Annotated in this window: 55 protein-coding genes, 4 tRNA genes and 2 pseudogenes (1 of these 61 only partly in view); 44 read left to right on the forward strand and 17 right to left on the reverse strand. The window is 68.5% G+C overall.

All coding sequences use genetic code 11. The features are described 5' to 3' along the window. On the forward strand, positions 1 to 525 hold the 3' portion of the coding sequence (locus tag ABD225_RS01905; RefSeq protein WP_344080416.1) for a 4a-hydroxytetrahydrobiopterin dehydratase. Its footprint begins 117 nt before the window's first position; only the last 525 of its 642 coding nucleotides appear in the window; the start codon falls outside the window, past its left edge; the stop codon is at positions 523 to 525. 165 nt (positions 526 to 690) lie between these two features. Here ABD225_RS01905 and ABD225_RS01910 read toward each other — a convergent pair whose 3' ends face one another. Continuing rightward, a complete protein-coding gene (locus tag ABD225_RS01910; protein WP_344080419.1) occupies positions 691 to 1,185 on the reverse strand; it encodes a YajQ family cyclic di-GMP-binding protein in 495 nt (164 codons plus the stop codon). Between the two features lie 65 nt (positions 1,186 to 1,250). Between ABD225_RS01910 and ABD225_RS01915 the strand changes: the two genes are divergently transcribed. The 5 genes from ABD225_RS01915 to ABD225_RS01935 all read left to right on the forward strand — a co-directional run bounded on the left by ABD225_RS01915 (position 1,251) and on the right by ABD225_RS01935 (position 4,815). Then, a tRNA-Tyr gene (locus ABD225_RS01915) sits at positions 1,251 to 1,331 on the forward strand. A gap of 112 nt (positions 1,332 to 1,443) precedes the next feature. Continuing rightward, positions 1,444 to 2,415, forward strand: coding sequence for an acyl-CoA synthetase family protein (locus ABD225_RS01920; RefSeq protein ID WP_344080422.1), 972 nt, complete (start codon positions 1,444 to 1,446; stop codon positions 2,413 to 2,415). Further along, positions 2,412 to 3,530: a thiolase family protein gene (locus ABD225_RS01925; RefSeq protein WP_344080425.1), complete on the forward strand. Its 1,119-nt coding sequence runs from the start codon at positions 2,412 to 2,414 to the stop codon at positions 3,528 to 3,530. The genes ABD225_RS01920 and ABD225_RS01925 overlap by 4 nt, the downstream gene beginning before the upstream one ends. Continuing rightward, on the forward strand, positions 3,527 to 4,213 hold the full coding sequence (locus tag ABD225_RS01930) for an energy-coupling factor ABC transporter ATP-binding protein (protein ID WP_344080428.1): 687 nt from the start codon (positions 3,527 to 3,529) through the stop codon (positions 4,211 to 4,213). The genes ABD225_RS01925 and ABD225_RS01930 overlap by 4 nt, the downstream gene beginning before the upstream one ends. Further along, a complete protein-coding gene (locus ABD225_RS01935; RefSeq protein WP_344080431.1) occupies positions 4,210 to 4,815 on the forward strand; it encodes an energy-coupling factor transporter transmembrane component T family protein in 606 nt (201 codons plus the stop codon). Before ABD225_RS01930 ends, ABD225_RS01935 begins: the two co-directional genes overlap by 4 nt. A 103-nt stretch (positions 4,816 to 4,918) precedes the next feature. Here ABD225_RS01935 and ABD225_RS01940 read toward each other — a convergent pair whose 3' ends face one another. Then, positions 4,919 to 5,527: a biotin transporter BioY gene (locus ABD225_RS01940; RefSeq protein WP_344080434.1), complete on the reverse strand. Its 609-nt coding sequence runs from the start codon at positions 5,525 to 5,527 to the stop codon at positions 4,919 to 4,921. A 65-nt stretch (positions 5,528 to 5,592) separates the two neighbouring features. Then, entirely contained in the window at positions 5,593 to 7,425 is a 1,833-nt protein-coding gene (locus tag ABD225_RS01945; RefSeq protein ID WP_344080436.1) for an HNH endonuclease, read from the reverse strand. 693 nt (positions 7,426 to 8,118) lie between these two features. Here ABD225_RS01945 and ABD225_RS01950 point away from each other — a divergent pair. Beyond that, positions 8,119 to 9,132: a zinc-dependent alcohol dehydrogenase family protein gene (locus tag ABD225_RS01950; protein WP_344080439.1), complete on the forward strand. Its 1,014-nt coding sequence runs from the start codon at positions 8,119 to 8,121 to the stop codon at positions 9,130 to 9,132. Between the two features lie 63 nt (positions 9,133 to 9,195). Next, on the forward strand, positions 9,196 to 9,366 hold the full coding sequence (locus ABD225_RS01955; RefSeq protein WP_344080443.1) for a hypothetical protein: 171 nt from the start codon (positions 9,196 to 9,198) through the stop codon (positions 9,364 to 9,366). A gap of 60 nt (positions 9,367 to 9,426) precedes the next feature. On the opposite strand, the gene ABD225_RS01960 is transcribed toward ABD225_RS01955, so the two are convergent. Genes ABD225_RS01960 through ABD225_RS01970 form a run of 3 tightly spaced genes read right to left on the reverse strand, consistent with a single transcriptional unit; the run spans position 9,427 to position 11,510 of the window. Then, positions 9,427 to 10,098 carry a GOLPH3/VPS74 family protein gene (locus tag ABD225_RS01960; protein ID WP_344080446.1) on the reverse strand — a complete coding sequence of 224 codons (672 nt, stop codon included), beginning with the start codon at positions 10,096 to 10,098 and terminating at the stop codon, positions 9,427 to 9,429. Positions 10,099 to 10,119: 21 nt separating this feature from the next. Further along, positions 10,120 to 10,431, reverse strand: coding sequence for a hypothetical protein (locus ABD225_RS01965; protein WP_344080449.1), 312 nt, complete (start codon positions 10,429 to 10,431; stop codon positions 10,120 to 10,122). Between the two features lie 14 nt (positions 10,432 to 10,445). Then, positions 10,446 to 11,510 carry an SPFH domain-containing protein gene (locus ABD225_RS01970; RefSeq protein ID WP_344080452.1) on the reverse strand — a complete coding sequence of 355 codons (1,065 nt, stop codon included), beginning with the start codon at positions 11,508 to 11,510 and terminating at the stop codon, positions 10,446 to 10,448. A gap of 181 nt (positions 11,511 to 11,691) precedes the next feature. On the opposite strand from ABD225_RS01970, the gene ABD225_RS01975 reads away from it, so the two are divergent. The 5 genes from ABD225_RS01975 to ABD225_RS01995 all read left to right on the forward strand — a co-directional run bounded on the left by ABD225_RS01975 (position 11,692) and on the right by ABD225_RS01995 (position 21,232). Next, positions 11,692 to 12,528, forward strand: coding sequence for an alpha/beta hydrolase (locus ABD225_RS01975; RefSeq protein WP_344080454.1), 837 nt, complete (start codon positions 11,692 to 11,694; stop codon positions 12,526 to 12,528). Positions 12,529 to 12,555: 27 nt separating this feature from the next. Continuing rightward, entirely contained in the window at positions 12,556 to 13,440 is an 885-nt protein-coding gene (locus ABD225_RS01980; RefSeq protein ID WP_344080457.1) for an AAA family ATPase, read from the forward strand. Continuing rightward, a complete protein-coding gene (locus tag ABD225_RS01985) occupies positions 13,437 to 14,549 on the forward strand; it encodes a vWA domain-containing protein (protein ID WP_344080460.1) in 1,113 nt (370 codons plus the stop codon). Before ABD225_RS01980 ends, ABD225_RS01985 begins: the two co-directional genes overlap by 4 nt. Then, a complete protein-coding gene (locus ABD225_RS01990) occupies positions 14,542 to 15,657 on the forward strand; it encodes an XdhC family protein (protein ID WP_344080463.1) in 1,116 nt (371 codons plus the stop codon). The genes ABD225_RS01985 and ABD225_RS01990 overlap by 8 nt, the downstream gene beginning before the upstream one ends. A gap of 79 nt (positions 15,658 to 15,736) precedes the next feature. Then, entirely contained in the window at positions 15,737 to 21,232 is a 5,496-nt protein-coding gene (locus ABD225_RS01995) for an ATP-binding protein (RefSeq protein WP_344080466.1), read from the forward strand. A 434-nt stretch (positions 21,233 to 21,666) separates the two neighbouring features. Here ABD225_RS01995 and ABD225_RS02000 read toward each other — a convergent pair whose 3' ends face one another. Then, positions 21,667 to 22,227, reverse strand: a complete 561-nt coding sequence (locus ABD225_RS02000; RefSeq protein WP_344080469.1) for a GNAT family N-acetyltransferase — start codon at positions 22,225 to 22,227, stop codon at positions 21,667 to 21,669. A 114-nt stretch (positions 22,228 to 22,341) separates the two neighbouring features. Between ABD225_RS02000 and ABD225_RS02005 the strand changes: the two genes are divergently transcribed. The 4 genes from ABD225_RS02005 to ABD225_RS02020 are packed head-to-tail and all read left to right on the forward strand — an operon-like array spanning position 22,342 to position 26,935. Beyond that, positions 22,342 to 22,839, forward strand: coding sequence for a (2Fe-2S)-binding protein (locus ABD225_RS02005; protein ID WP_344080472.1), 498 nt, complete (start codon positions 22,342 to 22,344; stop codon positions 22,837 to 22,839). A gap of 1 nt (position 22,840) precedes the next feature. Beyond that, on the forward strand, positions 22,841 to 25,318 hold the full coding sequence (locus ABD225_RS02010; RefSeq protein ID WP_344080475.1) for a xanthine dehydrogenase family protein molybdopterin-binding subunit: 2,478 nt from the start codon (positions 22,841 to 22,843) through the stop codon (positions 25,316 to 25,318). Further along, the gene (locus ABD225_RS02015) at positions 25,315 to 26,163 is read left to right on the forward strand and encodes an FAD binding domain-containing protein (protein WP_344080477.1); all 849 of its coding nucleotides are present in this window, start codon (positions 25,315 to 25,317) and stop codon (positions 26,161 to 26,163) included. Before ABD225_RS02010 ends, ABD225_RS02015 begins: the two co-directional genes overlap by 4 nt. Before the next feature lie 4 nt (positions 26,164 to 26,167). Further along, positions 26,168 to 26,935, forward strand: coding sequence for an SRPBCC family protein (locus ABD225_RS02020; protein WP_344080480.1), 768 nt, complete (start codon positions 26,168 to 26,170; stop codon positions 26,933 to 26,935). A 57-nt stretch (positions 26,936 to 26,992) separates the two neighbouring features. On the opposite strand, the gene ABD225_RS02025 is transcribed toward ABD225_RS02020, so the two are convergent. Further along, the gene (locus ABD225_RS02025) at positions 26,993 to 27,385 is read right to left on the reverse strand and encodes a LuxR C-terminal-related transcriptional regulator (RefSeq protein ID WP_344080483.1); all 393 of its coding nucleotides are present in this window, start codon (positions 27,383 to 27,385) and stop codon (positions 26,993 to 26,995) included. Between ABD225_RS02025 and ABD225_RS02030 the strand changes: the two genes are divergently transcribed. Both ABD225_RS02030 and ABD225_RS02035 read left to right on the forward strand, forming a co-directional pair. Beyond that, positions 27,347 to 27,913 (forward strand): hypothetical protein, encoded by a 567-nt coding sequence (locus tag ABD225_RS02030; protein ID WP_344080486.1) that lies wholly within the window; start codon positions 27,347 to 27,349, stop codon positions 27,911 to 27,913. The two genes, ABD225_RS02025 and ABD225_RS02030, sit on opposite strands and share 39 nt — an antisense overlap. Continuing rightward, positions 27,874 to 28,413: an ABC transporter permease family protein gene (locus ABD225_RS02035; RefSeq protein WP_344080489.1), complete on the forward strand. Its 540-nt coding sequence runs from the start codon at positions 27,874 to 27,876 to the stop codon at positions 28,411 to 28,413. Before ABD225_RS02030 ends, ABD225_RS02035 begins: the two co-directional genes overlap by 40 nt. On the opposite strand, the gene ABD225_RS02040 is transcribed toward ABD225_RS02035, so the two are convergent. Continuing rightward, positions 28,374 to 28,826 (reverse strand): hypothetical protein, encoded by a 453-nt coding sequence (locus ABD225_RS02040; protein WP_344080492.1) that lies wholly within the window; start codon positions 28,824 to 28,826, stop codon positions 28,374 to 28,376. The genes ABD225_RS02035 and ABD225_RS02040 overlap by 40 nt on opposite strands. A 148-nt stretch (positions 28,827 to 28,974) precedes the next feature. Between ABD225_RS02040 and ABD225_RS02045 the strand changes: the two genes are divergently transcribed. After that, the gene (locus ABD225_RS02045; RefSeq protein ID WP_344080495.1) at positions 28,975 to 29,523 is read left to right on the forward strand and encodes an NADPH-dependent FMN reductase; all 549 of its coding nucleotides are present in this window, start codon (positions 28,975 to 28,977) and stop codon (positions 29,521 to 29,523) included. Positions 29,524 to 29,566: 43 nt separating this feature from the next. On the opposite strand, the gene ABD225_RS02050 is transcribed toward ABD225_RS02045, so the two are convergent. Continuing rightward, positions 29,567 to 30,550, reverse strand: a complete 984-nt coding sequence (locus ABD225_RS02050; RefSeq protein ID WP_425564310.1) for a type II toxin-antitoxin system HipA family toxin — start codon at positions 30,548 to 30,550, stop codon at positions 29,567 to 29,569. Between ABD225_RS02050 and ABD225_RS18645 the strand changes: the two are divergent. Then, a pseudogene (locus tag ABD225_RS18645) lies at positions 30,465 to 30,755 on the forward strand (hypothetical protein); the annotation flags it as partial. The gene ABD225_RS02050 and the pseudogene ABD225_RS18645 overlap by 86 nt on opposite strands. Here ABD225_RS18645 and ABD225_RS18650 read toward each other — a convergent pair. The 4 genes and pseudogenes from ABD225_RS18650 to ABD225_RS02065 all read right to left on the reverse strand — a co-directional run. Next, positions 30,641 to 30,964, reverse strand: a pseudogene (locus ABD225_RS18650) (HipA N-terminal domain-containing protein); the annotation flags it as partial. The pseudogenes ABD225_RS18645 and ABD225_RS18650 sit on opposite strands and share 115 nt — an antisense overlap. Continuing rightward, a complete protein-coding gene (locus tag ABD225_RS02055; protein ID WP_344080501.1) occupies positions 30,961 to 31,164 on the reverse strand; it encodes a type II toxin-antitoxin system Y4mF family antitoxin in 204 nt (67 codons plus the stop codon). The pseudogene ABD225_RS18650 and the gene ABD225_RS02055, both read right to left, overlap by 4 nt. A 351-nt stretch (positions 31,165 to 31,515) precedes the next feature. Then, on the reverse strand, positions 31,516 to 32,961 hold the full coding sequence (locus ABD225_RS02060) for a sensor histidine kinase (protein WP_344080504.1): 1,446 nt from the start codon (positions 32,959 to 32,961) through the stop codon (positions 31,516 to 31,518). Beyond that, positions 32,958 to 33,680 (reverse strand): response regulator transcription factor, encoded by a 723-nt coding sequence (locus ABD225_RS02065; protein WP_344080507.1) that lies wholly within the window; start codon positions 33,678 to 33,680, stop codon positions 32,958 to 32,960. The genes ABD225_RS02060 and ABD225_RS02065 overlap by 4 nt, the downstream gene beginning before the upstream one ends. A 411-nt stretch (positions 33,681 to 34,091) precedes the next feature. Between ABD225_RS02065 and ABD225_RS02070 the strand changes: the two genes are divergently transcribed. The 15 genes from ABD225_RS02070 (at position 34,092) to ABD225_RS02140 (ending at position 47,263) form a co-directional block, all read left to right on the forward strand. Then, complete coding sequence (locus tag ABD225_RS02070; RefSeq protein ID WP_344080510.1) at positions 34,092 to 35,330, forward strand: efflux RND transporter periplasmic adaptor subunit; 1,239 nt, start codon at positions 34,092 to 34,094, stop codon at positions 35,328 to 35,330. Beyond that, a complete protein-coding gene (locus ABD225_RS02075) occupies positions 35,327 to 36,106 on the forward strand; it encodes an ABC transporter ATP-binding protein (RefSeq protein ID WP_425564306.1) in 780 nt (259 codons plus the stop codon). The genes ABD225_RS02070 and ABD225_RS02075 overlap by 4 nt, the downstream gene beginning before the upstream one ends. Next, positions 36,103 to 37,332, forward strand: a complete 1,230-nt coding sequence (locus ABD225_RS02080; RefSeq protein ID WP_344080515.1) for an ABC transporter permease — start codon at positions 36,103 to 36,105, stop codon at positions 37,330 to 37,332. The genes ABD225_RS02075 and ABD225_RS02080 overlap by 4 nt, the downstream gene beginning before the upstream one ends. Positions 37,333 to 37,344: 12 nt before the next feature. Next, positions 37,345 to 38,292 (forward strand): hypothetical protein, encoded by a 948-nt coding sequence (locus ABD225_RS02085; RefSeq protein WP_344080518.1) that lies wholly within the window; start codon positions 37,345 to 37,347, stop codon positions 38,290 to 38,292. Between the two features lie 61 nt (positions 38,293 to 38,353). After that, positions 38,354 to 40,423, forward strand: coding sequence for a permuted SH3 domain-containing protein (locus ABD225_RS02090; RefSeq protein ID WP_344080521.1), 2,070 nt, complete (start codon positions 38,354 to 38,356; stop codon positions 40,421 to 40,423). Positions 40,424 to 40,463: 40 nt separating this feature from the next. Further along, on the forward strand, positions 40,464 to 41,225 hold the full coding sequence (locus ABD225_RS02095) for a YwiC-like family protein (RefSeq protein ID WP_344080524.1): 762 nt from the start codon (positions 40,464 to 40,466) through the stop codon (positions 41,223 to 41,225). Between the two features lie 109 nt (positions 41,226 to 41,334). Further along, positions 41,335 to 41,943, forward strand: a complete 609-nt coding sequence (locus ABD225_RS02100; RefSeq protein ID WP_344080527.1) for a hypothetical protein — start codon at positions 41,335 to 41,337, stop codon at positions 41,941 to 41,943. A 33-nt stretch (positions 41,944 to 41,976) separates the two neighbouring features. Next, positions 41,977 to 43,329 carry an aspartate aminotransferase family protein gene (locus tag ABD225_RS02105; protein ID WP_344080530.1) on the forward strand — a complete coding sequence of 451 codons (1,353 nt, stop codon included), beginning with the start codon at positions 41,977 to 41,979 and terminating at the stop codon, positions 43,327 to 43,329. Between the two features lie 64 nt (positions 43,330 to 43,393). Next, positions 43,394 to 43,466: transfer RNA gene (locus tag ABD225_RS02110), tRNA-Thr, on the forward strand. Positions 43,467 to 43,497: 31 nt separating this feature from the next. Next, positions 43,498 to 43,574 (forward strand) — tRNA-Met (locus ABD225_RS02115). Between the two features lie 106 nt (positions 43,575 to 43,680). Beyond that, positions 43,681 to 43,851, forward strand: a complete 171-nt coding sequence (rpmG, locus tag ABD225_RS02120) for a 50S ribosomal protein L33 (protein ID WP_048694458.1) — start codon at positions 43,681 to 43,683, stop codon at positions 43,849 to 43,851. Positions 43,852 to 43,991: 140 nt separating this feature from the next. Further along, the gene (locus ABD225_RS02125; protein WP_344080538.1) at positions 43,992 to 44,435 is read left to right on the forward strand and encodes an FAS1-like dehydratase domain-containing protein; all 444 of its coding nucleotides are present in this window, start codon (positions 43,992 to 43,994) and stop codon (positions 44,433 to 44,435) included. 3 nt (positions 44,436 to 44,438) lie between these two features. Continuing rightward, positions 44,439 to 44,858: a MaoC/PaaZ C-terminal domain-containing protein gene (locus ABD225_RS02130; RefSeq protein WP_344080541.1), complete on the forward strand. Its 420-nt coding sequence runs from the start codon at positions 44,439 to 44,441 to the stop codon at positions 44,856 to 44,858. A 3-nt stretch (positions 44,859 to 44,861) separates the two neighbouring features. Continuing rightward, a complete protein-coding gene (locus ABD225_RS02135) occupies positions 44,862 to 45,950 on the forward strand; it encodes a UDP-N-acetylmuramate dehydrogenase (RefSeq protein WP_344080544.1) in 1,089 nt (362 codons plus the stop codon). Positions 45,951 to 46,231: 281 nt separating this feature from the next. Then, positions 46,232 to 47,263 (forward strand): hypothetical protein, encoded by a 1,032-nt coding sequence (locus tag ABD225_RS02140; protein WP_344080547.1) that lies wholly within the window; start codon positions 46,232 to 46,234, stop codon positions 47,261 to 47,263. A gap of 105 nt (positions 47,264 to 47,368) precedes the next feature. On the opposite strand, the gene ABD225_RS02145 is transcribed toward ABD225_RS02140, so the two are convergent. The 3 genes from ABD225_RS02145 to ABD225_RS02155 are packed head-to-tail and all read right to left on the reverse strand — an operon-like array spanning position 47,369 to position 50,340. Then, a complete protein-coding gene (locus ABD225_RS02145) occupies positions 47,369 to 48,445 on the reverse strand; it encodes an adenosine deaminase (protein WP_344080550.1) in 1,077 nt (358 codons plus the stop codon). A 5-nt stretch (positions 48,446 to 48,450) separates the two neighbouring features. Beyond that, positions 48,451 to 48,963: a DUF5709 domain-containing protein gene (locus tag ABD225_RS02150; protein ID WP_344080553.1), complete on the reverse strand. Its 513-nt coding sequence runs from the start codon at positions 48,961 to 48,963 to the stop codon at positions 48,451 to 48,453. 60 nt (positions 48,964 to 49,023) lie between these two features. Next, on the reverse strand, positions 49,024 to 50,340 hold the full coding sequence (locus tag ABD225_RS02155; protein WP_344080556.1) for an aspartate aminotransferase type Ic: 1,317 nt from the start codon (positions 50,338 to 50,340) through the stop codon (positions 49,024 to 49,026). Positions 50,341 to 50,489: 149 nt separating this feature from the next. Here ABD225_RS02155 and ABD225_RS02160 point away from each other — a divergent pair. The 8 genes from ABD225_RS02160 (at position 50,490) to rplL (ending at position 55,694) form a co-directional block, all read left to right on the forward strand. Then, positions 50,490 to 50,562 (forward strand) — tRNA-Trp (locus ABD225_RS02160). Positions 50,563 to 50,644: 82 nt separating this feature from the next. Beyond that, the gene (secE, locus tag ABD225_RS02165) at positions 50,645 to 50,899 is read left to right on the forward strand and encodes a preprotein translocase subunit SecE (protein ID WP_344080558.1); all 255 of its coding nucleotides are present in this window, start codon (positions 50,645 to 50,647) and stop codon (positions 50,897 to 50,899) included. Positions 50,900 to 50,961: 62 nt separating this feature from the next. Beyond that, positions 50,962 to 51,795 carry a transcription termination/antitermination protein NusG gene (gene nusG / locus ABD225_RS02170; RefSeq protein ID WP_344080562.1) on the forward strand — a complete coding sequence of 278 codons (834 nt, stop codon included), beginning with the start codon at positions 50,962 to 50,964 and terminating at the stop codon, positions 51,793 to 51,795. A 163-nt stretch (positions 51,796 to 51,958) separates the two neighbouring features. Beyond that, complete coding sequence (gene rplK, locus ABD225_RS02175) at positions 51,959 to 52,390, forward strand: 50S ribosomal protein L11 (RefSeq protein WP_344080565.1); 432 nt, start codon at positions 51,959 to 51,961, stop codon at positions 52,388 to 52,390. 125 nt (positions 52,391 to 52,515) lie between these two features. Further along, on the forward strand, positions 52,516 to 53,229 hold the full coding sequence (gene rplA, locus ABD225_RS02180; protein ID WP_344080568.1) for a 50S ribosomal protein L1: 714 nt from the start codon (positions 52,516 to 52,518) through the stop codon (positions 53,227 to 53,229). Between the two features lie 202 nt (positions 53,230 to 53,431). Then, positions 53,432 to 54,247, forward strand: coding sequence for a hypothetical protein (locus tag ABD225_RS02185; RefSeq protein ID WP_344080570.1), 816 nt, complete (start codon positions 53,432 to 53,434; stop codon positions 54,245 to 54,247). A 348-nt stretch (positions 54,248 to 54,595) separates the two neighbouring features. Next, entirely contained in the window at positions 54,596 to 55,228 is a 633-nt protein-coding gene (rplJ, locus tag ABD225_RS02190) for a 50S ribosomal protein L10 (protein WP_344080572.1), read from the forward strand. Positions 55,229 to 55,301: 73 nt separating this feature from the next. Continuing rightward, positions 55,302 to 55,694, forward strand: a complete 393-nt coding sequence (gene rplL, locus ABD225_RS02195; protein WP_344080575.1) for a 50S ribosomal protein L7/L12 — start codon at positions 55,302 to 55,304, stop codon at positions 55,692 to 55,694. The last annotated feature ends 25 nt before the right edge of the window (positions 55,695 to 55,719 follow it).

Below are 55,719 nucleotides of genomic sequence, written 5' to 3' on the forward strand. Positions count from 1 at the left end.
GACGCCATCGGGGCCGCGGCTGAGGCTGCGGATCACCACCCGGACATCGACCTGCGCTATGGCAGCGTCCACATCGCCCTGTCCAGCCACGATGCGGGCGGGATCACGGACCGCGATATCGCCCTGGCCCGCCAGATCGACGACCTTCTGGCCGAGCGCGGCCTGACTCCGAGCCATCCCGACGTGACGGTCGTCGAGATCGCCATCGACGCGCTCGACATCGAGGCGGTGCGCCCGTTCTGGGCGGCCGTGCTTGGCTGGCCGGGTGAGGGCGATGAGGTCACCGACCCCGCCACCTCGGGTCCGTCCATCTGGTTCCAGCAGATGGATGCCCCACGGCACGATCGGCGCAACCGCATCCACCTCGATGTCACCGTGGCGCACGATGAAGCCGACGCCCGCGTCGCCGCAGCCCTGGCCGCCGGCGGCACGCTCGTCAGCGCCGACCAGGCGCCGTCCTTCTGGATCCTCGCCGACCCCGAGGGCAATGAGGCCTGCATCTGCACCTGGCAAGCCCGCGAGTGACGTATGGCGTGATTCTCGAGATCAACAGAAGCGAGCGGAGCGGGCCTTGTGAGTGGGAGCGGGGATATAGCACCGCTCCCACTCACAAAGCCCGCTCCGCTCCACGACAACCCCGCTCGCGTTCACAAAGCCCGCTCCGCTTGGCGCCAGCGCGGGCGGCCGGAGTCAGCGGTAGTTCGTGAAGGACACCGCGATGTCGAGGTCGGACTCCTTCAGCAGCCGCTGGACCGCCTGCAGGTCGTCGCGGGACTTGCTCGTGGCGCGGATGGCGTCGCCCTGAACCTGGGTCTTGACCGTCTTGGGGCCCTCGTCGCGCAGGAGCTTGTTGATCTTCTTCGCGTTCTCCTGGCTGATGCCCTCTTTCAGCGGCACATCGAGCTTGTACTCCTTGCCCGACAGCCGCGGCCCCGCCTCGGGCACATCGAGGTGCTTCAGCGACACGCCGCGCTTGATCAGCCAGGTCTGCACGACATCGAGGACGGCATTGCAACGATCCTCGGAGTTGGCCTGCATCTTGATGACCTCGCCGACCAACTCCACGGACGCCCCAACGCCCTTGAAGTCGTAGCGATTCGCGATCTCCTTCGCCGCCGTGTTCACGGCATTGGCGACTTCCTGCTTGTCGAATTTGCTGACGATGTCCATGCTCGCGTCGGCCACGGCATACCTCCTGGGGGTCGAATTGGGGATGGGCGCACTGGCTTGCTATCCTTCCATGCGCACCAGGCAGGTTGTCCGAGCGGCCAATGGAAGCGGACTGTAAATCCGTCGCGAAAGCTACGAAGGTTCGAATCCTTCACCTGCCACCCGTGCACCGAGGGCCCCACGGCGTATGCCGACCGGGGCCCTCGGTCGTTCCCGGCCGGGACCGGCGAGAATGGGCGGCGGGCCACCCGGCCCGGTGAGGAGGGCGGCCCGATGGCCGGACTCGTGCGACCGCACGAGGCCACGGATCCCGTGGCTGCCTGTCGGTATGCCCGATCGGCCGGCCTCGACCTGGCCCTCGCCACTTCCGCCACGACCGGGCCGGCCCGGGAGGTGCGCCGCTCGACCGCGTCGTGGTGGGACTCGTTCACGGACTACACCGCCTTGGCGCGTTTGGAGCCGGGCGCCCGGCTGTGGGTGCCCGGGCCTGCGCGCGCGACGATGAACCTCTTTGCGCTGGTGCATGCCGCCGAGACGGGGGTCCGCGTTGTTGGTTCGCCGAAGGAGGCGAGCCACGCCTGCCTCACCCCGGCGCACTTCGACCGTGCCCTGAGCAAGCTCTCCCGAGGGACCGTCGTTGTTGTGGCCGGGGCGGCCCTCCCCACGGGCCTGGCGTCGCGAGCGGCTGAAGCCGGCCTCGACGTGCAGCACTATTACGGCGCCGCCGAGCTGAGCTTCGTCGCGTGGGTCGGCGCGGACGGGCTGCATGCCTTTCCTGGAGTGGAGGTCGAGGCCCGGCCCGAGGAGGCCGGATCGGTGCTGTGGGCGCGATCGGCATACCTCTGCGACGGCTATTTCGGCGAGCCCGGCCCGCTGCGGCGCGACGGCGACGGCTGGGCCAGCGTGGGTGATCTGGGGACGGTCACCGACGGCCGGATCGAGGTCCTCGGCCGGCCGGATGCCATCATCACAGCCGCAGCGACGGTACTGGTTGCCGATGTTGAGCGTGCGCTAAGTGGTTGCGCCACAAGGGATTTCGCGGTTCATGCCACTGCGCACGCGACGCTTGGGCAGGTCGTCACCGTCACCCTCACCGACCGCGCGAACCGTGAGCCCATGGAGCGCCATGCCCGAGCCCACCTGCCCGTGAGCCACCGGCCGCGGCGCTGGCGGGTCGTCGACTCCCTGCCGCTGACAGCGGCGGGCAAACTCGATCGCGCTGCCCTCGAACGGGCTGACCTGTGAGCGCCGTGATCGTCGCCGCTCGGCGCACCCCGATCGCGACGGCCGGGCGGGCGCTCGCGGCATACTCCGCCGCCGATCTGGGTGCCGCCGCGCTGCAGGCCGTATGCCGTGACCTCACCGCCCTCGTGCCCCGCCCGCCGGCCGAGATCGTCCTTGGCAACTGCATGGGCCCGGGTGGCAATGTCGCCCGAGTCGCGGCGCTGCAGGCCGGGCTTCCTTGGGAGACAGGCGCATTGACGATCGACCGGCAATGCGCGAGCGGCCTGAGCGCGATCGAACTCGCGGCGCGTCTCGTCGCCGATGATCACTGGCCCGTGTTGGCCGGAGGCACGGAAAGCGCCTCGACGGCGCCGTGGCGCTGCTGGCCGCCAGCCGATGGCGCTGGGCCAGTCCGCTACGAGCGGGCACCATTCGCCCCGCCGCCCCTCGACGTCGACATGGGCCTGGCCGCCGATCTCCTCGCCGAGGACGCCGGTGTCAGCAGGGAGCGGCAGGACGCCTATGCCGCGCGCTCGCACGCCTTGGCGGTCGCTGCCGCGGCGAGCGGGGAGTATGCCGCCGAGCTCGTCCCGCTGCCCGAACTCCTCGCCGACGACCGGCCGCGCGCGGGACTTTCGCCGGACAAGCTGGGTCGATTCGGGCCGATCTTTCGCCCCAATGGCACCGTCACAGTGGGCAATTCGTGCCCAATTAGTGACGGTGCTGCCGTTGTAGCCGTCGTTCCGGAAACATCCGGCCTGCCGGGCCTCCGCGTTCTTGCCGCGGCCTCGGCCGGCGTGGATCCAACCCGACCGGGACTCGGGATCGTCCCGGCCGTGCGAGTGGCACTGGGGAGAGCTGGACTGACCCTGGACGATGTCGACGTCATCGAGTTCAACGAAGCCTTCGCCGGGCAGGTCCTTGGGTGTTGCGATGCGCTCGCCCTGGACCCGGAGCGCGTATGCCGATCCGGCGGCGCCCTCGCCCTCGGCCATCCATGGGGAGCTAGCGGCGCGGTGCTGGTGACGCGGCTGTTCACGCAGCTGGTGCGGCAGGGTCGGGGTCGCGTCGGACTCGCCGCCATCGCGGCCGGCGGCGGGCAGGGCACCGCCCTCGTCGTCGAGGTTGTCGGATGATCGTCTTCGACCAGGTGAGTCACGAATTCCGGCTTGGCACAACGCATCTCGCGGCGCTCCGGGACGTGAGCCTAAGCCTGAGCGAGCAGCGCATCGGTGTCATCGGCGCGAATGGTTCGGGCAAATCGACCTTCGTCCGCATGATCAACGGACTCATCAAACCCACCGCTGGCCGGGTCACCGTCGATGGGCTGGACACCGATCGCGACGGCAAGGCCGTGCGTCGCCGAGTCGGGTTCTGCTTCACCGATCCGGACGCGCAAATCCTGATGCCGACGGTCGCCGAAGACCTGGCTTTCGGACTGCGAGGGCGTGGCCTGAGCCGCGACGAGGTGACGGTGAAGGTGGAGGCGGCGCTCGCGGCATACGACCTGCTCGGCTATCGCGACCACCCCGCGAGCCTCCTCTCCGGCGGGCAGAAGCAATTGCTCGCGCTGGCCTCGGTGCTCATCATCGAGCCGTCCGTGCTGGTGCTGGACGAGCCCGCGACCTTGCTCGACCTGGCGAATACCCAACGGGTGCAACGGCTTATCGCGCAACTGCCGCAGCAGGTCGTCTTGGTGACACACCACTTCGGACTCATCGAGGACTTCGATCGGGTCTTGGTTTTCGATGCCGGTCGCGTCGTTTACGACGGCGCCCCGCAAGCCGCTGTCGCCCACTATGTCGGGCTCGTCCGGTGACCACCCTCGGCCTCTATGTCCCCGGGAACTCGCCGCTGCACCGGATGCCCGCGAGCGCGAAACTGCTCCTGTTGGTTGCGGCCGCTATCGGCTCGCTCTTCGTCACGGGTCCGTATGCCGCCCTCGCGGCCTGCGCGCTCGTCCTCATCTTGTATGCCGTGGCGCGGATCCCGTGGCGAGTCCTGCTGGTCCAGGCGCGCCCGATCGCGTGGTTCGGTGTGCCGCTGCTGGCCTTTCATGTGATCGTCAATGGCGGGGCGAGGGCGGTCGCCGTCGTGGGCATGTTTGTGGCGCTGATCTTGCTCGCCGCGCTGGTGACGCTGACGACTCGCGTGGTTGATCTGACGGATGTCGTGGTTCGGGGCGTGAACCCGTTGCGGAGGCTCGGGGTTGATCCGGAGCGCGTGGGTTTGCTTGTTGCACTAGGGATTCGGGCGGTTCCCGTGATGGTGACGGTCGCCGCGGAGGTTCGCGACGCGCGGCGAGCGCGGGGCGGCGCGGGTGGGCCATCCGCATACCTCGTGCCCGTGGTGCTGCGTGCCTTGCGGCAGGCCGACCGCGTCGGCGAGGCGCTGGTCGCTCGGGGCGCCGGGGAGTCTTAGGCGCTGGCGAGTCCGAGGTGCCTAGGCCGTGTTGCAAAAGTCGTGGACGGGGTCCCCGCGAAGTATCGGAGCGAGGGACGAGCGGAGAACTTCGTGGGGTGTCCTAGCGGACGGCGTCTGCGGTGGCTGCGCGGCGATCGGTGATCGGCCGCCGGACGGGCAAGAGGTCGGGGCGGGCGCGGAAGACGGCGCCGGCCACGCTGGCGGCGATCAGTGCCTTGACGAGGTCGCCGACGACGAATAGCGAGCTGCCCGTGACGGCCGCCCACAGGCTGAGGTCGGCGCGCCAGGCTGTGACGGGGATGCCGATGGAGTACAGGACGGCGATGCCCCCGACCACCATTGCGAAGAATCCCCAGACCGGCGAGTATGGCGCGCCCCGGCGATGGATCAGCCAGCCGACGACCGCCGCCGCGATGGGAAAGCCGATGAGGTAGCCGGCGCTGGGTCCGGCGAAGACGCCCAGCCCTCCGCGTCCGCCCGACAGCAGCGGAAGCCCGAGGGCGACGAGGGCCAGGAAGAGCAGGACCGCCGACGCGCCCCGCCGCGCCCCGAGGATCGCGCCGGTCAGCATGATGCCGAGCGATTGGATCGTGACGGGCACGGGAAAACCGAAAGGAGAGAACGCCGGAACCAGCCCGAGCGCCGCGATGAATCCCGCGAAGGTGGCGATGAGGGCGAGGTCCTGGGCGCTGGAGCGCGGGCGAGCCATGGCTGGCACCCTACTCAACCGGGGCGGAATGGTGGTCGTGAGCCCAGCCGCGGGCGGTCGCGCGCTCAGTCGAGCAGTGGGGGCGCGACGGAGAGATACGTTTGGCCGGTCGGTGTGGTCACCTCGGTGACATGGGTATGCGGTCCGGCCCCGTGCTCGTGCCTCGCTTCGACGACTCGGGTGGTGAAGCCATCGAGTTCTTTGGTGTAGTTGCAGCGGGCGCATAGTCCTTGCCCGTTGCGCAGTGAGGTCGGCCCGCCCTCGGCGACCGACTGGATGTGGTCGGCGTGGCGGATGGTGGCGTCGCAGTATGGCGTGCGGCAGGTGTCGTCGCGCAGGATGAGGGCGGCGCGGAGGCGGGGTGGGAAGAGCCGGGCGGTGGCGTCGAGCGCGAGGAGGTCGCGGCCGTCGGGGCTGGTGAAGATTCTGGTCAGGAAGACCTGCGCCGGCTCGGCTGCGTGCCGTGCGGAGGGTGGGCTGATGTCCGGGGCAGCGGTCAGCGAATCCTTTTCTGGTGGTGCAGATCCCGCTGGGTCGGGTGGTTCGCACCCGTGGAGCAGTAGCCGTCGGGCGAGTGCGGCGGGGAGTATGCCGTGTCTCGGAATCCGGGCGGGTGTCTCGGTGCTTCTCATCCCGCGTGTGGCGGCGAGGTCTGACGTGTGCTGGACGTTGTCGTGGCCTGCTGTCGGCGGTTCAGTGTCCCGCGCCTGGCGTTGGGCTTGTTCAGTTGAGGTGTTCTCGTTGCTCGCGGCGGCGGAGTCGTCGTCGGTGTTGGCAGGCTCCGTTGCGAAGAGGCTTTCGGCGGGCATGACGAGGTTGAGGGCGACGGGGCAGGCCTGGCCGGGTGTGAGACCGGCGAGCCACCGCAGCGCGGCGTCGGCCATGACCTGGGTGTGGGTCCGCTCAGCGAGCGGGTCAGCGGGAGTCTCAACGTCGTCGGTTTCGTGGTGGCCGGCGACGACCGCGGTGGCGTGCCGGTGCAAGGCGGCATACGCGCTGACGATCCCTGTCAATGGCCCGAAGATCGACAGGTACGCCATCCCGTCGGGTGCGGGGCGGGTCCACACACCCCGTTCCGACATTGCGCGTTCGTGTTTGGCCACGACAGCGGCGGGGTCGAGTTCCGCGGCGTAGCGCGCGGCGGCACCGGTGAGTTGTTTCAGACTCGATGTCGCCAGCCGTGGCGCGATCAACTCATCCACCCGGGCCCGCAGCTCGGGGTTAAGGACATTGGTTTCGCGGACGATCGCGGCGGCGGACCGTTCGTCGATGACTCCGGCGGTCAATGCGGCTTGCGTGTGCGGCATCCCGGGTAGCGCGCGGGCGAGTCCGAGGTGCCGGTCGGCGGTCGCGGGGGAGCAGCGGCGGGCGAGCGCGATCTGCGGTGCGATGGAGGAGCGGGCTTTGGGGAGCGAGGCCCGGTTCGCGAGCGCCTCCCGCACGGTCGCCCGCCCGAACTGCGCGGTCGCGCGGGCTTGGGTCGCGGCGATCGCGCCTTTGATGTGTTCGAGCCCGGTGATCAGGTCGATCAACTCCGCGAGGCTGGGTTCGTCGCCGGGAGTCTCGATGGCATCGGCGGCATGATTCGGCACGAGCCCAGCGAGCCAACCGATCAGGTCCCGGACCTCCGCGACGGGTGAGGCATGACCGGCCGGCTGGTCGCACCAGCGGGGTTCGGTCGCGGCCAGCGCCCACGAGTCCCGCTCGTCGGCCTCGTCCACGTCATCCCAGCCGAGCTCGTCCTGCCACGCCTCGAAATCGGCGACCAACTCCTCGACATCCAGCGGCGGCCACCACGCGTCATCGAGCGGAGTCAACCCCTCACGAGCACCCGCGGGGCGCAGCCCGGCAACGGGCCCGAGGGGCCCGTCTGTGGGGTGCTGCGCCATCGCCGTCATTTTCAAATGGTACACCAGTTCGATCCGCTATCGCAAGGGTTTGACTGGTGAAAAATATTGGTGGGCAATCGAATTCGCGCGAAAGGACAGGCTCCTGGTCGAGCGCTCATATCGCGACGGGGCAGCTAGTTCGCAGCCGAGCAGCGCTATGACGAGGCCCCGCGGCAAGACCTGTTCTCCGCTGCGAAATCAACGCTCGGCTGCAAGAGCCTCCCGCTCAGCTGACAGCGCCTCGCGCCCGCGACAGCGCCTCGCGCCAGGGGCACCGCCTCACGCACGGGGCTAAAAACACCATAGGTCATGAGCGAACGCCACCAGGGCATCGCCGGCGACAGTTCGGCTCTTCAGCGCGCCTCCCGCGGGAGTCTCCGGAGCCTCGAAGCACGCCAGGTGCCGCGGGCGATGGGTGGTTCGTCACCTGATCGGGTCGGTGGTCCCCACGCCACCCGGCACTCGCTCTCCCGAACTCGTCACGTTGGGCCGGGATCGTCAGGTTGATGTGACGATGTGGGCCGAATGTGACGGCCTCGTCCGGCCGACGGCAAGCGCGCGGGCGTCCCCGGTCACCCGCTGCGCACCATGACCACGCATCCGGCATACCCCCTGACCCGCGCACCTCCCAGCCAACGCAAGCCAGCCCCGCACCATGGTCAGCTCTTGCACCCGGCCCGGCCGGGCGGGAAGGGTGGGGACATGCGCGCCGTCGTCTATCGCCAGGCCAATGACATCGACATCACCGACTGGCCCGACCCCGAGCCCGCACCGGGCGAGGTGCTGCTCCGTCCGGTGCTCACGGGCGTGTGCGGCACCGACAAGCATTTGCTCGCGGGCGGCTTCATGGCGACCTACCCGCTCATCCCCGGCCACGAAATCGTCGCCGAATTGGTTAACACGGCGCACGGCCTCGACGCCGGCACCCTCGTTGCCGTCGACAACACCGACACCTGCCTGTCCTGCGAATACTGTCGCCGCGGGCAAACCCTCTACTGCACGGCCTTCCGCTCCCTCGGCTGCAATGCGCCCGGTGGCTTCGCCGAACTCATGGTCGCGCCGGCCCGCAAGTGCTTCCCCCTCGCTGGCGTCGATCCGAGTGTCGCCGTCCTTACCGAGCCACTCGCCTGCGCGGTCCATGGGGCCGACACGCTGGCCCTCACTCCGGGCAGCGATGTCCTCGTCCTCGGGGCTGGCCCGACCGGCCTGCTGCTCACCCAACTCCTCCTGCACGGCGGCGCCGCACGCATCACCGTCGCCGCACCCAGCCCGCACAAGCTTGAGCTCGCCCATCACTTCGGCGCCGACCACACCGTTCTGCTCCCACGAGGCGACCAAGACGCAGCCTTCCAGGAACTGAAAGCCTTGGCCCCCAGCGGTTTCGATGTCGTCGTCGAAGCTACCGGGGCGCCCGAAGTCCTCGCCCGCTGCACCGGCCTGACCCGGATGGGCGGCACCGTCCTCGTCTACGGCATGGCCGACGCCGACGACCTCGTCCCCTTCTCGCCCTATGAAATCTTCGCTCGTGAGCTGACGATCAAGGGCTCCTTCGCCCAGATCGAATGCTTCGACCGCTCCCTCGCGTACCTGCGCTCCGGCCGGGTCCGCACGGACGGCATCGTCACCCACACCTTCGGCCTCGGTGACTTCGAGCAGGCCCTCGGCGCCACCAAACTTCCCGGCGCCGTCAAGGCCGCGATCGATCCGCAGCGCTGACGTATCACCACAGCACGCCGAGCACTCGTCTCCCACAAGAACATCCCAAGATGGGGGAGAACGATGTGGGACCTAGTCGAGGAGAGCCCTCGCCACCTGAGCCATGACCTGCCGTGCCTGCACTGCGGGCACGCGGCGCACACCTACCTGCCGTGCGACGACGCCTGCGAGTGCGAGCGATCCCCGATCCCGGGTGTGTATGACGCCCGCGAACTCCTCGTCCAGCTCACCTGACCGCCCGGCCACGCAAGACCCCCTCCAGGAGTTCCCCCTCCGGGAGTCTCGTTACCCGGCCTAGCTCGACGCCGTCGCCGCTACGGCATGCCCGGCGAAGATCTGCTCCAGCGTCTTCTTGACCATGCCACCCGCCCACTCGCCCTCGGCGATCTGCTTCGCCCGGCGGATCGCGGCCCGCCGATTGGTCTCCGGCGACAACACCTGAGGCAGCAGCTTGGTCGCGAGCAGCAGCGAGATCAGCACGGCCGTGCGCGGGTCGGGGTCCGCGCCGAGCAACGCCGCGTTGACCCGCGCACGAATCTCCTGCTCCGGCGCGGGATCCACCTCGGGAAACCGGTCGACCTCGAAAATCCCTGCCACACGAGCGCTTTCACGCCGCACCACACCCGAGTCCACGAGCCGTTGCAGCACTTGAGCTTGCATCTTTCTACTCATGCCCCACGTGTTCCATCGCGTGATCACATCGCCCGGGCGCTTGCCGATAAAGCGCATGGCATCGGTCAACGCCTCATTGAGGATCCGGTCTTCCGTCGCGGAATCGAGCACCAGCGTCAGCCGCTCACGTTCCTTTCGCGGCAAATCCGAAGCCGAAACGCCAAGCCGTTCCCGGTGGATCAGTTCCACAAGAATCGCCGCCGCAATCGCCGGGCGCACCGACATATCCCAGACCCGCTTCTTGCCGGTGTCCTCGGCCAGGGCCAGGAGCATGAACTCTTCCGCGATCAGCACCTCGCCACCCTACGCACAGGCTTACAAGTCCCAGATCGCCCGCGCAATGAGGACCAGGCCGAAGATGACCAGCGACGTCACGACCACGATGCCCAGGATCGTCCACGTCCATCGCCAGGCCTGCTGCTGCGGCGTTGGCGGGGCCGGCGGGCGCGCATCCTGAATCTCGCGCGCCCCCGCCGGGTCCCCCGCTAGCGGCCCCGCCGGCTCCCCGGAACCCGACCCCGCCTCCCCCGCAACCGAGCCCTCCGACCCGCCCGACCCCTCGCGCATCAGCAGCACGAGCGCGGCCAGGGCGCCAGCGGCAATCAGCAGATAGGGGAGCAACCGCATACGAGCAGCATCCCTTAGGGGGTCGGCGTGGAGCCGGGCGCGAGCACCGAGCCGCCATAGGTCGGCTGGTAGGGGTTCAGCCCGCGCTGGATCGCCAGCCAGTTGTTGTAGTCGCGCACGGTGCCGAAAGGCTCGATCTCCTGTTCGCGAATCTGCGCCTCCAGCTTGGCGATCTTGGCCTCGGCCTCCTTGACCGCGACTTGCGCCTCGGCCGCCTTCTTGGCCGCCTCCGCGTCCGCCACCGCCTTGGCCTGCTGCGTCTCGGCGTCCGCAACCGCCTTGGCCTTCGCCGCTGCTGCCTGCGCCTTTGCGGCCTCTTCGTCGCCAAGCGCCTGGACCAGCGTCTCGGCCGGCTGCGGCTGCTGGATCAGCGCGGAGAAGCCCTTGAAAAACTCATCCTCGCCCGGCATCTTCTGCTGAATCAGCGCGGCGAGCTGCTCGTTGACCGCGCGGTTCATCTCGTCCTTGATCGTGGGATCGGCATAGAGCTCCTTCCACGTGTACTTCTTCGCCACCCGGTCCAGCGTCGCGTCGAGAGCCGGCCCGAAGTAGAGGTCGAGCATGGTCTGCCAACCGCGCGGCGTCTCACTCCACTCGTCAGAGCCGGTGTAGTACGCCCCATAGCGGTTGCCGATCGCGTCGTGGAAGCGGGTCAGCACCTCGCAGTCGACATTGAGCGTGAACTCAACCGACCCCGGCACGTCCAGCGGCTGGTAGTCCTTCGAGACCACCGAGAACGGCCCGTGGTCCGCGCCCTCGCCGCCGGTGAAGTTGTAAGTCCGCTGCGAAGCCGGATACCAGTAGTAATTGTCGCCCGGCCGCCGGATCTCGCGGGAGTTCGCAGCGACACAGCCCTTGGAGTTCGGCGCCTCGATGATGCCGCCGCCCTTGTGCACGGCCACCTCATCGGCCGGCGAGGCGACCGTGCGCACGACATTGAGCAAGGTGATGACGATCGCGGCGAGCACGCCGATGACCACCACACTCTTGAGCGCACCCGTGAACTTGCCCCCAAGGGCGCCGCCGAGGCGCGTGCTGGTGCCGGGCGTGGTCACGGGGCTGATATTCGGCTTGGCCATCGGCCAGGTCTCCTTCTCGGGCAGGCTGTTGCGGAGGACGTATGCCGTGGGCTGGGCCCGGCGCCCCCCGCGTCGGTTGGTGCTGCGACGCAGTCTGCCAGCCGCCGGTTCCCTCGCCGCCCCTGCGGCTCGCCGAACTCCGGGCGAGGGCCCGCACGATCACCACCTAAAGTCAGCGGGTATGCCGTCCGATCCGCCCGTCTCTCGCCAGAACCTGATCATCGGGCGTGCCTTGGCGATCCTCATGGTCGCTTTCGCGCTCGGTGTCGTCGCCATTCTCGCGCTGCGCCTGACCGCCTGGCGCGGGGTGAGCAAGACCGTCCCCGCCGACACCGGTCTGGCCGAACAGTGCGCTGATCTCGACGCCACGACCCTCGCCGCGGCCCGCCGCACCACCATCGCAGCAGCCGACGGCTTCACTCTGGGCGCCGCCGAAACCGGTTCTGCGACAGCGAAAACCGTTGTCATCTTGCGCCACGGCGCCTCGCAAACGATCTGCGATTGGCTGCCCTGGGCGGCCCAGACGAGCGCCGATACCGGCGCCCGCGTGCTGCTTTTCGACCGCCGCGGCCGCGGCTCCTCGCCAGGCACGCCCAGCTTGACCAAGGAGCCGGCCGACCTGGTCGCCGCGGCGACCAAGGAACGCTCCGCCGGGGTGAGCGAGGTCGTGCTTGTCGCCTCCTCGATGGGCAATTCCGTGGTGTATGCCGCCCTCCCGGACCTCAGCCCGCAGCCGTGCGCGGTCGTCTCGATCTCCCCGGTCCTGCTCTCTGGGGACAGCACGGGTGAGGTGCGCGGCGACGCTCTGAAGAAGGTCGTGCCCAACACCTGGGTCGCCTGGGAGACCAAGAATCCGCCGATCGTCCGCGATGCAAATGCGGTTATCGATGCGGTGGACGCGGCCGGCGGCGAGGCGCAGACCCTCGACGTCGAGACCGCCGATCACTCGCGGCAACTGCTGAGCAAGCACCCCGAGGTCGCCACCTTCGTCCGCGAAGGCATCGCCTCCTGCCATTGAGCGCCGTGGATGGGGGATGCTGACCCCATGGACCCGGCCAGCGACCTACCAGACCCAGCTGCCCTCGCCGCCACTCTGCGCGACACCGGCTATGTCGTCGACGACGAGTTGGCCACGATCGGCTGGCTCGGCTTGCGCCTAGGCCGGCCTCTGCTGCTCGAAGGCGAACCCGGGACCGGCAAGACAGCGCTCGCGGAGGCACTCGCGGAGGGCCTCGGCATACCCCTGGTCCGGCTGCAGTGCTATGAGGGGATCGACGCGAGCCAGGCGCTCTACGACTGGGATTTCCCCCGGCAGATCCTGCACCTGCGTGCGGTGGAATCCGTTGGGGGACATGGTGATCTGGCCGACGTCGAGGCGGGACTCTTCGATGACCGCTTCCTTGTCCGCCGACCGATTCTGCAGGCGCTCACCCAAGCGCCGTGCGTTCTGCTCATCGACGAGATCGACCGGGCGGATGACGAATTCGAGGCCTTCCTGTTGGAGGTGTTGAGCACCTGGCAGGTCAGCATTCCCGAGCTCGGCACCATCACCGCGCAGACGCCCCCGATAGCGGTCCTCACCTCCAATCGCACCCGCGAACTGCACGACGCCCTCAAGCGCCGCTGTCTTTATCACTGGATCGATCATCCGTCACTGGAACGTGAGCTCGCGATCGTCCGCAGCCGAGCACCCGAAGTCTCTGCCGACCTCGCGGACCAGCTCGTTCGCACCGTCCACGCGGTCCGGCAGGAGCCCGGTCTCATCAAGCCGCCCGGTGTTGCCGAGACCCTCGATTGGGCGCGAGCGCTGCGTGAACTCGGCGGCCGCCTCGACCTCGAAACCGCTGCTGCCACACTGGGAGTCGCCGTCAAGCACCGCGAGGACGCCCAGAAAGTTCGCGCCGCCCTGGATCGGATCCTGGCGCGATGACCACACCCGTAGTGAACCCCCCGGATGCCATCTTGCTCGCCTTTGCGCGGGCGGTGCGGGCGGCCGGCGTGCGGGTCACGGCTGATCGCGAACGCGGCTATCTCGAGGCCGTCCGCGCCCTTGACATCACGGATCCGTGGGCGGTGCTCGTCGCCGGCCGGGCGACGCTCTGCGCCTCGCAGGACGACCTCGCCCGCCACGATCAGGTGTATGAAGCGTGGTTCGGCGGCGAGCTCGCTCGCCTGCTCCCCGCCCCGCCGCCAGTGCACAACCAGCCCTATGCGGAAATCGAGAAGGATGCCGATCCAGCGGCCGACGATAGCGACCAAGACGATCTCGTCACCGCCATGGCCAGTGCCACCGAAGTCCTGCGCCACCGCGATATCGCCCGCCTCAGCCAACGCGAACGGAACGCGCTGGCAAGGCTTTTCGCTGCCATACCCGTCCATGCGCCGACGCGGACGTCGCCGCGGCTGAGTGCCGCGCGACGCGGCCGCATCGACGCGCGCGCCACCCTGCGAGAGCAGGTGCGGCGGCTCGGTGAGCCGGGCCCGATTCGACACCGTCGCCGCACCGACCGACCGCGGCGAGTGATCCTGCTGATCGATGTCAGCGGGTCGATGAGCGCGTATGCCGATGCCTTCCTCCGCCTGGCCCAGCGCTTCGTCCAGGCGGGGGGACCGGTGGAGGTGTTCACGATCGGCACGCGGCTGACGCACATCACGCGGGCCCTCACGGTGCGCGATCCGGACCGCGCACTCATCGCCGCGGGCGAGGTGGTGCCCGACTGGTCCGGGGGGACCCGGCTTGGCGAGGGCCTGGCGGCCTTCCTGCGGGCGTGGGGCCGACGCGGACCGGTGCGCGGGGCGGTCGTTGTCATCGTCAGCGATGGCTGGGAACGCGACCAACCGGAGGCATTGGGCGAACAGGTGCGGCAATTGCGCACGCTGGCGCATCGCGTCATCTGGGTCAATCCCCATCGTGGCAAGGACGGCTATGCGCCGGTCCAGCAGGGCATGGCCGCTGCCCTTCCGCACTGCGACGACTTCCTCGCCGGGCATTCGCTGGCGACTTTCCACGAGCTGAGCGAGGTGATCGGCAGTGCGTGACATCCTGGACGAACTGCATACGCGATGGGCAGCGGGGGAGAGCGTCGCCCTGGCGACGGTCGTCGCGACCTTCCAATCGGCTCCGCGCGAACCCGGCGCCGCGATGATGGTTGCGACCGATGGCAGCGTCGTCGGGTCGGTCTCCGGCGGCTGCGTCGAAGGCGCGGTCTACGAACTCGGCCAGGAGGTCATCGCGTCCAAAACCCCTGTGCTGCAACGGTATGGCGTCAGCGATGATGACGCATTCACCGTCGGGTTGACCTGTGGCGGCATTCTCGATGTCTTCGTCGAGGAAGTGTCTCGCGAGAGCTTCCCCGGACTCAGTGCGGTCGTCGAGGCGATCGAGGCGGAGCGGCCGATCGCCGTCGCGACCGTCGTCGCGCACCCCGACCCCACGCACATCGGGCAGCGGGTCATCATCGAACCGGGGGACGAACGGCATACGGATCTGTGGTCGGCGCGCTCCTCGGACGCGGTTTTCGAGGACGCGCTCGGCCTGCTCGCGGCGGGTCGCAGCGACACCCTCGAGTACGGCCCGGACGGCGAGCGGCGCGGCGAAGGCATGCGGGTCTTCGTCAACTCCTTCGCCCCCAAGCCGCGGATGTTCGTGTTCGGCGCCATCGACTTCGCCGCCGCCGTCGCGAAGGTCGGCTCCTTCCTCGGCTACCGCGTGACCGTCTGCGATGCCCGCCCGGTCTTCGCCACGCACAGCCGCTTCCCGGCGGCCGACGAGGTCGTCGTGCAGTGGCCACACCGCTATCTCGTCGACCGGGTCGCCGCCGGAGCCGTCGATCAGCGCAGTGTCATCTGCGTGCTGACGCACGACCCCAAGTTCGATGTGCCCGTCCTGGAGGTCGCGCTTCGCCTAGAGGTGGCGTATGTCGGGGCGATGGGTTCCCGGCGCACTCACGACGATCGCCGTGCCCGGCTGCTGGAGGCCGGCCTGAGCGAGGAGGAGTTCGCGCGGCTCTCCAGCCCGATCGGGCTCGATCTGGGCGCTCGAACCCCTGAGGAGACGGCGGTGAGCATCGCCGCCGAAATCATTGCCCTGCGTTGGGGCGGCGCCGGCGAGCGGCTGCGCGCCACGGACGGCCCGATCCACCGATAGCCGGACCAACACCGCGCCCTGTGATGCACGCCACTAGTCTGGAACAGACCGCCGCAATTCACCCCGAGAGGCCGCCTGGATGTTCTCGAGAATCGCCATCGTCAACCGCGGTGAGGCCGCTATGCGCCTCATCCACGCCGTGCGTGACCTCAACGCCGAATCGCCGGATGGCCACCAGATCCAGGTGATCGCCCTGCACGTCGACGGCGAGAAGGCCGCGATGTTCGTGCGCGAGAGCGATATCGCCTACAACCTCGGCCCCGCGAGCGAGCGGCCCTATCTGAACTACGACCTGCTCGAAAAGGCGCTGCAAGAAACCGGCGCCGATGCCGCCTGGGTCGGCTGGGGCTTCGTCGCCGAGGATCCCAAGTTCGCGGAGCTCTGCGCCCGGATCGGCGTCACCTTCATCGGGCCGAGCCCGGAGGCCATGCGCAAACTCGGCGACAAGATCGGCAGCAAGCTGATCGCCGAGGAGGTCGGCGTGCCCGTCGCGCCGTGGAGCCGCGGCGGCGTCGACACCCTCGAGGAAGCGCAAGCCAGCGCAGCCGAGATCGGCTATCCCCTCATGCTCAAGGCCACCGCGGGGGGCGGCGGCCGCGGCATCCGCAAGGTGACCTCCGATGAGGAGTTGGCCGCGGCGTACCAACTGACCCGCGACGAGGCGCAGCGCGCCTTTGGCTCCGGCGTGGTCTTCCTGGAGAAGCTCGTCACTGGCGCTCGGCATGTCGAGGTGCAGGTCATCGCCGACGGGCAGGGCAGCGCCTGGGCGATCGGCGTGCGCGACTGCTCGGTCCAGCGGCGCAACCAGAAGGTCATCGAGGAGTCTGCTTCCGTCGTCATGACGCCGGAGCAGGCGACTGTCTTGAAGGAGAGCGCCGAGCGGCTCGCCATCGCCGTGGGGTATGCCGGAGCGGGCACCGTCGAGTTCCTCTTCCAGCCCGATGACGGCACCTTCGCCTTCCTCGAGGTCAACACCCGGCTACAGGTCGAACACCCCATCACCGAAGTCACGACCGACACCGATCTGGTCAAGCTGCAGATCAAGATCGCCGGCGGCGAGCGTCTGACCGGGGACAAGACGGCCGAGAAGGGCCATGCCGTCGAGGCGCGCCTGAACGCCGAGGACCCCGACCGGGACTTCGCCCCCGCGCCGGGTCGCATCGCCCTGCTCGACTTCCCCAATGGTCCCGGCATCCGCGTGGACACTGGTGTGGGAGAAGGGGATTCGATCCCTGCCGACTTCGACTCGATGATTGCCAAGATCATCGCCTATGGCCGTGACCGCGACGAGGCGCTGGCCCGGCTGCGCCGCGCCATGCGCGAAACGACCGTCGTCATCGACGGTGGCGCGACCAACAAGAGTTTTGTTCTCGATCTGCTGGACCAGCCCGCCGTCATCGATGGCAGCGCCGACACCGGCTGGATCGACCGAACCCGCGGCGAGGGTGGCCTGATCAGCGAAGCCCATTCCGCGATTGCGTTGATCGCCGCCGGCATCGAGGCGTATGAGGACGAGGAGGCCATCGAGCGCGCCCGCCTCCTGGAGACCGCGCGTGGCGGCCGGCCGCAGGTGCAGCACGCCGTCGGCACACCCGTCGAACTCAAGCTGCGCGGCGCCTCCTACAAGGTCACCACCTATCGCCTCAGCCCGACCCGCTTCCGCAGCGTCATCGACGCGGGGGGCGAACTGCATACGGCCGAGGTGGGCCTAAATCGGTTGGGGGAGTATGTCGCTCGCCTCGCCATCGGCGAGCGCACCTACCGTCTCATCACGGCGACGCACGGCCCGGTGCACATGATCGAGGTCGACGGCGTCGCCCACCGGGTCAGCCGCGACGAGGGTGGGGTCATTCGTTCGCAGGCTCCGGCATTGGTCGTCGCAACGCCGGTCTCGGTGGGCGATGAGGTCGCCGCCGGCGCGCCGGTGCTGGTGCTGGAATCGATGAAGATGGAGACGGTCGTGCCCTCTCCGTTCGCGGGGCGGGTCAAGGAACTCCTCGTCAAGGCCGGCACGCAAGTCGAGACCGGCGCGCCGCTGGCGCGTTTGGAACCGGTCAGCGATAACGACGCGGAGGAGGCCGCTCCCAGCGCCACCGCGGTTCTCGACCTGCCCCGGGCTGCAGCGACCGATCACCGAGCCGCGGCGGCCGCGGGTCGCGAGCTGCTCGACGGCATGCTCAAGGGCTATGACGTCGAGGGGCCCGCGGCAGATAGCGCCCTGCGCGACTACCTCGCGGCGCGTGAACAGCTGGTTTCCGAAGGAGATTCGCAGATCGGGCAGGAGCTCGAACTGCTCGCCACCTTCGCCGACTTCGCCGAGTTGAGCCGCAACCGGCCGGCCGACGAAGACGTGCATGACGACACCCGGGTGCACTCGCCACGCGAGCACTTCCAGACCTTCCTTCGCAGCCTCGACCCGGAGCGCGGCGGCCTCCCGCAGCAATTCCGCGACCGACTGCAGCGAGTGCTGCGGCACTATGGCGTCGACGGCTTGGATCGCACACCGGAGTTGGAGCGTGCGATCTTCCGTGTCTTCCTCGCCGGCCAGCGCTCCGCGCCGGAGACCCGGATGGCGACGGCACTGCTGCAGAAGTGGATCACCGAGCCGGTCCCCTCCGCCGAACTCGCCGAGCCAGTCCGCGCTGTCCTGGACCGGCTGGTCCTGGCGACCCAGCTTCGCTTCCCCATCGTCGGCGACCTCGCGCGCAGCGTGCGGTTCCGGTGGTTCGACCAGCCGGCCGTCAACGCCGAGCGATCCGCAGTGCTCGCCGAGGTTGGACCCGAAATTCACGCCCTCGACAATGTGCCGGAGGGTCCCGAACGCACGGCGCGCTTGGAGGCCCTGGCCGACATCCCTGAGCGCATCGTCTCCTTCCTCGGCGCGCGACTCATCGACGGTGTCCCCACATCCGAGCCGATGCTGTCGGTGCTCGTGCGTCGCCACTATCGCGAGTACGAACTCACGGGACTGCGCGAGTATCACGTCGAATCAAGGCCTTTCGCGAGCGCGGACTATGCCCTCGACGGCCGTCCGACCCACCTGATCTCCACCCTTGGACAGTTGTCGGAGCTGGTGCCGGATGGCGCTCTGACCCGCGCGCTGACGGCAGAGGTCGAGGCGGTCGATGGTGACCGCGAACGCGTCGTCGATATCTACGTCCTCGCGCCCGACCTGCCGAGCGACCCCGACGCGGCCTCTGCGGCGGTCGCCGCGCAGCTCGCGCAATTGCCCTTCGTGCACCGCCTGCGTCGGATCGCCGTCGGTCTCGTGCGCGACGCAGCGACCGAAGTCGGCTATGTCACGCTCCGCCCGCAGGAGGATGGCACGCTGATTGAGGACCTCCCCGTCCGCGATGTGCACCCGATGGTCGGGCGTCGCCTGAACCTCTGGCGCCTGCGCGATTTCACCCTCACGCGGCTCGAAGCGCCCCAGGATGTCGTTCTGCTGCACTGCGTCGGCCGGGAGAATCCCGACGACCAACGCCTCGTCGCCATGGCCCAGGTGCGCCAGTCGGCCGTGGCCCGCGACGAGTCGGGACGGGTCACCGGACTGCCCCATGTTGAACGTGCCCTGGCGCAATGCCTGGAAGCCATCCGGCGTGCCCGCGCGACGATGTCGACCCGCTCGAACCGTCTCGACATGAACCACGTCTGGGTCCACATCTGGCCGCCGGTTGACGCAGACCTAGACCAACTCACCTCTCTCCAAAGCAAACTCGCGCCGATGACAGCGGGTGCCGGCATCGAAGAGGTGCGCGTCGAAGGGCGCATCGCCGCGGCCGGCGCACGCACCGTCCCGATCGTTGCGCGCTTCAGCTACCAGCCGGGCTCGGGCGTTGTCTTCTCCGTCGAGCCGCCCGCAACCGAGAGGGTCGCCCCCCTCGACGGGTATGCCGAGAAGGTCGTCCGCGCCCGCCGCCGCGGGACGATCTACCCCTACGAACTGCATACTTTCATCGCGGGCGACGGCGGGACCGTCACCGAATACGACCTCGACGACTCCGGCACCCTCGTGCCAGTCGACCGGCCCTACGGCCAGAACAAGGCCGGGATCATCGCGGCCGTCGTCTCCACCCCGACGGCCCTGCATCCTGAGGGCATCTCCCGCGTGCTGCTCTGCGGCGATCCGCTGCGCTCCCTCGGCTCCATCGCCGAAGCCGAGTGCGCCCGCATCATGGCCGGCATCGACCTAGCCGAAGAGATGGGCGTCCCGGTCGAGTGGTTCGCGCTGTCGGCAGGCGCCCGCATCGCCATGGACTCCGGCACCGAGAATATGGACTGGATTGCCAAGGCGCTGAAGCGAATTGTCGAGTTCACCCAGGATGGCGGCGAGATCAATATCGTCGTCGCGGGCATCAATGTCGGCGCCCAGCCCTATTGGAATGCCGAAGCGACGATGCTCATGCACACCAAGGGCATCCTCGTCATGACGCCGGACAGCGCCATGGTGCTGACCGGCAAGCAATCCCTCGACTTCTCCGGCGGCGTCAGCGCCGAGGACAACTTCGGCATCGGCGGCTATGACCGCGTCATGGGCCCCAACGGGCAGGCGCAATATTGGGCGCGCGACGTGGCCGGCGCCCTTGACGTGCTGCTGGCGCACTATGACGCAAGCTATATCGCTGCAGGAGAGGCCGGTCCGCGGCACGCGAAGACGCAGGACCCGGTCGACCGGGATGTCACGACATACCCCCACCAGCTCGCGGGCAGCGACTTCACGACCGTCGGGGATATCTGGTCCCCGGCCACCAATCCGGACCGCAAGAAGGCCTTCGACATCCGCACTGTCATGCGCGCGCTCGCCGATCAAGACCACGACCTTTTGGAGCGCTGGGCCGGGATGGCCGACGCCGAGACGGCGGTCGTCGCCGACACGCGCATCGGTGGCCACTCGGTCTGCCTCATCGGCATCGAGTCGAAATCCGTTCCGCGGCGGGGCTTCCCGCCCACCGACGGTCCCGACACCTACACCGCAGGCACGCTCTTCCCCCGGTCATCGAAGAAGGTTGCCCGTGCCATCAACGCCGCGTCCGGCAACCGGCCGCTGGTCGTCCTCGCCAACCTCTCCGGCTTCGACGGCTCGCCGGACTCCATGCGCAATCTGCAGCTGGAGTATGGCGCCGAGATAGGCCGGGCCATCGTCAACTTCGAGGGCCCAATCGTCTTCGTCGTCATCTCGCGCTATCACGGTGGCGCTTTCGTCGTCTTCTCCAAGGCGTTGAATCCGCGGATGACGGTGCTCGCGATCGAGGGCTCTTTTGCTTCGGTGATCGGCGGCGCCCCAGCCGCGGCGGTCGTCTTCAGCCGGGATGTCGACGCGCGCACCAGCGCCGACCCGCGCGTGGCGGATCTCGAGGCCAAGCTCGCCTCGGCAAGCGACGCCGAGCGCAGCGTGATCGCCAACGAGTTGGCCGATGTCCGCTCCACGGTGCGTGCCGAAATGGTCGGCACCGTTGCGGCTGAGTTCGACGGCGTCCACAACATCCACCGTGCGGTGGACGTCGGCTCGGTCGATGAAGTCATCGCGCCAGAGTCCTTGCGCCCCCGGATCATCACCGCGCTCGACGCTGGCTAGGCAATTCCACGCAACCCCCCAACCATCCGCCTGGTGACGGCGTCAGGAGGGACGGGAGGCACAGCCACCCCTCGGGCGCGGCGACCACCGTGGCCGAGCCGCACGCAGGAGGGGTTTGTTGTCGTGTCTGATCGTCGTCACTCCATCGTGGCCATGCTCGTCGCCGTGCCCATGCTCGCCACGGCTGCTCCAGCCCTCGCCGGGGCCACAACCCGGGCCACCACCGCTCCGCCTCCCGGCGCCAGTCTCGGCGCACCGGCCGCTCCGGACCAGGTGAGCGGTGTGGCTATCCCGGTGGCGGGGTCCACGGCGGGGCGGCGCGATCCTCTTTGCCGCCGATCAAGGGCAACGCGTGGTCTGGCTCAGTGGAGCGCAGGGCAGCATTGACCTCGTCGTCAGGGACACCCCGGCCGGCCCCTGCACTAGCTGATGCGCTAGGTGCGACCTGGGACCTCGCGGTCCGAGGCGATCAGGCCGTAGATCCACGAGTCGGAGACGTCGCCGTCGACGATGCAGTTCTCGCGCAGGGTGCCCTCGCGGGTGAAACCGAGCTTCTCCAAGACCCGCGCGGATGGCGGATTCCGGGTGTCAACCTCGGTCTGCAGACGGTTGAGGTCGAGGTTCTGGTAGGCCCAGTCCACGACGGCCGCCATCGCCTCGGTGGCATACCCGTGCCCCCACGCGTGGCGAGACAGGACATAGGTGACGGTCGCGAGGCGGAAGTCCTCGTCATACCCACCGACGGCGCACCAGCCGAGGAAGGCCTCGTCGTCGGCGCGCTCGATCGTCAGGCGCACACCCGACCCGTCGTCGGCCATCGACGCACTGCGCTGGGCGAAGCGCTCGGCCTGGCCGAGCTCTTGCCACGGAGGCGAATCCCAGAACCGCATCACCTCCACGTCGCTCATCAGCGCCAGGAGGGGCTCGGCATCGCGCGCCTCCACCGGCCGCAAGTGCAGCCGGTGGGTATGCAGTGTGGGGGTGGCCAAGGGCATGGCGCCATCCTGCCCCAGCCACCCGGCATACCTCGGTGCGGCAACCCTTGTCAGACCCCGCCCCGGTGGGCAAGGATCGGGGGACGCACTCGGCGGGACGAAGGAGTTTTCCGAATGACGCGCATCACGGTGACCGTGGACGGCGACAGGTATACCGACGACATCGAGCCACGGATGCTGCTGGTGCAGTATCTGCGCGAGAGTCTCGGCAAGGTCGGGACGGTGATCGGCTGCGACACCAGCAACTGCGGCGCGTGCACGGTCCACCTCGACGGCCGCAGCGTCAAATCGTGCAATGTCCTTGCGGTGCAAGCCGATGGCCGCGACGTGACCACCATCGAGGGCCTCGCGCAGGACGGTGAGTTGCACCCGATGCAGCGCGCCTTCCACGAAAACCACGCGCTCCAGTGCGGCTTCTGCACCCCGGGGATGATCATGCAGGGCATCGACATCCTCATCGATCATCCGGACCCGACGGAGGAGCAGATCCGGCACGGGCTCGAGGGCAATCTGTGCCGTTGCACCGGCTACCACAACATCGTCAAGGCGGTCGCGGCCGCCGCGAAGGCGCCCAATGCGGCAGCCCTTTCCAGCAGTGCGGCAGGTGCCTGAGATGACCACTGTCGACGACCGCCCCAGTGCCGAGATCGGCAATCGCCGTCTGCGCAAGGAGGACCAGCGCCTCATCACCGGCCGCACCAAGTGGACCGACAACATCACGTTGCCCGGCATGGTGCACCTCGCCATGGTGCGCAGCCCCTTTGCCCACGCGCGGATCACCAGCATCGACACCAGCGCCGCCAAAGAGGCCGCGAATGTCATCGCGGTCTACACCGCCGCGGACTTCCCGGACGGTATGGGGGCGTGCGCGAACGCTTGGCCGATCACGCCCGAGCAGGTCACCCCAGACCACCTGCCGATGGTCGGGGAGCGGGTCGCCTGCGCCGGCGAGATCGTCGCCGTCGTCGTGGCCCGCACCGCCGCGCAAGCGCGCGATGCGGCCGAGTTGGTTGATGTCGACTATGACGTGCTGCCCGCCGTCCTCGACGGCCTGGAGGCGATGAAGGACGAGGTGCTCGCGCATCCTGACAAGGGCACCAACAAGAGCGCCTTCTGGAAGCTCGACTCGGCCGAGGCCGGCACGGGCGGCGATGTCGAGGAGGCAATCGCGGCCGCGCGCGAGGACGGCATCGTCATCGAGCGCGAGTACCGCCAGCAGCGGCTCATCCCGGCTTTTATGGAGCCGCGCTCCACCGTCGTCGACCCCACCGGCGAGCAGGTGACGATGTGGACGGCGACACAGATCCCGCACATCCTGCGCTTCCTCATCGCGGCGACCACGGGTATGCCGGAGAGCAAGATCCGGGTCATCGCCCCCGATGTGGGTGGCGGCTTCGGCGGCAAGTTGCAAACGACGCCCGAGGAGTTCATCACCCTCGCGGTGGCGCGGCGCCTGGGCAAGCCCGCGAAATACACCGAAACCCGTTCTGAGTCACTGGTTTCCGCGCACCACGGCCGTGACCAGTACCAAAAGCTCACGCTATCCGCTACGAAGGATGGCACCGTGACCGGGTTGAAAGTGGAACTGATCGCCAACCTCGGCGCCTATGTCGCGATCGTCGGTGGTGGCGTCCCGGTGCTCGGCGCGTGGATGTTCAACGCGATCTACAAGTTCCCGGCCTACCAATTCAATTGCCAGACCGTCCTGACGAACACCGCCTGGGTGGATGCCTATCGCGGCGCCGGCCGCCCCGAGGCGACCTTCGGCATTGAGCGGATCATGGACGAGCTCGCGGCCGAGGTCGGCGTCGACCCGCTGGCGATCCGGGAGAAGAACTGGATCAAGCACGAGGAGTTCCCCTTCACCTCCGTCGCGGGCATGACCTACGACTCGGGCAACTACGAAGCCGCCACCGCGCGCGCCAAGGAGTTGTTCGGATATGACGAGCTGCGGGCCGAGCAGGCCGCCCGCCGCGAATCCGGTGACCCCGTCCAACTCGGCATCGGGGTCTCGACCTTCACCGAGATGTGCGGTCTGGCGCCCTCGCGGGTGCTGGGGTCGCTGTCCTATGGCGCCGGTGGCTGGGAGAGCGCGTCGATCCGGATGCTGCCGACCGGCAAGGTCGAGGTCATCACCGGCACCAGCCCGCACGGCCAGGGCCACGAGACGGCGTGGAGCCAGATCGTCGCCGACCGGCTTGGCGTGCCCTTCGAGGATGTCGAGGTGCTGCACGGCGACACCCAGGTCGCCTACAAGGGTCTGGACACCTATGGCTCACGCAGCCTTGTCGTCGGTGGTGAGGCCGTCGTCCGTGCCGCGGACAAGGTGATCGAGAAGGCCAAGGCTTTCGCCGCGCATCTGCTCGAAGCCAATGCCGACGACCTGGAGTTCAGCGGCGGCCGGTTCGGGGTCAAGGGCACCGATCAAGGCATCGGCATCACCGATATCGCGCTCGCGACCTTCGCCTCGCACAACTACCCCGAGGGCCTGGAGCCGGGCATCGACGCGGACGCGACCTTTGACCCGGACGACTTCTCCTTCCCGCACGGCACGCACCTGTGCGCGATGGAGGTCGACACGGAGACCGGCCAGACGCGGATGCGCAAGTACGTCTGCGTCGACGACATCGGCAATGTCATCAACCCGCTCATCGTTGAGGGTCAGGTGCATGGCGGCCTGGTGCAGGGCATCGCGCAGGCGCTCTGGGAGGAGGCGGTGTATGACGAGAACGGCACCCTGGTGACCGGTTCCTTCGTCGACTACACCCTCCCGACCGCAGCCGACACGATCTCCTTCGTCACCGAGAACACCACCTCGCCGTCGACGACAAACACCCTTGGCACCAAGGGCGTCGGCGAGGCTGGCACGATCGCCTCGACGCCGGCCGTCGTCAACTCCATTGTCGATGCGCTGCGACCGCTGGGCATCCACGACATCGTCATGCCGTGCACGCCGGAGCGGGTGTGGAAGGCGATCCAGTCGGCGGGTTCGCACGATGGTGAAACCACCACTGAGGCCCAGCCGCACTTCGACGAGGCCGCACCGAATAACGCCGATCCCGGCTCCACGGGAGAAGGGAACGCCCAGTGATCCCCGCAGCGTTCGACTATGCAGCCCCCGAGACGGTTGCGGATGCCCTTGCGGCACTAGCCGATTCGGATGACGCCAAGGTGCTGGCCGGCGGGCAGTCGCTGTTGCCGATCCTGCGGATGCGCCTGAACGCCCCGGAGAAGATCGTCGACCTCGGCAAGATTGCCGAGCTGCGCGGGATCCGCGAGGACGGCGACGCAATCGTCATTGGCGCGATGACGGCCTATGCCGACATCCTCACCGACCCGCTCGTGGCCGAGCACGCAGCCCTGCTCAAGGTGGCCATCGAAACCGTCGCCGACCCGCAGATCCGCCACCGCGGCACGATCGGCGGCGCGCTCGTGCACGCCGACCCGGCCGGTGACGTCGGTGCCCCGGTGCTCGCCCTCGATGCCGAACTGGTCATCGCCGGACCGGGCGGTGAGCGCACGGTCGCGGCAGCGGACTTCTTCGAGGACCTGTTCACCACCGCTGTCGGCGAGGACGAATTGCTCACGGCGATCCGCATACCCAAGCACACCGGGTGGGGCGCGGCCTATGAGAAGTTCGTCCGGGTCGCGCACCAGTGGTCCATCGTCGCGGTTGCCGCGACGGTGCGGATGGACGGCGACGCCATCGCCGAGGCACGTGTCGGGCTGACAAATATGGGCTCGACGCCGCTCCGCGCGACGGCAACCGAGGCGGCGCTCGCCGGCAAGCAGGCGAGTGCCGAGGCCATCGCCGAGGCGTGTGCAAAGGCCGCCGACGGCACCAACCCGCCGAGCGACCTCAACGGAGACGGCGACTATCGCAAACATTTGGCGACCGTCTTCACGCGCCGGGCGGTGCTCGCGGCGGCAGACTGATCCAATGGAACTCACCCACGATTTCGTCGTCCCCGCCTCGCTCGACGCGGCCTGGGCGACCTTCATGGACCTGGAGCAGGTCGGTTCGTGCTTCCCCGGCGCCACGGTCGAGTCGGTCACCGACGAGGGCTTCACCGGCACCGTCAAGGTCAAGCTCGGGCCGATCGCCCTGGTCTACACGGGCGCGGGCAAGTTCATCGAGCGTGACGACGCCGCCCATCGCGCGGTCATCGAGGCCAAGGGCAAGGACAAGCGCGGCAACGGCACTGCCGGTGCCACCGTCACCGTCCACCTGACCCCGGCCGATGGCGGCGAGCACACCCGCGTCGACGTCACCACGGACCTGGCGATCACCGGCAAGCCCGCCCAGTTCGGTCGCGGGGTGATGCAGGACGTCTCGGACAAGCTGCTGCAGCAGTTCGTCACCTGCATCGAAGGCCGCTTTGCGCAGGTGCCGGCCGAGGAAACGCCCACTCCTGCAGCGGTCTTCGGCGGCACCAGCCCCGACGACGTCGCCATCGCCGGCGCAGCGGATGGCGCCAGCCCGGGGGAGGGCAGCGACGCTCCGGAGGTCACCGAGCAGCTGAGCGCTCCCATCGGCCAGCCACCCCGGATGCCGACCCGCGCGTCCGGGGCGCCCGCCCAGGACGACGCCATCGACCTCGGTGCCACGGTCCTCCCGGTCGTCGCCCGCGCGTACGCCCCACATCTGGCGGCCGGGCTCGTTGGTCTCTATCTCGGCTGGAAGCTAGGTCGCAAGCTCCCCGGCTGATCCCAGCAGGACGTCGGGTGTGGTGTTATCGATGTCCTGACCGCGATAACACCACACTCACCCGGTCGCGCTCCGGCCATCCAAATACGTCAGCACGGCCACCACGTGCCGGTTCTGATCCTCGTTGGGCGGCAATCCCAGCTTGCTGAAGATGTTGCCGATGTGCTTATCGACGGCCGCTTCGGTGACGAAGAGCTGCGCCGCGATGGCGGCATTGGAATGTCCCTCCGTGACAAGGGAAAGCACTTCCCGGTCGCGCGGGGCCAGGCGACTGGTCGGATCCTCGCGGCGCAGCAACTGCCGGACCACCTGCGGGTCGATGACCGTCGCGCCCGCTGCCACCTGGCGCACCGTCTCGACGAACTGCGCGACGTCGGCGATGCGGTCCTTGAGCAGGATGGCCAGCCCGGGATGACGAGCGCGATCGCGGTGGGTGCGCGCGCGGAACACCACGACCTCATCGACGCCCAGCTCGTCGTGACCTCTCCGGGGGATCGCACCGCGCAACTGCAACAGGTCGAGGGCGTCGCGCTAGCGTCGCCCAGCACGACCCTGCCTGGACAGCTGGTCGCGTGGCAAGGCACGAAGGGGTCACCGAATGCCTTGCGGCAGAAGTGGACCGGACAGGTGACGGCCATCAACCCGCACGCGTATGCCGCAACCCACCGCTGGTCGCGCAACCGCGCCGCTCTTAGTGAACTGAAAGCCGGCTTCATCTATGTCAGCGCCGCCGACGAGGACCAGGGACGGCTCCACGACCTGCGGTTGATCCTCGACGGACGCTCCGTCGAACTGACGCGAGCCGGCGTCATACCCGTGCTCCTCGCCCCGAGCGAAACCTTCCTCGTCTCGCGCGCTACCGTGCCCGACAAGGCGCTGCGGGACGCGCCGAGCGAGACGTTGATTCAACTCGCCCCCGGTGTGCCTCGGCAGCGGCCGTGCAGTCCCGCATCCAGGCGGCGGGGCTGGGTGAGGTGAGTTCGGTGGGGGCCTGGATCGATGCCCAGAACAGCGCGATGCGCTCGGGCAACGACCAGTTTATGCTGGCGCTGACCGGCCTCGGCGGGCTCTATGCCCTCATCAGCGCCATTGCCGCCGCCCCCATGGGTATCTCGCAGCGTGCGCGTGAACTTGCCCTGGCCCGGCTCGGGGGGCTGACGCGGGCACAGGCCACGCGGATCGGAATTGCGGAATCCGTTGTGGCAGCGGCAATCGGCATCGGCTTGGGCACGATGGTGGCCGCAGTGCAGATGCTGTCGGCCATCCGCGCGCTCGGGCTATCGAGCGCGCAAACGATAGGCGCGGTGCCGTGGGCGCTATGGGGTGGCATCGTCCTCCTCGCACTGGCGTGCCTCGCGCCGGGGCGGCGGCGCTGGCCGGTCGAGTCGCGACCCGGCCCCGGCCGATCACCCTGGCCGCCGCCCGGGAGTGAGGGGTCTCAGCCGGACCCGCCGATGTCGACCTCGTACGCCTCGTAGATCAGGTCCGAGCCGCGTTGGCGGTGGCGGGTTAGGCGCGTGAGCATGGCGCCGACGGCTTGCCGGTGGGCGTCGGCGTCGTCACCGGCTTGCCCCGAATCCCGCTCTGCCAGAAGCCGATCGACCTCGACGAGGAAGAACTGGTGGTCGGCGAGCTGGGCATCGACGGTCAGGGCGAGCCGGGGGGCGCGGGTGCGCAGGTCGTCATACAACCCCCCGGCGGACTCGGTGATCGCGACGTGATCGCGCAGGTCGTGTGCCAACTCCGTCAACGCGGCGCGCGAGCGGCGGCGCCATACGTCGCCCAACCCCACCGGCAGCGCCAGCGCATCTTCGAGGGCGCGGATCGACTCGGTGAGTTCGCCCCGGGCTGCACGTACGCGCTCAAGGTGGTCGGCGAGTTCCTGCTCCATGGATCCTCCTCGAAGTCCCGCGCGCGGTCTGTCAAGGATCGCGCATCCGTCGGTCTCTTGGCGAGGGGCTGCCGCCTTTTCCCGCTATTGTTGATTGTTCAAGCGTCCCGGAGTTGGGGCGCCGTTCAACCCCTTGAGGAGCACCCCCATGCACGTCGGCATCATCCTTGGATCCATCCGCGAAGGCCGCACCGGCGAAGTTGTCGCAAACTGGGTTCTTGAGCAAGCCGAGGCCCGCGGGGATGCCGACTACGAGCTCATCGATCTCAAGACCTTCGATGTGCCCCTGCTGACCAGCGCCACCGTCCCCGGCGCGGCCAACAAGCAGTACGACGACGAGCGCGTCACCGCCTGGAGCCACAAGATCGGCTCCTGCGACGCCTTCATCTTCGTCACCGCCGAGTACAACCACTCCGTGCCCGGCGCCTTCAAGAACGCCTTCGACTCCCTCGGCAACGAGTGGGCCGACAAGCCGGTCGGCTTCGTCTCCTATGGCGCCGAGGCCGGGGTGCGCGCCGTCGAGCACTGGCGCCAGATCGTCGCGAACTTCCGCATGGTCGGGGTCCGCCAGCAGGTCTCCTTCCACCTCTTCCTCGAGTTCGGCCCCGAGGGGTTCCAGCCCGCCGAGCGCCGGCCCGAGGAACTGAAGACCCTCCTCGACCAACTGACCAACCGCGCCGGACAACTCGCGAGCTGATCTCCACGGTGTAGTCCACGCGGTCGGCCATGCGGCCGCGTAGCTATGCTCGGGCCAGGGTCGACGAAGGGAGCGGTGTTGGGGCCAAGGCGCCGGCCGTGCGCGCGGTCGCCCGCTCCGGCCTGATGACTTCGCTCGTCACCGACGTCACCTGTGCCCGCGCTCTGCTCGCCCACGACGCCCGAGTGCGCAGGCATCGGGGGTGGGTTCGGTCAACCCTGGCCGGACAGCAGATCGCGGCGGCGACGACGCACCGCCCGCACGGTGTCCCGGCGTCGGCGCTCATCCCACGGGACGGCACCCTCGGTGAGGTCTGCGGTGACGGATTCCGTTGCGGCGAGCACTTCCTCGATAACCACGGCGGCCTGCAGGCCGATCTCTGTCCCGAATGCATGAAAAGCCTTGCGGCTGAAGTTGTCTCGGCGGCCATAAAGTTAAGGGACAGAGCGAAGGTGTGGTCGCCATACGCCAGGGAACTTGGGACGTAGTAGACCGGGGCGATCTCGCGATTCACCGAGCCCAGTGTCGAGATGTTCTTGGCGTGCAGATCGCCGTTGCCGGTCACCCACGCCAAGACGGCTTGGCGCAGGCCGGCGACGAGCGCAAGGGGGCGGGAGCGGCATACCTGACTCAGGCCCCGCGCCAGCTCCTCCAAGGTGACGCGGTACTTGTCCGCGGGATGCAGACCCAGCACTTGTGCCCCGTCCTCAACGGCGACCCGTTCGAGAGTGCCGTCATTGAGGGCCCGACGATCGAAGCGGGGGACGAGCAGCCCGGAGCGAGCGTCGCGATCGTGCACGACCCGGGCCTGCGCGACGGGGTGCCGTAGGCGGCGGGCGACTCCCAGGAAGTACGCCTCGTTCTCCACCATCGAGGGGAAGTCGGGTACTTCGAATTTGAGCAGGTGGCCCTGTCCGCCGTAGGCCAGCGGCACGCTAAGCATGCGCCCGGACACCTTGTCCTGCACGCCGGCCAGGGCGGACGGATCGCCGATCCCCTGGGTGGCGAGCAGGTCGGCGAAACTCACGCTGATGAAGTCCAGATCGGCGACGGCGATCGTCGCGGTCGCGCCCGCGCTGGCGGGCGTCTCCGGGCAGTCAGGAAGCACTTGGACGTCGCCGACCGGGTCGCGGCCCACGGCGACCAGGAGTGAGAACTCGTCGTCCGCGCTGGTTTTCACGGCCCTGCGCAGGGCGGTCAGGCGCCGGCCCTCGGGCAGGAGGTTGGCGAAGTATGCCGGGACCGCGCCACCGACTGTGACGAGCGGCTCGTCCGTGAGGGGCAGGGTGGTGGCGACGGCGCGCCCGCCCGAGCCGAGGTATTCCTCTCGATACTGGAAGACCACCGAACCGTCCCGCCGGGACAACGTCCCGGCCAGGGACCCGCCTTTGACCACGTGGGCGAGCTGAACCTCCCTCGGATCCGGCTCCGCCAGCCTCATGGCGTCGTCCTGGGCACGACGCTCAACTCGAGGCCGAGCACGTCCAGCAGATCCATGGGTTTGTCCACCCGCACCGTCTGTTTGCCGGATTCGACCTCCCGCACGAAGCGCTCGGAGACGCCCGCCAGCGCCGCAAGTTCGCGCTGACGCAGGCGCAGTTCCTCCCGTCGCGCGCTCACGAGGGTTGCCCAGTCACTCATGGAGTCTCCTGTCGACCGGCACGATCGCGCCGATTTCAGCAGTCAAGCGGGCCCACTGTCCGATAGGCATGATCGTGCCGCCCTGATCTCCAGAAAGCGGAGCAGGCCCGAAAGCCGCATTAATCGGCACGATCGTGCCGTCGTGGGCCACTCCGGGCGCTACCGCGAGAGACAGGCGGCGGTCGGGCTCGGGAAACACGAAGGCCGCAACGCGTTCGGATTCCGCAACCCCCGAAAGCAAGAACGCCGCATACGCTGGGCCTGCCACCCGCCAACGCCGGCGGGAACCCGGGCGGCGACGAGGCGCGAGCACGACGTTCGCGGGGTGGTGACGCGCACGGCCGGGGCTGACTACGAAGTGCCCACCGTGACGTCTGGGCCCAGGGGCAGGGTGATCGTGAAGGTGGTGCCGGCGTCGGGGGAGCTGGCGCAGGTGAGGGTGCCGTCGTGGGCTTCGACGAGGGAGCGGGCGATGGAGAGGCCGAGGCCGGTGCCGCCGTGCTCGCGGGTGCGTGCCGGGTCGGCGCGATAGAACCGGTCGAAGGCCCGCTCGACCGTCTCGGGCGGCATACCCGGCCCCTCGTCGCTCACCGTCACCTCGACCCGCTCGGCGTCGGTGCGCACCCACACCTCGATCGCCGACGTGACGGGAGTGTGCGCGAGGGCATTGGTCATCAGGTTGGCCAGGACTTGGTGGAGGCGGGCGTCATCGCCGAGGACGATCGGCGGGTATGCCGCGGTGTCGGCGCGCAGCTCGATCGCCCGATCGGGTTGCAGCGCTTGGGCATCGATCACCGCGTGGGCGGCGAGGGAGAGCAGGTCGACCGGTTCGCGCTCGAGCGGTCGGGCCTGGTCAAGCCGCGCGAGCAGGAGCATGTCGTCCACGAGATCGCCCATGCGCTTGGACTCGGATTCGATGCGCGACATCACCAGTTCCTGGTCCGGCTGTATGCCGCTGCGCCACATCTCCGCGTGCCCGCGCACTGCCGCGACGGGCGTGCGCAGCTCGTGGCTGGCGTCGGAGATGAATCGCCGCAGCCGCTCCTCCGACGCCGCCCGGTCGTTGAATGCGCGCTCGATCTGGCCAAGCATTCCGTTGAGCGCCAACGACAATCGGCCCACCTCGGTGCGCGGGCGGAAGGTCGGCACGCGCTGGCTGAGGTCGCCGGCGGCGATCCGCTCGGCGGTCGCCTCGATGCGCCGCAGCGGTTGCAGACCGAGCCGCGCGATGAACCACGCCGCCGCTGCGGTCAGCAGCAGGACGAGTCCGCTCACCAGCGCCGAGAGGTATGCGAGTCGCGCCACCGTCGCATCCGCATCCGCAAGTGAGACGGCGAGCACCATCCGCTGACCGGTGACCGGGATTTCGTCGGAGCGCACCCGCCAGCGTTCTGAGCCGTCGGCAGAACGCACCGTCAGCAGCTCGCCCGAGGTCAGTTGCTGCTGGTCGACTTTCGGTGCAGCAGAACCCAAGTCAGGGCCAAGAGAGCACTCCAAGGTGCCGTCGGCGCGATAGACCTGGAGCACGAAGTCGCTGCGCAAACCGCGAGGGTCACGCGGGTTGACGCACACATCAGGGGTTCCGGTCCGCGTCGTCTGACCGGTGGGCGGGGTCTGTCCTTGCGGCGGGGTCGAGCCACCGGAGGGCAGCACGCGCGTCACTTGCGCATCGACCCGATCCAACAGATAGGAGCGCAGCAGCAAAGTGCCGGTCACATTGGCGACGGCGAGCCCGATCGAGACGAGCAGGACCATCCCGATGAGCAGCCGCGCCCGGATGGAGATGCCGCGAATCACGTCGCCGGCTTGCGCAGGATGTAGCCGACCCCGCGGATGGTGTGGATCAACGGCGGGTCGACCACGTCGATCTTGCGCCGCAGATAGCTGACATACGACTCGACGACGCCCTGACTGCCCCCGAAGTCGTATTGCCAGACATGCTCGAGGATCTGCGTCCGGGACAGGACGCGCTCGGCATTGCGCATCATGAAGCGCAGCAAGGCGAACTCGGTCGGCGAGAGGTTGACGACCTCGCCACCGCGACGGACTTCGTGCATGTCCTCGTCGAGCACGACATCGGCATATTCCAGGCGATTTGATTCTTGGGCAACCTTATTGGGGCGCGACCGCCGCAACACGACGCCGACCCGCGCGACGACCTCCTCCAGCGAGAAGGGCTTGGTGACATAGTCGTCACCACCGAGGGTGAGGCCCATGAGCCGGTCCTCGAGGGCGTCGCGGGCGGTCACGAAAACCGCCGCCATGTCCGGGTGGGTTTGGCGCAGCCGCCGCAGCAGCGTGAAGCCCTCCATGTCGGGCAGCATTACATCGAGCAGGGCCAGGTCGGCCGGCGCCTTGCGGGCCTCGGCGAGCGCTTGGGTACCTGACGCGGCGCGGGCCACGTCATACCCCACGAAGGCCAGGCTCATCGCGAGCATGTCCAAGATGGCCGGCTCGTCCTCGACGACGAGGATGCGGGTGCCAGGCAGCACCGAGGCCGGGGTGATTCCGGGCATGATCGCCACCTCGTTCGTCGTCGCTCGTTACCTGGTAGTCGGGGCCGAAGCCACCGGCGAATCCATCTTCGTCCAGCGGCGAAGAGCAGGTTCTGGCAACTGGCTGGGAAAAGTCTGGCAACGCCTGTGCGCGGCTGCCAGGGAATTGCCAGGGTCGTGACAGAAGCCGTCGAGCTTGCCTCACCAGAGTGTCGGGCGCCGGGCTCGACGAGGATATGCGTCCGGGCCCGGTCCAACGTGTAAAAAGGAGAACCTGTGACAACCCAACCACCTGTGCCGGTCCGGGAGCACACCCCATGGTTGGATACGGACGAGGCCGACCAGGGTAGCCAAGACGGAGGCCACGCCGGCACGGATCAGCTTGGCGCAGAGGAGAATTCGCAAGAGGAGGTCTCTGCCGAGGCGACGCGTGTGGCGCGCAAGCCGTCCCGCTGGCGCCGGTGGCGTCGCTGGCTCTTTGCCGCTCTGTTGCTCGTGCTGCTCGCCGTCGCGGGTTCGGTCTGGAAGCTGACCCGCCCGGAGGCGGCCACCGAGCGCTCGATCACCGCGACCGCCTCCGTCGGTGAGGTCACCCGGACCGTCAGCGCCTCCGGCACCCTGGAGCCCGCCCGCGACGAAACCCTCTCCTTCGCCGTCTCCGGCACCGTGAAGAAGGTGTATGTCGAGCTGGGCGACACCGTAAAGAAGGGCGACAAGATCGCTGCGGTCGATTCCGAACTCCTCAGGAGCCAACTCGACGCCGCCGAGGCCACGGAGACCGCGGCGCAGGACGACCTGACGAGCGCCGAAAGCGGTGGCACCGCAGCGCAATTGGCGGCCGCGCAAGCCCAGTTGGCCACATCGCAAGACGACCTCGCGGCCGCCCAGCAGGCCGTCAAGGACGCCGTCCTCGTCGCGCCATTCGGGGGTCAGGTCGTCAGCCTCGATCTTGCCGTGGGCGACGTCGTCACCGGCGGGTCCGCAGCGGGATCCGCCGGTATGGCAGCGGGAGGCACCGGATCGAGCGGGTCCGGTTCCACCACGTCCAGCGCGGGCACGGTCCAGATCGCCTCGACCAAGAGCTTCATCGTCGACACCACGGTGAACAGCTCCGACATCCAGAGCATCAAGAAGGGTCTCCAGGCCCAGATCACCGCATCCGGCGAGAGTCAGACCCTCTATGGCACCGTCTCGGAGGTCGGTCGGGTCGCGACGACGACCAGTTCCGGAGGCGCGGCCTTCCCGGTCACCGTCGAACTCACCGGCACGGCCGAGGGCGTCTATGGCGGGACCTCGGCAACCGTCGCGATCATCGTCGAGAAGCGCTCCGATGTGCTGACCGTCGCCACCCGCGCCGTGCGCAGCGGCAACGGCCAGACCTATGTCACCCTCGTCGCCGCCGACGGCACCACATCACGCCGCAATGTCACTGTGGGACAGACCTATGGGCAACAAACCGAGATCACCAAGGGCCTGACCGGGGGTGAGACTGTCGAGGTGATCTCCCTCCCCGCCGGCACCGGCGTCGGTGGCACCGGGCGCACCGGACAGCTGCCCGGTGGCGGTCAGCTGCCCACCGGCTTCCCGAGCGGCGGCTTCCCCGGTGGCGGCGGGTTCCCCGGCGGTGGCAGCGGGTTCCCGGGAGGAGCGCAAGGCGGTGGCAACGGATGACCGCGGTGACCACCGAACGACCCGCGGCCGCCACCTCCACCGGGTCGGTCCTGAACGTTTCCCGCGTCCGCAAGATCTATTCCTCCGGCGCCGAGGACGTGCACGCCCTTGGCGGCGTCTCGCTGTCCATCCAGGCCGGCGAGTATGTCGCCGTCATCGGGCCGTCGGGCTCGGGCAAGTCGACGTTGATGAACATCCTCGGCTGCCTCGACGTGCCGACCGACGGCAGCTATCACCTCGCCGGCGAGAACGTCGGCGACCTGGACGAGGAAGCACTGGCCGGCATTCGCAACCGCCGCATCGGTTTCGTCTTCCAGCAGTTCAACCTGCTGGCGTCGATGACCGCTGCCGGCAACGTCGAGTTGCCGTTGGTGTACGCCGGGGTGCCGCGTCGCGAGCGCCGCGCCCGGGCGTATGCCGCCCTCGAACAGGTGGGCCTCGCGGACCGGACCGAGCACCGGCCGAACCAGCTCTCCGGTGGACAGCAGCAGCGGGTCGCCGTGGCCCGGGCACTCGTGACCGAGCCCGCGATCCTGCTCGCCGACGAGCCCACCGGCAACCTCGATTCCGGTTCTACCGCAGACATTCTCGGACTTTTCGACACCCTGCACGCCACCGGCCGCACCATCGTGTTGATCACGCACGAGCACGATGTGGCGGCGCGGGCCGAACGGGTCGTGACGATGCGTGACGGGCGGATCACGAGTGATATCCGGGCACGCGACGTCGGGGCGGCGGAGGCACGGCATACCGCTGCAGTGGGTGAGGGGTCATGATCGCCTGGTCGGACACCTTCCGGGCGGGCACCGAGGCGGTGCGGGCGCACCGGCTGCGCTCGCTGCTGACGGCGCTCGGGATCCTCATCGGCATCGCCTCGGTGGTGCTCACCGTCGGCCTTGGACTCGGGGCGCAACGTCAGGTCCAGGACCAGATCGCCGCCCTCGGCAGCAATCTGCTCATCGTCTCGCCCGGCTCCAGCACCGACTCCAGCGGTGTGCGCGGTGGCTTCGGATCGGGCACCACGCTGACGACCGCGGACGCAAATGCGTTGGCGGACAATGAGACCGCGCCGGATGTCGCCCGCGTCGTCCCCGTGAGCACGTCCAATCAGGTCCTGCGCACGAGCGCGCAGAACTGGACCACGGAACTGTCCGGCACCAACATCGCCTGGCCGGAAGTGCGCGGCCGCAAACTCGCCAGTGGCCGCTTCTTCACCCTGGCCGAGGCCGAACAGGCCGCCCCTGTGGTCGTGCTCGCCTCCGACACGGCGAGCGAACTGTTCTCGGGCGGCAACGCGGTCGGCTCGACCGTGACCGTGGCGGGGACGCAGCTGACGGTCATCGGGGTGTTGGCGGCGACCGGTGCCACAGGCACGGACGCGTCGGAGAACGACATGGCCCTCGTGCCGCTGGCGACCGCCTTCCAGGTCAGCGGATCCTCGAGCACCGCCGTCTCCAACCTCTACATCCAGGCGAGCAGCAAGGACAGCCTGCCTGCGGCATACCAGGAAGTGCAGAACACTCTCACCAACCTGCACGGGGTGACGAGCACGAGCCGTGACTTCACCATCGCGACGCAGAGTTCGCTGATTCAGACGGCGAACGCGACCAACCGCACGATGACCGTGCTGCTTGCCGGCGTGGCCGCGATTTCGTTGCTGGTCGGGGGAATTGGCGTCATGAACATCATGCTCGTCTCCGTCACCGAGCGGATTCGCGAGATCGGCCTGCGCAAGGCGCTGGGCGGCACGCCGCGGGCGATCCGGCGCCAGTTCCTCGTCGAGGCCGGCGTGCTCGGGCTGCTCGGCGGCATCGCGGGAGTCGCCGTCGGCGTCCTCGGTGCGATCGCGCTGCCCCACCTGATCGACCAACCGGTGACGCTGTCCGGCCTAGCGATCGGCACCGCGCTGCTCGTCTCGCTCGGGCTGGGCATCGCCTTCGGTGTCTACCCGGCCAGCCGCGCCGCCAACCTCCTGCCCATTCAAGCCCTGCGCAATGACTGAAAGAATCTTCCGATGACCTGGTCCTCCCTCCCCATCCTCCGAACCGGCGTTGCCGCAACGCTTTTGGCGTTCACCCTCGCGGGCTGCGGTTCTGGCAACTCCGCCAGTACCGCCGCGACCGCGGGCGCCAGCTCCACGGCGCTGCCGAGCCTGAACCAGGGATCCGGACAGCAGGCGACCGGGCGGCCGAACGGGGCGTCCGGGAGGTCCATGACCGGCGCATCCGGAGAAGTTGTCGCGCTCGACGGGACCACTGCTCAGGTGCGCAACGAGCGCACCGGGCAAGTGGCGGTGACGTGGTCGACGAAGACGACCTTCTCCGAGACCGTCGCTGGCAAAGCCAGCGACATCAAGGTCGGTGATTGCGTCACGGCGGTCTCGACTGCCGACGGGGCGGCCGCCACCTCGGTGCGCGTGAGCAAGCCGGCCGACGACGGCACGTGCACACGGGGCGGTTTCGGCCGTGACGGCTTCCCCGGAGGCGGGATGCCCGGTGGCGGCACGGGCATGCCGAGTGACATGCCGACAGACATGCCCAGCGGGATGCCCACGGACCTGCCGAGCGGTATGCCGAGTGGTGGCCCCGGCGGGGCAGGTATGGGGTCCTTCGTGACCGGTGCGGTGACCGCTGTTGCCGCCGACTCGATCACCGTTAACGCGATGAGCTTCCCCGGGAGTCCGGGCAGCACCGCCAGCGCGTCGGCCACCGCCGCGACGTCCACCACCGAATCCACGAGTGTCGCCCTCGGATCGGACACGGCGATCACCACGACCGCCGCCGCGGACGCGAAGTCGGTCAAAGTCGGTGTCTGCGTGACCGCTCTCGGTGACACGGATTCCGTCGGCGCCGTCACCGCGACCTCGGTCGCGATTTCGCAGCCGGTCGACGGCGCATGCGGATCCGGTGGCATGGGCGGATTCGGCGGCACGAGGCCCGGCAACGGCGGGACCACGTCATGAGCTGTGCCCCACGAAGTTCTTCCCCCGCTGCGCTCCTCCAGATACTTCGCGAGGTCCGCTCATGAGCCGGATCCGGCGGATGTCGCGCAGGGTGCGACTCGCGGTCGCGACCCTCGTCACGCTGTTGGTCGTCGGTCTCGTCGCTGTTGCAGCCCGGGCCGCCACGAGTAATGACACCGGCCGCTACCGCACGGCCGTTGCCGAAATGGGCTCGGTCACCGAAACCCTCGCGACCAGCGGCACGGTCGATGCCACCCAGCGGCGGGACGTCGCCGTGGCCGTCGCGGGGACCGTCAGCAAGGTCTCGGTCGCGACCGGTGACAAGGTCAAGGACGGCCAGGTGCTCGTCACGCTCGATCACGCGTCCGCTGAGCGAGCGCTGCGCAAGGCGAAAACCATTCTGGCGCAGGCAAAGGCCGACTTGGAGAGCGCAGAGAACGCTCAGACCCAGGTTGTGACACAAGCCAACTCCGGTCTGGGGCAGAGCACTCCCAGTGGGCAGTCCGGGCAGCCCTCGGGGGGCTCAACCCAGCCCTCCGGCGGCCCGAGCCAGCCCGCTGGCGGATCCACAACCCCCTCCGGTGGCCCGACCACTCCCACGGGTGGCCCGACCACTCCGACCGGGAGCCCGACGACCCCGACCGGCAGCCCGACAGCCCCGACGAGCAGCCCGACCACTCCGACGGGCAGCCCGACGACCCCCACAAGTAGCCCCACCACGCAGGACCCGTTGCCCAATGTCACTTTGCCGTCGGTGACGGAACTGCGCGCCCTACAGAAGGCGGTGACCACCGCCCAAACGGCAACCTCGACTGCGCTCTCCGACGCCAAAGCTGCCCTGGCGCATCAGACGAAGGTCTGTGCCCAGGCGCTGAACGAGGCGGGCACCGGATCGGCGACAAATGGCGACGCGACGAGCGATTCAGCAAATGGCACCGGCGGCAATGCTGCCGGTGACACTCCGTGCCAACGAGCGTTGGAGGCCGTGCAGGCCGCCCAGCAGACCGTGGCCGACAAGCAAGCTGCGCTCCAGCAGGCGACCGGCGCCCTCACCGATGCCCTCCTCACCGCGGTACAGCAAACTAGTGAGGGCGTGGCGGCGCTGCAGGCGTGGATCGACGCCCACTCCAGCCCCGCAGGCGGCGGCGGACCCGCTCACGCAACCAACTCCAACGCCACCAACTCACGCTCGGCCACAGCATCGGCGAGCATCGGGTATGCCGTGGCACGCACGGCCTCCGGGGAAACAGCGGGCGATCTGACGCACGCGGTAAGCGCGGTCTACTTCGTGCCTACTGACTCGACCCCAACCGCGACCACCGTGGCCACCGGCGGGGCGGCCGGAGCGGCGGGCGCGTCGGCGCAGAGCATCGCCTCGGCACAGGCGGCGATCGACGAGGCGGAAGCGGGCCTCATACAGGCGGAACAAAACCTCGCGGCAACCACGGTGACGGCCAGTGCAGCCGGCACTGTGACGGCCGTCGACGTCGCGAAGGGCGACAGCGTCGGCGCTGGCGATGTGCTGGTCACCGTCGTCGGCGACGGCGGCGCGACTGTCACGCTGAGTCTGACGGGCACCCAGGTTCGCAAGGTCACGGCCGGCCAGAAGGCCAAAGTGACTCTCCCGGGGGCAGATTCGTCAGCCGTAGGCACGGTCACCTGGGTGAGCCCGATCGCGACGGACACTGGCAGCACGATGCCGTTCGCCACCGCGAGCACCTATGTCGCCTATGTGCACGTGCCCGCCGCCGAACTTGCCAAGCAGACGCTCGCGCAAGGCGCGCGGTCCGATGTCACGATCACCCTCGGCACCCGCACCAATGTGCTCACGGTGCCCATCTCTGCGTTGGTCCGTGGCGCCAACGATTCGTCCGTGCAGGTCGTCACGGCGGACGGGACTTCGACCAAAAGCGTCACGACCGGCCGGATGGGTGGCGGGCGTATCGAGGTCTTGAGCGGGCTGGCGAAGGGTGAGGCCGTCGTTCTCGCTGACCTCGACGCCACCATCGATGCTGCGGGCGAGATCTCGACTGGCGCAACCGGATTCTCCGGTGGCGGCAACTTCCCCGGGCGTGGCAACGGCTTCCCGGGTGGCAACTTCCCTAGCGGGGGCACGCGCGCCAGAGGCTAAGGCGCGTCTGCCATCTCGCTTCCTCACTTAAGCTGGCCGGGTGAGCACCACCGCGAGCCGGCTAGGGGGACTCGGCGCGCCGGTGCGAAGGCGTTCACCGGGGTGGGTGCCCAACCAGCACGGCGCGTGGGCGATGCTCGCCGCCCCCTTGCTCGTCGGCATCCTCGCCAGCCGCCCCGCGGCCGTGCATGCGCCGCTGACGGCGTTTTGGTTCGCCGGCTACTTCGCCTTCTTCGCCGTCGGGCTCTGGCTGAAGTCGCGCCGCAAGGCGCGCTACTTCCCGCCCGTGCGTGCGTATGCCGTCATCTCGGCCGCGCTGGGTGTGGTCTCCCTGGTGCTGGACCCGGGTCTGGCCCGGTGGGCGCCGCTCTTCCTGCTTCCGCTCGGGGTCGGGCTGGTCGCGTCCGCCACGCGCACCGAGCGCTCGCTCGTCAGTGGGCTGGCGACCGCCACCGGGTCCTGCCTCATGGCGGTTGTCGCCTACGATGCCGGCGGCGGCACCGACTGGTCACGGATGTGGATCATTGCCGCTGTGCTCGCCGCCTACTTCGGCGGCACCGTCGTCTATGTGAAAACGATGATCCGCGAACGTGATTCGCGCGCCCACTATCTGCTGTCCGTGACGTGGCACGCGCTGAGCACGCTCGCCATGCTGGTCGTCAGCTGGCCCCTCGTCGCCGTCTTTGCGCTACTCACGGCGCGCGCCGCGCTCTTCCCGCGTCGGGCCATGACCCCGAAGACGGTCGGCCTGATCGAGATCGCCGCGACCATCGCCGTCGCGCTGGGCGCGCTCGCCGCCTGAAGCAGCCATGGGCTGCCGCGGGGATGCCGGCAGCCGGACGGTGAATTCGGTTCGGCCCCCGTCAAGCGGATCTGCTGCCCAATGGGGCCGTGTCGCGCCACAATGCCGTATGACGTTGCGCTCGCGCTGGTGGCTGCCCGCGGCGGTGCTGGTCCTGACCATGATCCAGCTCGCGGTCGGCGCCTTCGCCGACCTGCCGCAGTTCGAGGGCAAAGGCTTCGGGGCCCGGCTGTGGGCCTATCCGCTGATGATGATGCTCGTCCCGGCGATCTGGTTCGCCTGGCGCAGCCGCGGGGCATCCGAGGCATCCCGGGGCGCGAGAGCCGCTGGGAGAGAGGGTATTCCGTGGCTTGCCTTCGCCCTCGTCATGCTCGGCTTCCTCGTCGACGTCACGGGCAACACCCTCGACCTCTATGACAGCGTCGTCTGGTGGGACGACGCCAACCACTTCGTCAACTGGATCTTCCTCAACGCCGGTCTTGGGCTGCTCCTCGTGCCGAGCGTCGAGAAGCGTTGGGCCCGAGTGCTGCTCGTGACCGGCATCGGCGCGATCCTCGCGATCGGGTGGGAACTGGGGGAGTGGTACACCTTCATCCGCCACGGCACCGAACTCGACACGGCATACCAGGACACCCTCGGCGACGAAGCCCTCGGGACTCTCGGCGCCTTCGTCGCGGGACTGCTCGTCATCAACCATCGCCGCCGCCCTACCTCGTGACGCGCGGCGGCGGTCCGCATACGATGAAGCACTATGGTCGACGTCGCCACAGCACCCAGCCTGCTGCCCACCCTCGACAATGCGCGCACCCTCGAACTGGACAAGAAGCACGTCCTGCACTCCTGGTCCGCGCAGAACGCCATCAACCCGCCGCCGGTCACCGAGGCCAGCGGGGTGCGGATGACCGTCGACGGCACGAGCTATATCGACTTCACCAGCCAGCTGGTCAATGTCAACATCGGCTACCAGCACCCGAAGCTGGTTGCCGCCATCCAGGAGCAGGCGGGCCGGCTGATGACCGTCTCCCCGGCGATGGCCAACGACATGCGCTCCGAGGCCGCCCGCGTCATCGCCGAGGTCGCTCCCGACGGCATGAACATGGTCTTCTTCACCAACGGCGGGGCGGAGGCCAACGAGAACGCGATCCGCATGGCGCGCCTGCACACCGGCCGGCACAAGGTGCTTGCGGCCTACCGCAGCTACCACGGCGCCACCCACGGGGCCATCACCCTGACCGGTGAGCCGCGCCGCTTCGGCTCCGAACCCGGCATACCCGGGGTCGTGCACTTCTTCGGCCCCTACCTCTATCGCAGCCCCTTCCACGCCGCCACCGAGGCGGAGGAAGGCGATCGGGCGCTGCAGCATCTGCGCGAGGTCATGGTCGCCGAGGGGACGGACAAGATCGCCGCGATCATCCTCGAGACCATCGTCGGCACCAACGGCATCCTCATGCCCCCCGACGGCTACCTGCGCGGCGTGCGCGAGCTGTGCGACGAGTTCGGCATCCTGCTCATCGCCGATGAGGTGATGGCCGGGTTCGCGCGGACCGGCGAGTGGTTCGCCATCAACCACTGGGACGTCGTTCCCGACCTGATCTCCTTCGCCAAGGGGGTCAATTCCGGGTATGTCCCGCTCGGCGGGGTCATCCTGTCCGATGCGGTCGCTGGGTCGTTCATGGACACGGCATACCCGGGCGGTCTGACCTACTCCGGGCATCCGCTGGCCTGCGCCTCCGCGGTCGCGTCCGTCTCGATCATGAAGGAGGAGGCGATCGTCGAGCACGCCCGGGACCTGGGGGAGCGGGTCATCGGGCCGAAGCTGCGCGAGCTGGCGCAGGCCCACCGCAGCGTCGGCGAGGTGCGCGGCATCGGCGTCTTCTGGGCGCTCGAACTGGTCACCGACCCCGACGCCCGCACGCCCCTGACCGCCGACCAGATGAACCAGGTCGCCGCAGCGTGCAAGGGCGCCGGCATGTGGCCGTTCATCGCCGGCAACCGGGTGCACATCGTGCCGCCGTGCGTGATCACCGAGGAGGAGTTCGCCGAGGGCGTGCGTGCGCTCGCGGCCGGGCTGGCCGTGGCCGACGGGTTCGTCGCCGGGTCCTGACCTGCGTTTTGGTCGCAGGCCGCTGCACCGTGTAATCTCTCCCAGGCGCCTTGCGAGGCGCCAGGCCTCCTTAGCTCAGTCGGCAGAGCGTTTCCATGGTAAGGAAAAGGTCGTCGGTTCGATTCCGACAGGGGGCTCAGGTGCCGCCCGTATGCGGTGCGCGCCCTTGGCGGGGTAGCTCAGCTGGTTAGAGCGCACGACTCATAATCGTGAGGTCGCGGGATCGAGCCCCGCTCCCGCTACCACCCGAGGATTTCGCGGGAATGCGAAGCCTCGGTATTCTGTTGTGTCGGTGTCCTGCGACCCGATCGCAGGCTGAATCCGTCCGTACCCCTAGAAGCAGGTTGCTCCGTGGCTAAGAAGACTGCCGACATCCGCCCCAAGATCACCTTGGCGTGCACTGAGTGCAAGGAGCGCAACTACATCACCGAGAAGAACCGCCGCAACACCCCTGACCGGGTCGAGCTGGCCAAGTTCTGCCCGCGTTGCCGCAAGCACACTCCGCACCGCGAGACCCGCTGACCCGCGAGTCGCGCCGAGACAGCGCCCCTAGCCCGCCCGGGCCCGGGGCGCTTCGTCGTTTCTGGCTCGGCTCACGCCTGGGCCATTCCACTGCGATCTGACCCATCCGAAGTGGCACCGCGGAACCGTAGAGTGATCCCATGCCAGTGAACGAGGACTATGTCGGGCGCAGCTTCGACCCCGTGGGCCCGTATGCCGTGGATGCGGCGATGATCGCCGACTTCGCCGCGGCTATCGGTGCCACCGACCCGGTGCACACCGACCCCGAAGCCGCCCGCGCGGCCGGCTACCGCGATGTCATCGCGCCCCCCACCCTCGCGGTGCGCTTCGACCAACTGGCCTCTCGGGCATACGTGCAGGATCCTGAGGCGGGCATCGACTACTCCCGTGTCGTGCACGGCGAGCAGAAATTCCACCACCACCGCCCGATCACGGCCGGTGATCAGATCACCGCGCAGACCACGGTCGACAGCATTCGGATGGCCGGTGGGCATGCCATGATCACCGTCCGCAGTGAGCTGAGCGCCGATGCCGAGCCGGTGGCCACGACGACCTCGACCATCGTGGTCCGGGGAGGGGAGTAGTCCATGGCCCGCACCTTCGACGAGGTCAGCGTCGGCGACACGCTCGGTCCAGTGACGATCCCGGTGACCCGGGCCGCGCTCGTGGCCTATGCCGGGGCCTCGCTTGATCAAAACCCGATCCACCAGGATGAGGATTTCGCCAAGTCCGTCGGACTGCCCGATGTCATTGCGCACGGCATGTGGACCATGGGCGCTGCCGGAACGGTCGTCGCTGATTGGGCCGGCGACGCCGGGCGGGTGCTCGACTATGGCACTCGCTTCACAAGCATGGTCGTGGTGCCGCGCGACGGCGCCGAGCTCGAGGTCTCCGGCGTCGTGAAGTCGGTAGATGCGGACGCCAAGCGCGCCACGGTCGAGCTGACGGCGACCAATGGCGGGGCGAAGGTCCTCGGCCGCGCGCTGGCCGTGGTCCAGCTCGACTGATTCATGGTCGAAGAATTCGGGGCCGCGCTCGCGCCCCTGACCACCATGCGTGTCGGTGGCCCGGCCCAGCGCCTGGTCACGGTCACCACGACGGACGAACTCGTCGACGCCGTCCGCGAGGTCGACGATGCGGGGGAGCCCGTGCTGATCGTCGGTGGCGGCTCCAATCTCGTCGTCTCCGATGCCGGCTTCCCCGGCACGGTTATCCGGGTTGCCACCACCGGCGTGACCCGGGAGTCGCAGGACGCGTGCGGTGGCGCCTTCGTGCGGGTGGCTGCGGGGGAGGTCTGGGATGGTGTGGTGGACCAGGCCGTCGCCCAGGGCTGGTCGGGGATCGAGGCGCTCTCCGGCATTCCTGGAAGCGCGGGCGCGACCCCTGTCCAGAATGTCGGGGCCTACGGCCAAGAGGTGGCCCAGACCATCGCCCAGGTGCGCACCTGGGACCGCGAGACGCAGTCGGTGCGCACCTTTGCCGCGGCCGATTGTGCTTTCGCTTATCGGCACAGTCTCTTCAAATCCACGACGCGCTATGTCGTGCTGGATGTCGCCTTCCAACTCCCCCTCGCCGACCTCTCCCAGCCGATTGCGTATGCCGATCTGGCCGCCGGCCTCGACGTCGAGTTGGGCGCCCGCGTGCCGCTCGCCGACGCGCGCGAGGCCGTGCTGGCGCAACGCCGCAAGCGCGGGATGGTGCTGGACGCCGCCGATCACGACACGTGGAGTTGTGGCTCCTTCTTCACCAACCCCCTGCTGTCTGAATCCGCCTTCGCCCGCCTGGTCGAGCGGGTGGCCGAGCGGCTCGGACCCGAAGTCACCCCGCCGCGGTATGCCGGGGACGGCGGCAGTGTCAAGACTTCTGCGGCCTGGCTGATCGACAAGGCCGGCTTCACCAAGGGGTATGGCGCGGCGCGTGAAGCCGGCCTGTCCGGCCGGGCCTGCCTCTCGACCAAGCACACCTTGGCGGTGACCAACCGCGGCACGGCCACAGCCGCCGACATCTTGGCCCTCGCCCGCGCCGTCCGCGACGGCGTCCGCGCCGCCTTCGGTGTCGTCCTGGTCAATGAGCCGGTCCTGATCGGCCACGACCTCTAGGACGCGTTAGGTCCCCAGGCCTCGTTCTTGAGATGGGGCGCAGTTTCTTGGCACTGGGCAGCGCTACACGTCGGCCCGAAGTCCAGGAGTATGCCTGAGCGTCGCACGTGCGCCCGATTCGGGTCCTGGGGTAGCGGGGCAGGAACCGGGGAGCAGTTGCTGTGCCAAAGCGGAGAAGTGCGCCCGAACTTGAGAACTCCACCCCTGCGTGACTCCCAGGTTATCCACAGGCGGGTCTCTCCGCCCGTGCGTGATCACCAAAAACGAGGCAGGCTCCGGAGATGACACGATCCGAGGCCTACCCCGGGCATCCGGCAGGGATAGGGGAGGGCGTGGCGTTCGACCCCAGTGTCCTTCGGCTCGGCGGGGACTTGCGACGTCGGGGTGTCGAGCCGCTGTCCTCCCAGTGGCACCGGGTGCGGCGCGGGATCTTCGTGCCCGAGACGGATTGGGCACGGATGAGCCCCACTCATCGCCATGCGGCCTTCGTCCACGGCGCGGCCCTTTGCAGCGAACACGGGCGTATGGTTTTCGCGCGCACCGCGTCGGCAGCGGTCCACGGGCTGCCCCGCGTGAGTGCCTGGCCGGAGATCGTGCCCATCTTGGTCGATGCCGGGCGACCAGTGGACCGTGAGAAGCTGGTCGAGGCGGACGACATGGCCGTCCCACCCAGGGCGAAAACCCGAGCGCGCGGCAGCGGCCCAGTGCTCCGGCGGGTTGCCGGCATGTGTGAGAACCCAGTGGTCTTGAATGGGGTGGCCGTGACTCCCGTCGCTCGCACCATCGTTGACCTCGCGCGTTATGACTCGCTGGAGAACGCCATGGCAGCCGCCGACTTCGCACTGCGCCTCGCGATGTGCACCACCGAGGACTTGATGGCCGAGGTGGCGGTCATACCGAAGCATGGACATGGGCGACCTGCTGCCCGGCTGGTTGCTGACCTTGCCGACAGCCGATCCGGCTCGCTCGGTGAGAGTTTGTCGCGGGTCCAACTGTTCCGGCTCAATCTGCCGCGCCCCGTGCTGCAGCAGGAGTTTCGCGATGAGCGAGGCCGCATCGGTTATACCGACTTCGCGTGGCCGGGCCTGGTTGGTGAGTTCGACGGTCGGATGAAGTACCGCACGGAGTTCGCCGCTGACCCAGAACAGGTGCAGGACATCTTATGGCGCGAGAAGCAGCGTGAGGATCGACTGCGACGACAGGTGGACGTCGCTCGGTGGACCTGGGCGGTTGCGCTCGACACGGTCAAGCTGGGCAAGCTGCTTGCTGCGCACGGACTGCGTCCACTGGCACGCAGCGACTGGCTCCGTTGACGCCACCACCGGGCCCAGCTCGTGGGTTGGGGTGCAGTTCTCGGGACCGGGCACAGCTATAGAACTGCCCGAGCCACACAACTATGCTCGGACCTGATACAGGCGTCAGGCGGGCGGCGGGGCAGCGAGCCAGGCGTCGATCTCGGCCAGGATTGCGGCGACGACGGCCTCCGGGGCAGTGGAGACGCGGATCGAAGCGCGGGCCAGCTCGGCCAACTCGGGATCAGAGAAGCCGAGGTCGTCGCGCGCAATCTCGTATTGCGCCACCAGTCGCGAGCCGAAGAGCAGAGGGTCGTCGGCACCCAGGGCGAGAGGTATGCCGGCGGCGGCCAGCGCGCGCAGCGGCACCTGGTCGGCCCGCTCGAAGACGCCGAGGGCGACATTGCTGCCCGGGCACACCTCCAGGGCCACCCCGTCATTGGCCAGCCGGTCGAGCACCCGCGGATCCTCCGGTGCCCGCACGCCATGGCCGATGCGGTCCGGGCGCAGGGCATCGAGGGTTTCCTCGATCGACGCCGGCCCCAGCAACTCGCCCGCATGCGGCATCAGCGACAGGCCTGCCCGCCGGGCGATATCGAAGGCGACGTCAAACTCACGCGTATCCCCGCGGCGCTCGTCATTGCTCAGGCCGAAGCCGACGACCGCGCCGGGGCCAGACCCGGCATACCGGGCCGCCAGCCGCGCCAGGGTGCGCGCGTCGAGAGGGTTCCGGATCCGGCTCGCCGCCACCAGCACCGCGACCCCGATCCCGAGTTCGCGCGAGGCGGCTCCCGCCTCATCGAGCACGATCTCCAAGGCCGGGGTCAGCCCCCCGACAAAGGGTGCGTAGGACGTGGGGTCGACCTGGATTTCCAGCCACCGGGAACCCTCGGCCGCGTCATCGAGCGCCGCCTCGCGCACCAGTCGCCGCATGTCAGCCTCGCCGCGCACGCACGCGCGGGCGGCGTCATACAGCCGCTGGAACCGGAACCAGCCGCGCTCGTCCTGGACGCTCGCGAGCCGCGGCGGCCACTGGCCCACCAGCGCCTCCGGCAGCCGTAAACCGTGCCCCGCAGCCAACTCCACAAGCGTCGGCAGCCGCAGTGAGCCCGTGAAATGCAGATGCAGATGCGCCTTCGGTAGGCTGGCCAGCGGCCGGCGCCCCGGCGGCGTCGAGGGCGCGCCCCACGCCGCGGTCGTCACCTCGCTCAGTCGTCGTACCTGACGTCGTCGCCGTCGATGATGTGCATCGCGGCTTCCTCTGCGGACGCGCCGGCCCCGTCGATACCCACATCAAAGCCGACCAGCTCGTGGTCGTGATCCTCGGCCAATCCCTGATCGGTCGCGACCAAGCGACCCGCGCGTCGATCGCCGACCTCGTCATCGCCGATCCAATCATCCTCGGCCGCAATGGAATCCGGGTCATCGCCGCCGACTCGCTCCTCATCGAGGATCGATTCGTGCCAGGGCGCGCCATAGGCCGTATTCGGGTCCGGAACCTCCTGGGCGATGCGCTGGTCGATGCTCTCGTGGCCGGCCTGCTCGTGCGCCGTGACGCCGAAGGAACGCGATCCGCGGTCGGTGTCGGCGGGGGAGTAGCCGCGATCCAGCACGTCCTCGACCCCGTCGTCGATCAGGGTGTCCTCGGGCTGCAGTTGGTCCTCGTCATCGAGGCTGTAGGTCCCGAAATCGTCGTTGATTCCCTCGTTCTGCTCCGACATGACCCGATCCTAGGACGTTCTGCCGCTCCCGCCGTATGCAGCGCGACACACCAACGGTGCCTACTCCCCTTCGGGCGTGCTCGCCGTCGCGACATGGCGCCCGGCGAGCTTTTCGGCGGCGGCCAAGCTGACGCAGGTGGCCACGCCGGCCATGGCGGCCTCCACCTCCGAGAGCACCGGGAAGGATGGCGCGAGCCGGATATTGCGGTCGTCCGGGTCGTCGCCATAGGGGAAGGACGCCCCCGCCGGCGTGAGCGCGATCCCGGCTGCCTTCGCCAAGGCGACAACCCGAGACGCGGTGCCATCCATGACATCCAAGGACACGAAATAGCCGCCGGTCGGCCGCGTCCAGTGGGCGATTCCCAGCCCGTCCAACTCGCGCGCCAGGGCCACGTCAACCGCCGCGAACTTCGGCGCGAGGATCTCGCGGTGCTTGACCATGTGGTCGCGCACGCCCTGCGCCGAGCCGAAGAATTGCACATGCCGCAGCTGGTTGACCTTGTCCGGCCCGATCGAGGCGAACTGATAGTGCTTGAGGTACCACGCCACGTTGTCGGTCGACGCCGCCAGCACCGCCACACCCGCCCCGGCATAGGTGATCTTCGACGTCGAGGCGAACATGATCGGCCGGTTGGGATTCCCCGCGGCCGAGCACAGCGAAATGATGTCCTCGGTCTTGGACTCTTCCTCCGTCAGGTGGTGGAAGGCATAGGCGTTGTCCCAAAAGATCTTGAAGTCCGGCGCCGCCGTCGGCATCGCCGCCAGCCGCGCGGCCTTCTCGTGCGAGATCGTCGAGCCGGCCGGATTGGCGTAGGTCGGCACGATCCACATGCCCTTGATGCTCGGATCGTCCTTGACCAGCGCCTCGATCGCCGCGACATCCGGCCCGTCGGCTTCCATCGGCACCGTCACTATGTCGATGCCATAGGAGGCGAGCATCGTGAAATGCCGGTCATAGCCGGGCACCGGGCAGACGAAACGGACATCCTGGCCACGCCACGGCATGCCGTCGACCGGCCCGTGCAGCAACATCTGCACGAGCGAGTCGTGCATCATCGTGAGGCTGGAATTGCCGCCCGCGACCACCTGCTCCGGCTCGACCCACAGCAATTCGGCGAAGATCTCGCGTAGTTCGCGCAGGCCGGTCAGCCCGCCATAGTTGCGCACGTCCACGCCGTCGCCATCGGTATGCCCGGTCGGCAGCGCCAGCAGCCCGTCCGCGAGGTCAAGTTGCTCGCCCGACGGCTTGCCGCGCGTCAGGTCCAGCTTCAGCCCTCGCGCAACGAGGGCGTCGTATGCCGCCCGCTTGCCCGCGGTGAACTCCGCGAGTTGGTCGGGGGTCAGGTCGGTCAGGGGCTGCTGGGGCGCTGCGCTCACGCGCCCCATCCTTCCACTGCGCCGGGTTATCGGTTTCGTCCGCCCGGGATTCGTCCCGTATGCTGGTGGATCGGTGCCGGAGGGGCCGTGCGTGAGCATGCCCGACGGTGTCGACCTGGGAACACACGACTCAACCCGTGCGTTGCCGTAGGGCAGTGGCTCAATTGGTAGAGCACCGGTCTCCAAAACCGGCGGTTGGGGGTTCGAGTCCCTCCTGCCCTGCGTATGAGGTGAACCGAACGCCTGATCGCGCCAGCCGTGATCGAGCGCCCCGTACAGATCCCATGGAAAGAAGCCTGTGACCGTGACCGACCTCGGCGCCCCCACGCGCAGCTCGAGCCAGCCCGCCAAGGGCGCGCCCAAGCCTGGTCTGATCGCTCGCATTCGTCTGTTCATCAAGCAGGTCCTAGACGAACTGCGCAAGGTGGTTCGACCCACCCGCGCGGAGTTGATCAACTACACGCTTGTGGTGATCGTCTTCGTCTCGATCATGATGCTGCTGACCGGAGTCTTGGACTTCTCGTTCACCAAGCTCGTCGACTGGGTCTACGGCGGCTGACCGGTACGAATCCGGCCACCCAGCCCGACCCGCATACCCGAAGAAACGTGAGGAACCCCGCCATGTCGCAGGAGTGGAGCGCCGACGCGCAGGAGTCCGAGGAGCCCACCGAGGCTCTGGTGTCCGAGACGCTGGTCGAGGACGCCGCGCCCGAGGCCACGGACGACGCCACTGACGGTGCCGAGCAGACGTCGGCGGACGCCGAGGTTGAGGTCGCCGACGATGCGGCGATCGGCGACGACACCCAGGCCAGCGACGCCTCCGCGGACGACGAGCTGCCCGCCGACCCGGTCCAGGCGTTCAAGGACGACCTCGCCACCAAGTTCGGCGACTGGTATGTCATCCACTCCTATGCCGGGTACGAAAACCGCGTCAAGCACAACCTCGAGACCCGCATGACCTCCCTCAACATGGAGGACTACATCTTCGAGGTGCAGGTCCCCATGGAGACCGTCACCGAGATCAAGAACGGCCAGAAGAAGCAGGTCAACCGCGTGCGGATGCCCGGCTACGTCCTGGTCCGCATGGAACTCACCGATGAGTCGTGGGGCGCCGTGCGCCACACCCCCGGCGTCACCGGCTTCGTCGGCAACGCGCACGCCCCCGTGCCGCTGAGCCTCGATGAGGTCTTCTCGATGCTCAAGCCCGCCGACCTCGAGGCCCCCAAGGCCGCGACCGGTGGCGGCGGCTCCGCGGCAGCGGGCACCTCGGGCGGCGCGACCATCGTCGACTTCGAGATCGGCGAGTCCGTCACGGTCATGGACGGCCCCTTCGAGACCATGCCGGCCACGATCTCCGAGATCAACACCGACACCCAGAAGCTGAAGGTGCTTGTCTCGATCTTCGGCCGCGAAACCCCCGTCGAACTCGGCTTCAGCCAGGTCGCCAAGCTCTAACCCCACGGGGGCTTCGCCCCCGTGTACCCCCAAGGGCGTCGCGCTCGCTGCGCTCGCACAAATTTCATATTTCGCCCGAACCAGGCTCGCAAGCTCGCGGTTCGGGCGATGCAACCGGGTCATCGCCCATGGCGTCGGCCCACGAACAAAGGAATAACGGCATATGCCTCCCAAGAAGAAGGTCTCCGGCTTCATCAAGCTGCAGATCCAGGCCGGTGCGGCCACCCCGGCGCCGCCGGTCGGCCCCGCGCTCGGTCAGCACGGCGTCAACATCATGGAGTTCGTCAAGGCCTACAACGCCGCGACGGAAGCCCAGCGCGGGAATGTCATTCCCGTCGAGATCACGGTCTACGAAGACCGCTCGTTCACGTTCGTCACCAAGACCCCGCCGGCCGCCGAGCTGATCAAGAAGGCTGCGGGCGTCGCCAAGGGCTCCGGCGAGCCGCACAAGACCAAGGTCGCCAAGCTGACCAAGGACCAGGTGCGCGAGATCGCCGAGCAGAAGATGGAAGATCTCAACGCCAATGACGTCGAGATGGCCATGCGGATCATCGCCGGCACCGCCCGCTCGATGGGCATCACCACCGAGCTCTGAGCTCACCGAAGCAAACGGCATACGACCACCAGGGCTGTATGCCGTGTGGGAGGGGCGCTGCGCCCCGTCACCACACCTCCACCCGGCTCCCCTGCGGAAGCCGTTCCTCACCAAGGAGATTCACAATGCAGCGAAGCAAGGCCTACAAGGCGTCCGCGGAGAAGGTCGACCGCGACAAGCTCTACACCCCGCTGGACGCGGTTCGGCTGGCCAAGGAGACCTCGACCACGAAGTATGACGCGACCGTTGAGGTCGCGCTCCGCCTCGGCATCGACCCCCGCAAGGCCGACCAGCTCGTCCGCGGCACCGTCAACCTGCCCAATGGCACCGGCAAGACCGCCCGCGTCCTCGTCTTCGCCAATGGCGACAAGGCCGAGGCCGCTCGCGCGGCGGGCGCCGACCACGTCGGCTCCGACGAGCTGATCGACAAGGTGGCCGGCGGCTGGCTCGACTTCGACTCCGTCGTCGCGACCCCGGACCTGATGGGCAAGGTCGGCCGACTCGGCAAGGTGCTCGGCCCCCGCGGCTTGATGCCGAACCCGAAGACCGGCACCGTCACGATGGACACCGCCAAGGCGGTCACCGACATCAAGGGCGGCAAGATCGAGTTCCGCAACGACAAGCACGCCAACCTGCACTTCATCATCGGCAAGACCAGCTTCGATGAGAAGGCGCTCATCGAGAACTACGCTGCCGCGCTCGATGAGGTGCTCCGTCTCAAGCCGTCCGCCTCCAAGGGCCGATTCCTGCTCAAGGCAACGGTTTCCACGACGATGGGCCCGGGCATCCCGGTCGATGTGACCAAGACCCGCAACCTGCTTGAGGACGACGAGGCCTGAGTTTCGGCTCACCTCGCAACGGGCGGGTGGGGATCAAGTGATCCCACCCGCCCGCTGCCATTTCCGGCTGGCGAGGGGAACCGGGGGAGGTGAGGGGGCGTCATACGACCTGAGCCGGAGCGCGCACCTCCCGCGCGTTAGGCTCGTACAGCGCAATCACCGCCGGCTGGCGCCGGCTGCTATCGATACGAGGGGAATCACCATGACGTTCAAGCGCACTTCCGCGTTTGCCGCGGCGCTGGCCGCGACCGCCTTGACCGTGTCCGCCTGCGGGGGCGGCACGACCACCGACACCACGACGACCAGCTCGACGACCAGCACCGCGTCCGGCGCGGCGAGCAGCACCACGAGCGAGTCGCCGTCGAGCAGCTCGACCACCGAGGACACCGGGTCCTCTTCCGGTCTCGGCGACGCCAAGGTCGGCGACTCCGTCGACGCAGTCGAACTCGGCAACGCGATGGCCGAAGTCTTCAAGGATGGCAAATCCGGCCATATGACGATGGACATGGGCGGCGGCATCAAGGCCGAGGGCGACTTCGTCATCAAGGGTGGCAAGCAGAACACCCAAATGACCATGGAGATGGCCGGCCAGAAGATGGAGATGATTTCCATCGGTGAAACGACCTATATGAAGGGTCTAGTCGGCGACAAGTGGGTCAAGACCGACGGCACGACCGGCGGCGCCGATGGCACGCCGCAACTCAACACCTTCGACCCCAAGACGATGGCCAAGGCTTTCGAAGGGATCAAGGCCAAGGTGACCGACAAGAGCGGCGACACCACGACCTACAGCCTCGAGCTGAGCCTGAAGAAGATGTTCGACGCCATGGGCACGGATATGCCGACCGGCGTCACCCTGCCCGACTCCATCCCCGTGACCTACACCCTGGACGGCGAGAACCGCCCGGTGAAGTCGACGATCAACATGGGCATGAATATCGTCATCGAGTACTCCGACTGGGGCAAGAAGGTCAACATCTCTGCCCCGCCGGCCGCGCAAGTCACCACCATGGGCTGATCCCTCTGGGTGGGCGTCCACTCCGAGCTAACCACTGGCCTACCGCCTGGTTCCGGTCGTGATCGCGACCGAAACCAGGCGGTAGGTGCGTAGATAGGGTCCGCGATTTGGTGGCCGACGGTGGGCCCCCGTATCCTGGTCAACGACCAATGACCGCCGGTTGTCACTCGGCTCCTGTCGAGCGACCGAAGGTTCCGCCGCGAGCGGACGACCAGCGCAGGCCGCGTTCGACCGCTCGTTGTGCCCCTTCATGGGTATGCCGTCCGCCTCGCCCCGCGCCCTGCGCCGGGGCGTTTTCTCGTATCGGGCCCGGATGCCGGAGGTCGCACACGACGGAAGGAGGCCTCCATGGCGAAGACCGACAAGTCGGCAGCCATCGCCGAGCTCGCGGATGCGTTCCGTGGCTCGAATGCGGCCGTTCTCACGGAGTATCGCGGTCTGACCGTGAAGCAGCTCACCGAGTTGCGCACCAAGCTCCGTGGCAACGCCACCTACGCCGTGGTCAAGAACACGCTCACCGATCTGGCCGCCAAGGAAGCCGGGGTGACCGCTTTCGAGGGTCAGCTCGTCGGCCCCAGCGCCATCGTCTTCGTCGACGGTGACCCCGTCGATGTCGCCAAGTCGCTGCGTGACTTTGCCAAGGCCAACCCTCTGCTGGTTGTCAAGGGTGGTGTCCTCGACGGACGCGCCCTGACCGCCGATGAGGTCAAGAAGCTCGCCGACCTGGAGTCGCGTGAGGTTCTGCTCGCCAAGCTTGCCGGGGCCATGAATGCCTCGCTGAGCAAGGCTGTTTACCTCTTCGCCGCGCCCTTGTCGCAGGCCGCTCGCACCGTCGATGCCCTGCGCGCCAAGGTCGAGACGGAGGGCCCGGCCGCTGCTGCGGCTCCCCAGGACACGGTCGAAGCGCCCCAGGACTCCGCTCCCGCGGACGTTCAGGACGCCCCGGCCGAGGACGTCGCCACGGGTGGCGACACCGCCTGAGCCGCACCCGCGGACCAGGCACACCCCATACGCCACTCACGGCATACAGACATAACGAGAAAGGACGCCCATCATGGCGAAGCTCAGCACCGACGAGCTCCTTGAGGCCTTCAAGGAGATGACCCTGATCGAGCTCTCCGAGTTCGTCAAGCAGTTCGAGGACACCTTCGGTGTCACCGCGGCCGCCCCCGTTGCGGTTGGCGTGGCCCCGGCCGCCGCCGGCGGCGCCGGTGACGCTGCCGAGGCCGAGGAGCAGGATGAGTTCGATGTCATCCTCACCGGCGCCGGTGACAAGAAGATCCAGGTCATCAAGGAGGTCCGCGCGCTGACCTCCCTCGGCCTGAAGGAGGCCAAGGACCTCGTCGACGGCGCTCCCAAGCCCGTCCTCGAGAAGGTCGACAAGGCCACCGCCGAGAAGGCCAAGGAGCAGCTCGAGGGCGCCGGCGCGACCGTCGAACTGAAGTGAATTAGAGGCTTGGTTCGCCAGGCCT

It is taken from the genome of Nostocoides veronense, assembly GCF_039531185.1.
Classification (GTDB): Bacteria; Actinomycetota; Actinomycetes; order Actinomycetales; family Dermatophilaceae; genus Nostocoides_A; species Nostocoides_A veronense.

Excerpts from the sequence above, each read along its gene's own strand:
- ABD225_RS02080 (WP_344080515.1), top strand. The coding sequence starts at position 36,103 with ATGATCGCCTGGTCGGACACCTTCCGGGCGGGCACCGAGGCGGTGCGG.
- ABD225_RS01995 (WP_344080466.1), top strand. The coding sequence starts at position 15,737 with ATGTTCTCGAGAATCGCCATCGTCAACCGCGGTGAGGCCGCTATGCGC.
- ABD225_RS02055 (WP_344080501.1), bottom strand. The coding sequence starts at position 31,164 with ATGAGTGACTGGGCAACCCTCGTGAGCGCGCGACGGGAGGAACTGCGC.
- ABD225_RS02135 (WP_344080544.1), top strand. The coding sequence starts at position 44,862 with ATGGTCGAAGAATTCGGGGCCGCGCTCGCGCCCCTGACCACCATGCGT.
- ABD225_RS01980 (WP_344080457.1), top strand. The coding sequence starts at position 12,556 with ATGGACCCGGCCAGCGACCTACCAGACCCAGCTGCCCTCGCCGCCACT.
- ABD225_RS01945 (WP_344080436.1), bottom strand. The coding sequence starts at position 7,425 with ATGACGGCGATGGCGCAGCACCCCACAGACGGGCCCCTCGGGCCCGTT.
- ABD225_RS02065 (WP_344080507.1), bottom strand. The coding sequence starts at position 33,680 with ATGCCCGGAATCACCCCGGCCTCGGTGCTGCCTGGCACCCGCATCCTC.
- ABD225_RS02100 (WP_344080527.1), top strand. The coding sequence starts at position 41,335 with ATGACGTTGCGCTCGCGCTGGTGGCTGCCCGCGGCGGTGCTGGTCCTG.
- nusG (WP_344080562.1), top strand. The coding sequence starts at position 50,962 with ATGTCGCAGGAGTGGAGCGCCGACGCGCAGGAGTCCGAGGAGCCCACC.
- ABD225_RS01955 (WP_344080443.1), top strand. The coding sequence starts at position 9,196 with ATGTGGGACCTAGTCGAGGAGAGCCCTCGCCACCTGAGCCATGACCTG.
- ABD225_RS02125 (WP_344080538.1), top strand. The coding sequence starts at position 43,992 with ATGCCAGTGAACGAGGACTATGTCGGGCGCAGCTTCGACCCCGTGGGC.
- rplJ (WP_344080572.1), top strand. The coding sequence starts at position 54,596 with ATGGCGAAGACCGACAAGTCGGCAGCCATCGCCGAGCTCGCGGATGCG.
- ABD225_RS02130 (WP_344080541.1), top strand. The coding sequence starts at position 44,439 with ATGGCCCGCACCTTCGACGAGGTCAGCGTCGGCGACACGCTCGGTCCA.
- ABD225_RS02045 (WP_344080495.1), top strand. The coding sequence starts at position 28,975 with ATGCACGTCGGCATCATCCTTGGATCCATCCGCGAAGGCCGCACCGGC.
- ABD225_RS01965 (WP_344080449.1), bottom strand. The coding sequence starts at position 10,431 with ATGCGGTTGCTCCCCTATCTGCTGATTGCCGCTGGCGCCCTGGCCGCG.
- ABD225_RS02075 (WP_425564306.1), top strand. The coding sequence starts at position 35,327 with ATGACCGCGGTGACCACCGAACGACCCGCGGCCGCCACCTCCACCGGG.
- ABD225_RS02090 (WP_344080521.1), top strand. The coding sequence starts at position 38,354 with ATGAGCCGGATCCGGCGGATGTCGCGCAGGGTGCGACTCGCGGTCGCG.
- ABD225_RS02150 (WP_344080553.1), bottom strand. The coding sequence starts at position 48,963 with ATGTCGGAGCAGAACGAGGGAATCAACGACGATTTCGGGACCTACAGC.
- ABD225_RS02140 (WP_344080547.1), top strand. The coding sequence starts at position 46,232 with ATGACACGATCCGAGGCCTACCCCGGGCATCCGGCAGGGATAGGGGAG.
- ABD225_RS01940 (WP_344080434.1), bottom strand. The coding sequence starts at position 5,527 with ATGGCTCGCCCGCGCTCCAGCGCCCAGGACCTCGCCCTCATCGCCACC.
- ABD225_RS02005 (WP_344080472.1), top strand. The coding sequence starts at position 22,342 with ATGACGCGCATCACGGTGACCGTGGACGGCGACAGGTATACCGACGAC.
- rplL (WP_344080575.1), top strand. The coding sequence starts at position 55,302 with ATGGCGAAGCTCAGCACCGACGAGCTCCTTGAGGCCTTCAAGGAGATG.
- ABD225_RS01985 (WP_344080460.1), top strand. The coding sequence starts at position 13,437 with ATGACCACACCCGTAGTGAACCCCCCGGATGCCATCTTGCTCGCCTTT.
- ABD225_RS02020 (WP_344080480.1), top strand. The coding sequence starts at position 26,168 with ATGGAACTCACCCACGATTTCGTCGTCCCCGCCTCGCTCGACGCGGCC.
- ABD225_RS02000 (WP_344080469.1), bottom strand. The coding sequence starts at position 22,227 with ATGCCCTTGGCCACCCCCACACTGCATACCCACCGGCTGCACTTGCGG.
- ABD225_RS02040 (WP_344080492.1), bottom strand. The coding sequence starts at position 28,826 with ATGGAGCAGGAACTCGCCGACCACCTTGAGCGCGTACGTGCAGCCCGG.
- ABD225_RS01930 (WP_344080428.1), top strand. The coding sequence starts at position 3,527 with ATGATCGTCTTCGACCAGGTGAGTCACGAATTCCGGCTTGGCACAACG.
- ABD225_RS01950 (WP_344080439.1), top strand. The coding sequence starts at position 8,119 with ATGCGCGCCGTCGTCTATCGCCAGGCCAATGACATCGACATCACCGAC.
- rplK (WP_344080565.1), top strand. The coding sequence starts at position 51,959 with ATGCCTCCCAAGAAGAAGGTCTCCGGCTTCATCAAGCTGCAGATCCAG.
- ABD225_RS01970 (WP_344080452.1), bottom strand. The coding sequence starts at position 11,510 with ATGGCCAAGCCGAATATCAGCCCCGTGACCACGCCCGGCACCAGCACG.
- ABD225_RS02030 (WP_344080486.1), top strand. The coding sequence starts at position 27,347 with ATGACGAGCGCGATCGCGGTGGGTGCGCGCGCGGAACACCACGACCTC.
- ABD225_RS02010 (WP_344080475.1), top strand. The coding sequence starts at position 22,841 with ATGACCACTGTCGACGACCGCCCCAGTGCCGAGATCGGCAATCGCCGT.
- ABD225_RS02185 (WP_344080570.1), top strand. The coding sequence starts at position 53,432 with ATGACGTTCAAGCGCACTTCCGCGTTTGCCGCGGCGCTGGCCGCGACC.
- ABD225_RS02085 (WP_344080518.1), top strand. The coding sequence starts at position 37,345 with ATGACCTGGTCCTCCCTCCCCATCCTCCGAACCGGCGTTGCCGCAACG.
- rplA (WP_344080568.1), top strand. The coding sequence starts at position 52,516 with ATGCAGCGAAGCAAGGCCTACAAGGCGTCCGCGGAGAAGGTCGACCGC.
- ABD225_RS01920 (WP_344080422.1), top strand. The coding sequence starts at position 1,444 with ATGGCCGGACTCGTGCGACCGCACGAGGCCACGGATCCCGTGGCTGCC.
- ABD225_RS02105 (WP_344080530.1), top strand. The coding sequence starts at position 41,977 with ATGGTCGACGTCGCCACAGCACCCAGCCTGCTGCCCACCCTCGACAAT.
- ABD225_RS01975 (WP_344080454.1), top strand. The coding sequence starts at position 11,692 with ATGCCGTCCGATCCGCCCGTCTCTCGCCAGAACCTGATCATCGGGCGT.